Source organism: Paraburkholderia sp. EG286B (assembly GCF_040965655.1).
GTDB lineage: Bacteria > Pseudomonadota > Gammaproteobacteria > Burkholderiales > Burkholderiaceae > Paraburkholderia.
This window is the reverse complement of the sequence record NZ_JBFRCF010000026.1, coordinates 1-56990: the sequence shown is the minus strand read 5'-3', so window position 1 is coordinate 56990 and position 56990 is coordinate 1. Positions and strand designations below refer to the sequence as shown.

Below are 56990 nucleotides of genomic sequence, written 5' to 3'. Positions count from 1 at the left end.
GTATCGCACGCGAGCGCAAAAGCGGCCATGTTCCTCGCGGCCGGTCTGATCTATAGCACGCTGGGGCATGACCGTCTGGCCGACCTGCGCGGCGCAGGGCGCGCCTTGCCCATGACGCTGACGGCTTTCGCGCTGGCCGGCGCCACGTTGATCGGCTTGCCGCCTTCCGGGGGCTTTCTGGCCAAGTGGCTGCTGATGTCGGTGGCACTCGCGACGGGGCAATGGTGGTGGGCGGTCGTGATGCTGGTCGGCGGCCTGCTCACGAGCGTCTACGTTTTCATGGTGGTGGTGCGCGCGATGGAGCCCGCTGCGCCCGGCTGGTCGCCGCAAAAGCAGGTGCCTCGTTTCCAGCAGTTCGCCGTGCTTGGCCTCGCAACGTGTTCTTTCCTGCTTGGCCTCGCCGTGCTGCTGCCGGTCGACGTGGCCCAGATTGGCCGCACAGTGATGCCGCCAGCGGGGCTGCCATGAACGTCTCCCAAGCTCTGCTCGTCGCAGCCGTCGGGTTGCCATTGCTGATGCTGCTGCTCTGTGCGTCGGCGCCTGTTCGCAGGCGCCTGCCGTCATGGTTCGCCGTCGCTGCGCTGCCCGCGCTGGCCGCGGCCGTCGGCGCCAGCCAGAGCGAAACCCTGATGCTTGGCCACAGCCGGTTCGCCCTCAGTTTCGCGCTCGATACGCCAGGCGCGGTGTTGCTCGGCACGGCGGCGCTGTTGTGGCTCTTCGCCGGAATCTATGCCGCACGATATGTACGCGGTCGCGAAGATATCGATGGGTTCGTCGTCTGCTGGCTCATGGCCTTGACCGGCAGCGTGGGCGTGTTTCTGACGGCCGATCTGATTGGCTTCTATCTGATGCTGGCGGTGTTGAGTGTCGGCGCCAGCGGGCTGGTGCTCCAGGGCGACGGGCCCGAAGCCCGATACGCGGGCGCGCTTTATCTTGGTGTTGCTTTACTGGCCGAGGCTTTCGTGCTGGGAGGATTGGTCCTGCTCGCACAGGCCACGCCTGGCGGCAGCCTGCTGATTCACGATGCGGCTGCTGCCTTGCCGCGCTCGCCCTGGCGCAACGCCACGCTGCTATTGCTCCTGGTTGGCCTCGGCATGAAGGCCGGGATGGTGCCGCTGCATTTCTGGATGCCGCACGCCTATCGCGCGGCGCCTGTTCCGGCGGCGGCGGTGCTCAGCGGCGCGGTGGTCAAGGCGAGCGTGATCGCATTGGTTCGTTTTCTGCCATTTACTTTCAACGACGCATGGCCGCACTTTGGCATTCCTTTCGCGGCGCTGGGCATGTTCGGCGCGTTCTACGGCGTAGCGATCGGTATCACCCAGTCCCAGCCGAAAGTCGTGCTTGCGTACTCGAGCGTCAGCCAGATGGGCTTCCTGATGGCCGTGATCGGCATGGGGCTAGCCGCAGGCGACCCCGCTACCGTCGTGGCAGCCGCCTACTATGCCGCGCACCATCTGCTCGTCAAAGGCACTTTGTTTCTGGCCGTGGGCGTGGTCGCGTTGACGGGTGCCGGATCGTTGCGATGGGTGCTGCTGCCCACGGCGGTCATCGCGCTTGGACTGGGCGGATTGCCGTTGACGGGCGGCGCACTGGCCAAGTACGCGGCCAAGGACCTGCTGGGCGGCGATCTCGCCGCGTCGTTGGCTGCGGCGTCTTCAGCCGCGACCACGTTGCTGATGCTTCATTTCGTGCGGCGTCTGGGTGCAGTGGCCACGACCGATTCCAACGCGCGCGCTCCGGGGCCGTTCAGGGGAGCATGGCTGGCAATGGTAGTGGTCTCGCTCGCCGTTCCGTGGGTGTTGTATCTGCGTATCCCGGCAGGCTCGCTACCCGAGGCCCTGGCTCCCGCGGCGTTGTGGTCGGCACTCTGGCCGGTACTCGTTGGCGCGGCGCTCGCGATTGGCTGGAACCGATGGGGCAAGACGGTGCGGTCCGTGCCTGTGGGAGATGTAGGTGGCCTCCTGCGCGGACTGCAACGAGGCAGCACGGGGGCTGCACGAATTGCCGTGTGTACGGATGCGTTCGTGCGCGGATGGGCCGTGTCCTGTCTGACGCTGTTGCTCGCGGCGCTGCTGTTCGGCGGCCTGCTCGCGGTGGCGGCATGATGTGTGTGGCGCAACCGACCGCACCGCCTGCGCATACGGGACGCGGTCGCAGCAGAACCTGGAGTACGTCATGAGAACGCTGACGCGTGCTGCGATATTTGCCGCCGCTACCAGTTGCCTGGCCGGCTGCATTAGCGTGGGGCCCGATTACAGTCGCCCCGAGGTGGCGGTGCCCGCAACGTGGCGGGTCGATTTGCCCGCGGCTGAAGAAGTCGTGGACACGGCGTGGTGGGAGCAATTCGACGATCCGGTGTTGAACGACCTGATTCAAACCGCACTGCAGGGCAATCTGGACGTGCGTATCGCAGCGGCGCGTATCGACCAGTTTATCGGCTTGTTGCGCGCTGCGCGCTCGCAGGGTCTCCCGCAGATCGGCTATGGCGCCAACGTGAGCCGCAACCGGACCAGCGAGGTCGGGATGCCGCCGCTTTCCCCCTTGCTCGATCCCGTCTTCAATCTCTATCAGGGCATGCTGTCCGCTTCCTGGCAAATCGACCTGTTCGGCCGGGTAAGACGCCTGACCGAAGCCGCGCAGGCGCAGGTCTATGCCAGCGAACAGGCCCAGCGGGGCGTCGTGCTTTCGCTGGTGACAGGCGTGGCGACCAGCTACATCACGCTGCGCGGGCTCGACCGGCAACTCGAAGTCGCACGGGCCACGGCGAGTAACTTCGGCGAAACATTACGCATATTCGAGTTGCGCTATCGCGACGGCCTGGTTTCCCAGACGGAGCTTTCCCAGGTGCGCTCGCAGTACAAGCTGGCTCAATCCGCGATACCGGCCATCAAACAGCAGATCGCCATCGTGGAAAACGGCATCTCCATTCTGCTGGGACGTAATCCCGGGCCCATTGCGCGAGGCAAGTCGGTGAGCGAGCTGGTGCTTCCTGTCATTCCGGCGGATCTGCCTTCGACATTGCTCGAGCGGCGGCCCGATATTTTGCAGGCCGAACAGAATCTGGTCGCGGCCAATGCGAATGTCGGCGCCACGCGTGCGCTTTACTATCCCACCCTCTCGCTGACGGGGGCGCTGGGTTCGGTCAGTACTGCGTTCGGCGACTTCCTTTCCGGGCCCGCCTCGCTCTGGTCGGTCGCAGCAGGACTGACCGGGCCGATCTTCACGTCGGGTGCGATTGGTGGCCAGGTGCAGTCAGCCGAGGCACAAAAGCGCCAGGCCGAACTGGTCTACAGGCAGACGGTGCTGGGCGCGTTCAACGACACCAATAATGCGCTCGTCAGCTCACAAATGACCATCGAGCAGACCGCGCTTCAGCAGCAGCGCGTCGATGCGTTGCGCGAATATGCGAGGTTCTCGCGGCTCAAGTTCGAAGACGGGTTGATCGGCTATCTCGAAGTGCTGATATCCGAAAACGACCTGTTCTCCGCCGAGCTTGCCCTCGCCAGCTTGCAGGCCTCGCGCTATAACCAGGTGATCAGCGTGTATCAGGCCATGGGCGGTGGCTGGGTCGATATCGCCGATTCGCATACGCTCGTGTCCCTGAGCGCCGACCGAAAGGGCAATGCCTCGCAGGGCAGGTGACACAGCCTTTAAAGACATAGGACCCGGCGACGCATCACGCAGCATCCGGTCGAATGGATACGCAGCAGAAGAAGTTCAAGGTCACTCTGTATTTTGAAGTTGCTTCCAAGAGAAAAGCCATGCTACGCACGTCGCTGAAGGTAATAAAAATATGCGTGTCGATCCTGGTCGTGCTCGCGTTACTCGCACTGGGTGTGCGGGCATGGTCTTCGCTGCGCGGCCCGGAACTATCCGCCTGGCACACCTACGTGCCGCGGGAGATGACCGTCGAAGAAATAGACGCCGGCGACTGGCGTGCGTACATGCGGGAGGAGTCGCGGCTTTTCGAGGATGTGCGCGTCAACGTCGTCGAAAAGATCAACGCATCCGAGCGTGTCCCGTCGAACCGATACTACGAAGGTTCACCGATCTATCCGGAGCACTTCGCTCAGGACTGGAACCGCTCGTACATACTGGAACCTCCCGGACCGCCGGTTGGAGCGGTGGTGCTGCTGCATGGCATGACGGACTCGCCCTACAGTTTGCGGCACATCGCGCGCAACTACCGTGACCGGGGCTTTGTCGCGATCGCCATCCGTTTGCCTGGACACGGTACCGTGCCAGCGGGACTGACCCATGTCACATGGCAAGAATGGGCCGCAGCAACGCGACTCGCGGTTCGCGAAGCGCGCCGGCGCGTGGGCCCGGACAAACCGCTCGAACTGATAGGCTTCTCGAACGGCGGCGCGCTTGCCCTGCAATATGCGATGGACGCCATCGAGAACCCCGCGCTCACGCGTCCCACCCGGCTCGTGCTCATTTCGCCGATGATCGGAGTCACTCGTTACGCGCGGTTTGCGGGCCTCGTGGGACTACCCGCGATGTTGCCCGCGTTCGCGCGGGCCGCCTGGCTCGGCATCGTGCCGGAATTCAACCCCTTCAAATACAACTCGTTCCCGGTAAACGCAGCGCGTCAGTCCTGGCTGCTTACCAGCGCCATCCAGGAGCAGATGACGAGGCTCGAGCGTGAGAATCGGTTGAATTCGCTCCCTCCCGTGCTGACGTTCCAGTCGGTTACCGATTTCACGGTCAGCACCCCTGCTGTCATGTCGTCGCTGTATGACAAGCTTCCCGCAAACGGCAGTGAAATCGTGTTGTTCGATGTGAACCGCAGCGTGAGTTTCAGAACCTTCCTGCGCGTCGCGTCCTACTCGGCGCTCACACGGCTGCTGCGCATCGGGCCGCAGAACTATCGCACCACGGTCGTTGCCAATGCCTCACAGGATTCGGCTCATACGGTCGAACGCCGTGTCGATGCCGGCAGTGTGGCAACTCACGTTCGTCCTTTGGAGATTGACTATCCTCCGGACATTTTTTCGTTATCGCATGTTGCGATTCCATTTCCCGTGACGGACGCACTCTACGGCATCGAGCCGGGCGACGACGAGAACTTCAATGTCAACCTTGGTACGCTCGCGCCGCGCGGAGAACGCGGCACGTTGATTCTGACGCTCGACTCGATGTTCCGGATTGCATCGAATCCGTTCTTCCCGTATCTCCTGCAACGCATCGACGAGGGCATCGGCAAGATGCCTCCTCCCGTTGTCGATTCACCGAGGCGTACTCATGAGACCGCTGCCGGGAAGCCGGAGGATCCCGCAGAAGCGTTGAGGGAACTGGAGCAGACCGGCGATGATTACGACGAGCCGTAAGCCGACGGCTGCAACAGCAACTCGACTGGAAGACTCGACAGCATCCGGACACCGAGCCAACCTTGTTACCGAGCCTGGTTTGTCCGATGATACGGGCAGGGTGCGCAAGCTCGCATGGGGCCGCCGCGGCCACCTGCCGGCCAGATGTACCTGTGCAGCACCAGCGCCTGTTGAGTGTTGCGTCATACCCGGAGACGAGCACCGTGAACATGACCCGATTGCTGCTTGGCAGCATCATGCTCTTCGTGGTGGGCACGGTGTTGCAGCTGTTATGGCCGCTGGCGCAGCCGGCGTCGTATCACCACTTCGCGGACCAACGCGCGCTGGGCTTGATACCGCATGCCGCGGACGTGCTGTCGAATCTCGTCATTCTGGCGGCAGGGATCGCCTGCCTCGGTTGGGCGAAACGAAATGCGTCGCGGCAGCCGCCAAAATTCCCCGGCATGGTAGTCGCCGGATTCGGGCTCGTGCTAACCGCAATCGGGTCGGCCTACTATCACTGGGCACCTTCCGACGCGACGCTCGTCTGGGACCGCCTGCCGATGACGATCGTCTTCGCCGGCATACTGGCGATGCTCTGGACGTCGCACACCGGGCAGCGCGTGGGCTGGGTACCGTTGCTAATCCTGGTTGCCGTATCGCTAGGCACGATCGAGTACTGGCTCGCCCTCAACAGCCTATGGCCGTACGCGATCCTGCAGTTCGGCGGGCTCATGTTCATCGTCGGCTTGACGCTCACACGCAAGGTGGACAGCGTATTCGGCTGGACGATGGTGATCGTTTTCTACGGGGTGGCCAAGCTCTTCGAGAGCCTTGACTGGCAGGTGTGGGAACTCACTCGCCACGTGATCGCGGGGCATGCGCTGAAGCACGTATCGAGCGGCCTGGCCGGTGCCGCCCTGATTCTGGTGGCGAACGCGGCACCGCGCTTTGCTGTCGGCACGGTTCCAACGCAGCCGGGAGCGATCGACCATTCCCGGTCGCCGCGCTGACGTGTTCGGATGACAAAGTCTCCGGTGGCCGCCAGGATGGAGCCGGACACGCCACGGAATACTCGCCTTCTTCGAGCGCGCTCTGGCGAGGCGCGCGTTATCCAGGCTGGCGTCCGTCTTCCCAGCGCGGGTCCGCGGTAATCTGCACAACGAGCCGGTTTTCCAGCGGATTCGCGCTGAGCGTTTCCCAGATGCGTTCGCGCAATTCGTCCTGCGAGGCGAGATCGCTTAGCGTGGACGTAGCGCCGACGAGCACGCTGACTTCGACAAAATTGCGCCGGCCCGCCTGGATGACGTGTGTGTGATGGCGCAGGATGCCAAGTTCGCGTTCGAGCTTCGAAAGCGCCATCTGGATCTCCGAACGCGGATTGTTCTCGGCGGGGCTCATGTGCAGCAATTCAGCAAAGCTCGTGCTCACGATCTTCACTGGCGCGGAGAGAAATATCAGTGAGAGCCCCGCGGTCATTGCACTGTCGACATAGCGCGCCCATAGATAGTGAAGGCTTTCGGGCAATATCGAATACACGAAAAAGCCGAGTAGTGTGGCTGCGCTGAACGAGAATTTCATGATCCATTTCCAGCCGTCGGTTTTGAGCAGCTTGGAATTGATCTGCGCGGCCGCGCGCTTTTTATAGACCACCATGGCAAAGCTGATCACGCAACTCGCGGCGCTGATCAGCATGACGCCTTGCGCATTCACCACGTGGCCGCCCGAACGAATCCCCTCAATCCCGTTCACGAAGCCATAAACGCAAACGAGCAGCATCATGAGCCCGTTTATGCCGTTCACGAGCGGCTCGAGGAACCAATACCCATATTCGAAGCGAGTCGTCGCGGGCCGGCTCACCACGGTGGCCACGAGCAATCCAAGCGCGGAACTCACGAGATTGAGCAGATAGAAAATGGCGGTGAGCAGCAGCGTATCGGATTGCACTAAGAAGCCATAGCCGACGTTGGCCGCGAAACCGAGGCACACGACGTAAATGGAAACCTTCATCGTGCGTTGCTCGACCGCTTCGAGCCGCGCCTTGCGGAGCGCGTAGCTGATAGGCATGGTTCCTCACTGTCGAACTTTGGAACGTTTGGATGGCGGCGAGCGCAGTCACGAGGCCGATGGATGCGGGCAGGCGCAGTGGCGCGCGGCTAACGCCACGCCGAGGTGCTCAGCCCGACGATCGCGACGAGTCCGCCGCTCATCACCACGAGAAACGCGCACCACTCGGGCCGGGAAAAAAACGCCTCGCCACGCTCGCGGCGCGCCCACAAGTACAGCAGGCTGCCGGGTCCATAGAGCAGCGCGGACATGACCAGCAGTTCCAGTCCGCAAGCGTAAAGCAGGAACAGTGTATAAATCGTGGCGATGCCCGCCGTGGCATAGCGCAGCGTGCGCGTTCGCGCGCTCATGGCCGATTGCGGCAGGGCGCGGATGGCCTTGAGCCCGAAGGTCGCCACGAAAAAGTAGGGGATGAGCGCCATGGCGCTCGTGAGGCGCAGCATGAGCGAGAAGGCGTCGGTGGACCAGTAGGTGCTGATGACGAAGGCCTGTACCACGCCGCTCGTGAGCCAGATCGCGGCGGTGGGAAGCTGCCGCGCATTGCGGCGCGCGAAAATGGCTGGCATGGCGTCCGCCTTCGCGCTGGCATACAGCACTTCCGCGCAGATCAGCGACCATGCGAGGTAGGCGCCGAGCACGGAGACGATGAGCGCACCGCCGATGAACACGACGCCAGGCGAGCCGATCACGGCGCCAAGCACCGACGCCATTGAGGGTTGCCGCATGACGGCGATATCCACGCGCGAGAGATGCGCGTAGGGCAGCAGCGTCACGAGCACGAGCAGCAACAGCACGAAGGCGAAGCCGAGTATCGTGGCGGCGCCCACGTCCGAGCGCTTTTTCGCGTAGCGCGAATAGACGCTTGCGCCTTCAATGCCGAGAAACACGAATACCGTCACGAGCATGGTCCCTTTGACCTGCGGGGCAAGCCCTCGAGCGCTTTCCGCGAGATTGTCCGTGAATGGCTCCGCGCTCGCATAGACGCTCAAAATGCCGATAAAAACGAAAATGGGCAGAATCTTGACGACAGTAAGAATCGCATTGATGAGCGTGGCCTGCTGAATGCCGCGCAGCAGCATCCAGTGAAATGCCCATATGCCGACCGACGAAACTGCAATGGCAATCGGCGTATTGCCGTTTCCAAATGCCGGCACGAATGCGCCGAGCGTGGATTTGATCAGCACCCAATAAGAGACATTGCCGAAGCAACCGGCCATCCAGTAGCCGAACGCGGAGAGAAAGCCGGCGTAGCCGCCGAAGCCGTCACGTGCATAGGCAAAGATGCCGGAGTCGAGGTCGGGCCGGATTTCGGCGAGCAGTTGGAAGACGCGGGCCAGCATATACATGCCGCCTCCCGCAATGCACCATGAGATGATGGCGGCCGCGGGGCCTGCTTCGAGCGCGAAGTTGCGCGGCAGCGAATAGATGCCGGCGCCGACCATGGAGCCCACGACCATGGCCGTCAGGACCGGCAGCGACAATTTCTGGTCATCCGTCGATTTCATGTTCGAGCCTTTTTCTGATCTTTGTCCGGTCGTAATGCGAGCGCGGGAAATCGCGGATAAAAAATGCGCGCCACATTGAATTGCTGAACGATTCTCGAACGAATGCCACGTTGAATACATCATGTGCGAATCGTATTCCATAATGTTCGTCAGGTGTCCGGAGGATGGATGGCAAAAGGCAATTCACCGGGTACATTTTGGCTAAATGTTCGCTAATGACTTTACGTGGAATCGTTAGCAAACAGGCCGAATGAATTGGCGAATCCGCAATGCGCCGCATTAAGGGGGGAATGTCATGCGATATCTCGCTGCAACACTTCTTGGCTCCGTGGCTGTCTCGGTTGCGCTTAGCGGTTGCGAGGCGCCGACTTCCGGCTCGGTCTTCACGCCGGCGCAGGCTCAGCAGGTGTTCGTGATCGAACTGGGTACCGTCGAAACCGTGCGGGCCGTCACGATTCAGCCGGGCCCAACGGGCATCGGCGCGATCACCGGTGGCGCGCTTGGCGGCATCGCGGCAGGCAGCAATATCGGGCGCGGCACGGGCGCCGTTGCAGCGGGCATCGGCGGCGCCGTGCTGGGCGGCGCGGCAGGCAATGCCGTGGAGCAGCGCGTCACGCAGCGGCAAGGCCTTGAAATCGTCGTGCGTCTGGATTCGGGACAACTGATGTCGGTGGTGCAGGACGCGGATCAGCAGTTCGTCCCCGGTGACCGTGTGCGTGTGCTGATGGGCAACAACTCGGTACGCGTGACCCGATGAAGTGAACGCAGGTGTGGCTGATCTGTCGATAAAGCGAAGTCCCGAACAAAAAGCGAGGAAACCGATGGCCGATACCGAGCAGAAGATGAGTCGCGTGCAGTTGACCGCGATGGTAGTCGGGGGCATGGTGGGCGCCGGGATCTTTTCTCTGCCGCGGACCTTCGCCAATGCAACGGGGCCGGTCGGTGCGGCGATTGCGTGGCTCGTGGCGGGCGTAGGCATGTACACGCTCGCGCGCGTGTTTCAGGCGCTCGCGGAGCGCAAGCCGAAACTCGACGCCGGTGTGTTCGTCTATGCCAAAGAGGGCTTTGGCGACTACCCCGGCTTCCTCTCGGCGTTCGGTTACTGGATCGGCAGTTGCATCGGCAACGTTTCGTACTGGGTGCTGATCAAGTCCACACTGGGCGCATTTTTCCCGATTTTCGGCGACGGCAATACGGTCACGGCCATCGTCGTCGCGTCGATCGGCATCTGGCTGTTTCATTTTCTCATTCTGCGCGGCGTGAAGCAGGCCGCGTTCATCAACACCATCGTGACCTTCGCCAAGGTCATACCGATCGTGGTGTTCATCGTCATCCTCCTTTTCGTCTTCAAATACGGGACCTTCCACCTGAACATCCAGTCCGCGGCGCAGGAGGGCGGCCTCATCCAGCAGATTCGCGCGACGATGTTCGTCACCGTGTTCGTGTTCATCGGCATCGAAGGGGCGAGCGTGTATTCGCGCTACGCGAAGGAGCGCACGGACGTGGGGCGTGCAACGATCTTCGGCTTCGCCGGCGTGACCACGCTCATGGTGCTCGTTTCCATGCTGCCTTTCGCCGTACTGCCGCGCGGGGACGTGGCGGGCATGCGCCAGCCCTCCATGGCGGCCGTGCTCGAAAGCGTGGTCGGTCCGTGGGGAGGGATCTTCGTGAGCATCGGCCTGATCGTTTCCGTGCTGGGCGCGTATCTGGCGTGGTCGCTGATCTGCGCCGAGGTGATGTTCGCGGCGGCACGCAATCAGGACATGCCGGCCATTTTCGCGCGCGAGAACGCCAACAACGTGCCGGCCAACGCGCTCTGGATCACCAACATCGTCGTGCAGTTGCTGGTCGCGAGCACGTATTTTTCGCGCGATGCGTTCTCGCTGATGCTCAACCTCACGAGTTCGATGTCGCTGATTCCGTACCTGTTCGTCGCCGCCTACGGGTTCATGGTCTCGAACCGCGGCGAGAGCTACGAGGTAAGGCCAGAAGAGCGCAAGCGCGATCTCGTGCTGGCCTCGGTCGCCGTGATCTACACGTTGTTCATGATCGTTGCCGGCGGTCTCAAGTTCATCCTGCTGTCGGCGATTCTTTACGCACCGGGCACGGTGCTGTATTTCCTCGCGCGGCGCGAGCGCAAGCTGAAGGTTTTCCAGCGTACGAGCGACTGGGTCATTTTCATCGTGGCGGCCGTCGCGGCCATCGTAGGCGTCGTTGCGCTGGCCACGGGCACCATGGCGGTCTAACGAGAACGAGCGGAGATCGATATGTCCAAGGCGAAGGGCGGTGGCAAGAGTGACAAGGGCGCAAAGGCAGAGAAGGTAGAGAAGGCAGAAAAGGCAGAAAAGGCGGAGAAAGCCGCGAAGGGCGGCAAGACAAAGGCGAAGGACGAGCGCCCGCTCGGCGTGTACTCGGAGGTCGGGCAACTGCGCAAGGTGATGGTGTGCGCGCCCGGCATGGCGCACTCGCGTCTCACGCCGAGCAATTGCGACGAGCTGCTGTTCGACGACGTGCTGTGGGTCGACAACGCGAAGCGTGACCATTTCGACTTCGTCACGAAGATGCGCGACCGCGGCGTCGAGGTCGTGGAAATGCACAACCTGCTCGCCGAAACCGTTGCCGTGCCAGAAGGCAAGAAGTGGATTCTCGACAACCAGATCGTGCCGAACCAGGTCGGGCTGGGGTTCATCGACGAACTGCGCAGCTATCTGGAAGGGCTCGACGATCGCAAGCTGGCCGAGACCTTGCTCGGCGGCCTCTCGATCCACGATTTCCCCGAATCGCATGGCGGCGCGGCGCTCAAGGTCGTGCGCGAAGCGGCCGGGTCCACCGAATATCTGCTGCCGCCGCTGCCGAACACGATCTACACGCGCGACACCACCTGCTGGATTTACGGCGGCGTGACGCTCAATCCGCTGTACTGGCCCGCGCGGCACGAGGAAACGATTCTAGCCGCGGCGATTTACCAGTTTCATCCGGATTTCGCGGGCAAGGTCAACGTGTGGTGGGGCGACCCCACACAGGACCACGGCATGGCGACGCTCGAAGGCGGCGATGTCATGCCCATCGGCAACAAGACCGTGCTGATCGGCATGAGCGAGCGCACCTCGCGCCAGGCGATCAGCCAGCTCGCCGCCACGCTCTTCAAGAAGGGCGCCGCCGAGCAGGTGATCGTGGCGGCGATGCCGAAAATTCGCGCGGCCATGCACCTCGATACGGTCTTCACCTTTGCCGATCGCGAATGCGTGCTGATCGCGCCGGATTTCCTCGCACGCACGCGCACCTTCACGTACCGGCCCAGCGATCAACCGGCGGGCGTGGAACTGCGTCAGGAGAAAAAGTCCTTTGTCGAGGTGGTGAGCGCGGCGCTCGGCATCAAGAAAATGCGTGTGGTGGAAGCGGGCGGCAACGACTACCAGCGTGAACGCACACAATGGGACAGCGGCGCGAACCTCGTTTGCACCTCGCCCGGCGTGGTCTTCGCTTACGACCGCAACACCTATACGAACACGCTGCTGCGCAAGGCCGGCATCGAGGTCGTGACGATTGTGGGCGCGGAACTGGGGCGCGGGCGCGGCGGCGGCCATTGCATGACGTGCCCGATCATTCGCGATGCGGTGGACTTCTAGCGTCGCAGGGCGAGGAGATCGTTGCGGGCGCAAGCAATGGCGGCCTGGTCGCGCCGCAATGGTGCCGGATCGATAAGGGTTGCGAAGCCGAGGCTTTCAAAGCTTACGGGCATGCAGACTGCTGCCGGGTCCTATGGGGTGCGCCATGCGCGCACCTCGCCCCCATCGCAACCATCTGATCCCCGATCATGGACGATTTCCTCAACCGCCTTTTCCATCTGCAGCCCTCGCTGCTCGCCACGATGACGCACGACGTCATGAATGTGATCGTCGCCGTGCTGATACTGGTGGTCGGCTGGTGGGTTTCCAATCGCGTGGCGCACGTGTTCGCGAGCATGCTGGCGCACTCGCACGCCGATCCCACGCTCGCGCCGATGCTCGCGGGCATGGCGGCGTGGACCGTGCGCGTGATTGCGCTCGTCGCCGCGCTCAGCGAGGTGGGCATCGCCACGGCTAGCGTCCTCGCCGCGCTGGGCGCCGCCGGTCTCGCCATCGGCCTGGCACTGCAAGGCACGCTGCAAAACATCGCCGCCGGCATCATGCTGCTGATGCTGCGCCCGTTTCGCGCGGGCGACGTGATCGAAGGCAGCGGCGCGGCGGCGGGCATCGTGTGCGAGGTGGGGCTGTTCACCACGCGCATCGAGCGCGGCGACGGCAATGTCGTCTTCGTGCCGAACAGCCAGATCTGGAGCAATCCCGTCATCAACTACAGCAGCGGCGGCACGCAGCGTATCGACGTCACGGTCGATCTCGCGCGGCGCGACCAGGTGGACGCGGCGATCGGCAAGCTCAAGGAGATGGTGAGCGCCGAACCGCGCGTGCAGAACGGCGCGACGCTCGCGCCGACGGTCGCCGTGGACTGCTACCCGTCCGGCGGCGGCGCGCGCCTGCTGGTGCGCGCATGGGTGCGCAACGCCGATGCGCAATATGCCGTCGACGATATACGCGGGCATGCGCGCGAAACGCTCGCCACAGCGGGACTCGCCGTGGCGGGCAGCGCGCGCATGACGGGCGATCATGCGGCGCTCACGCGCTCGTGAGCCGTGGTTTGAACACCGCGTTAAAGCACGTTGAGCATGGCGAGCGCGCTTTCCTGCAGATGCGGCAGGACGCGCTGGAGAGCGGCCTCGGGGCTTTCTTCGCCCATCGGCATGTTGGTGCTGAGTGCGGCGACCACCTCGCCGTTGCGATTCCTGAGCGGCACGGCAATGCCGCGCACGCCCACCTGCAACTGCTGCTCGATGAGCGCATAGCGGTCCACACGGGCGCGCCCGATTTTCTCGCGCAGGCGCGCGCCGCTCGTGATGGTATGCGGCGTGAAGGGCGACAGCTCGACCGTATCGAGCCACGCTGACACCGCGTCCTGATCGGCCTCGTGCGCGAGCAGCACCACGCCCGGCGAGATGAGCGGCGCGGGCACGCGCGCGCCGAGCACGAAACCCGTCGTCATCACGCGCGACACGCCATTGCGCGCGATCACGACGAGGTCCCAGCCGTCCAGCACGCTCACATAAGCCGATTCGTTGAGCGTCGCGCTCAGCTGCTGCAGATAAGGCTGTACGGTGCGCGGCAGGCGCGCCGAATCGAAGTAGGACCAGCCGACGCGCAGCACACGCGGCGTGAGGCCGTACAGGCGGCCGTCCGTGTACACATAGCCCAGCGATTCGAGCGTGAGCAGATAACGGCGCGCGGCGGTGCGCGAGAGGCCCGTGCGCTCGGCCGCCTGGGTGGGCGTCATGCGCGCGTGCTCGCTGTCGAAGGCTTCGAGAATCGCGAGGCCTTTTTCGAGCCCGGCGATCCAGTCGCGCCGGTCCAGTGGCGGTTTCTTCATCGGCGTGCAAGACCCTGTGCTGCACGGTGGCCAAAACAATGGAAAAAGCCGCAGGCACCAAACGCCTGCGGCTTGCGAGCGAGCGATCGGCTCCTGCTCACTCCGGTTTCATGCGCGCCGCCACGATCAGCGAGATCAGGCAGCCAATCGCGAGGTACGCGGCGACGAGGTGCCACGAACCGCCGCCGACGCCCACCAGCGCCACGGCGATGAACGGTGTGAAGCCGCCGCCCACCACGCTCGCGAACTGGTAGCCCACGCCCGCGCCGCTGTAGCGGTACTCGGCGCCGAACAGCTCGGTGAAGAGCGGCTGCTGCACGCTCACGACCATGTCGTGGGCGATGTTCGCGAGCATCACGGAGAAGATCACGATCCAGACCGTGGCCCGCGCTTCGAGCGCGAGGAAGAACGGCACGGCGCTCACGAGACCGATGCACGCGCCGATCAGATAGATGCGGCGCAGGCCGAGGCGATCGGCGAGCCACGCGAAGCAGGGGATCGTCACGCAGGACAGCGCGCCCACGAACAGGCCGATGCCGAGAAACAGATCGCGCGACATGCCGAGATTGCTGGTCGAATAGCTCAGCGCGAAGGCGGTCACGATATACATCGTGAAGAGTTCGGCCAGGCGCAGCGCGATGATATACAGGAAGGCCTTAGGGTGACGCGTGAGCGCTTCGAGTACCGGCATCTTGAGCTTGCGATGGCCGTGCTCGACCGTCTCGACGAACTCGCGCGACTCGTCCATGCTCGAGCGTACCCACAGGCCCACGAGCACGAGCACGACGCTGAAGAGGAACGGCAGACGCCAGCCCCACGAGCGGAACGCCGCGTCGCCGAGCAGGTGGCTCAGGAGCGCCACGAGGCCGGTGGCGAGCACGAGGCCCACGCCGTAGCCCACTTGCACGCCGCTGCTATAGAACGCCTTCTTGCCGCGCGGCGCGCTTTCCACGGCCATCAGCGCGGCGCCGCCCCATTCGCCGCCCACGGCGAAGCCTTGCAGCGCGCGCATCGTGACGAGCAGCACGGGCGCCCACCAGCCGATGGTCGCAAAGGTCGGCAAGAGTCCGATGGCCACGGTGGACAGGCCCATCATCATGACGGTCAGCACGAGCATGCGCTTGCGGCCGAGCCGGTCGCCGAAGTGGCCGAACACGACGCCGCCGAGCGGCCGAAACAGGAAGCCCACGCCGAAGGTCGCGAACGCGGCGAGCGTGCCCATGGTCCTGCCGACCTGAGGAAAGAACGCCACGTTGAACACCAGCGCGGCGACGATGCCATAGAGCAGGAAGTCGTACCAGTCGACGACCGCGCCGACGAAGCTGCCGAGCGCCGCCTTGCGGGCCTGGCTGCGCGACGGCGCGAGAGGGGCGGCGTCGGGCGAGCCGGTGGTGTCGAGGCTTGGGGTCATCAGTTGTCTCCAGACTGTTGCGCATGTGCCATGCTGCGATATTCACGATATGCGCTAAACGTGAGACGCAGCATAGGGCGGCGCGCGCGGACCGCCCGCGCACGGCGGTCTTCGTCTAAATGAACGAACTGGTTAAAATCGGCCTGCCTCATTTGCCAGATTCGCGTCGGCGCAGTCTGCAACGGGGGCAGCGAAGTATCCGTTTCAGCGCTTGCGTCAGGAGCCCATTGCATGTCCAGCCCCGCTAATCCTCCGCCGCAGGCGGACAACCCGCTCGGCATGGCCGGCCTCGAGTTCGTCGAGTTCGCCGCGCCCGAGCCCGCCGACCTCGGCCGCCGTTTCGAGCAGTTCGGCTTCAAGGCGATCGCGCGCCATGTGAGCAAGGCGGTCACCCTCTACCGCCAGGGCGAGATGAATTTCCTGCTGAACGCGGAGCCCGACTCGTTCGCCGCGCGCTACGCGCAGGAGTACGGCATGGGCATCTGCGCGATCGGTGTGCGCGTCGACAATGCGAGGCGCGCCTTCGAGCATGCCATCTCGCTCGGCGCATGGGCGTTCGAAGGCGAGCGCCTCGGGCCTGCGGAGCTGCACATTCCGGCGATCCAGGGCATCGGCGATTCGCACCTCTATTTCATCGACCGCTGGCGCGGCCGTGGCGGCCAGCGCGGCGGCGTGGGCGACATCTCGATCTTCGACATCGACTTCCGGCCCATCGACGTCGCCACGGCGCATACCGATCTCGATCACGGCGGCACCGGTCTCACGCGCGTCGACCACCTCACGCAGACGGTGGGAGCGGGGCGCATTGCGGAATGGCTCGACTTCTATCGCGACCTGCTGCATTTCCGCGAGATCCACGAGATCAACGCGAACTGGCATGTATCCGAGGAGTCCCGCGTGTTGGTGTCGCCCGATGGCGAACTGCGCATTCCTGTTTATGAGGAAGGCACGCGGCGCACGCAGCTATTGCACGACTATCTGCCCGAGCATCCCGGCGAAGGCGTGCAGCACATCGCGCTTGCGAGCAACGACATCCTCGCGAGCGTCGATGCGCTCAAGGCCAATGGCGTGGAGTTCGTCGAACCGCCGCCCGCCTACTACGAGACCGTGGATGCGCGTTTGCCCGGCCACGGCGTGGACCTCGAAGCGCTGCGCAAGCGCCATGTGCTGATCGATGGCGAGATTGGCGACGACGGCGTGCCGCGGCTCTTTTTCCAGACCTTCGTCAAACGCCATCCCGGCGAGATCTTTTTCGAAGTCGTGCAGCGCAGCGGCCACCACGGTTTCGGCGAGGGCAATCTCGACGTGCTCGCGCGGGCGCGCGAGGCGGGCGCGAAGCCGGGCAAAGCGTAGAGCAACGCGAAGGCTAAATCCCGCAGTCCGCGACGTCAGCGTTCCACACGCGACTTCGCGGCTGCGCCCGTTGTTTTGCGTAACGCGGCGAGGAAAGGAGCGCGGTACCCCCGGGGTTAGGTCGAGACTTTGCCGACCAGATGAAAACGTGATGAGGGATGCCAGAGCTCCACGGCGGTCGCCACGGCGCTGCCGACCCACGTACGCCGCCACATCAGCAGGCAGGGCTCGCCAATATTCATCGAAAGATGGCGTCGTATGTCCGCATCCGGTTTTTGCGCGTAGATGCGGAACTCCGCCCGTTGAACCGGCGCGAGCCGCATCATGTAGTGATTCGGTGTTTCCCGTGTGAAGTCCTGCTCGAGATAACCCGGAAACACATGGGGGTTCACGTAGCGGTCCTCGTACAGAATCGCTTCGTCTTCCTCGTAGTGGACGATACGCGAATGGAACACGGAACCGCAGCCGAGCTCGAGTGCGGCCATCGCCTGATCGTTCGAGCTGGTGCCCAGCGTCAGCACCCGCGCGCTGTGCCGGTGACCCCGCGCGGCGATTTCGTCGGCAATGTTGCGAACCTCGAGGACGGTCGATTCGACGTCGCGCGAGGCGACGAACGTTCCCGCGCCCTGAACGCGTCTGAGCACATGCTCGGCCGACAGTTCGCGCAGCGCGCGCGACACGGTCATGCGCGCGACGCCGAATTCCTTGACGAGCTCCGTCTCCGACGGAATGGCCTCACCCGGTTTCCAGGTCCCGTCCGTGATTCGATCGAGCACGTAGCGCTTGATCTGCTCATACGCTGGAGCGACCTTGTGCGCTGTCGCGGATTGCGTCGAGTTGTCGATCAGCGAAGATGGCGCGTTCATCCCTGACCTCGCTTCAGACGCCGACAGTGCCGGGAACCGCGCTGCTCGCCGGGGCCGCCATATTGCGCGCGATTGGCGGCATGTCTGGCTCCGTTTCCCGCGAGACGGTCCCGGCGCCGTCACATGCCGGGCCGGGAAGCGGCGGCGGGGCGGCGTCGGCAACGAGGCGAAACGCGAAAGTCATGTCGTCGGAGAGCGGGCGGTCGTCGCGATAGGTCGGCAGCGTGGCGCGCACGCTGGCGTAGAGCGCGTCCGTATAGGGCGCGCGCGCCGCGTCGAGCGGCTGCAGATCGTAGGCTTGTGCCGCAGCGAGCAGTTCGATGCCGAGAATGCGGTTGCTGTTCTCGATGACCGCGAGCGCCTTCAGCGCGGCCGGCGTCGCATGGCACAAATGGTCTTCCTGCAGCCCCGATGTCACGCCGCCGTCGAGACTCGCGGGAGCGGCTTCACGGCGGTTCTGCGCGACCAGCGACGCGGCCGTGTACTGCGCAATCATGAAGCCCGAACGCGTGCCGCATGCGTGCGCGAGGAAGGCGGGCAGGCCGCTCACGAGCGGGTTGACCAGACGGTCGAGGCGGCGTTCGGCCATCGCCGCGACCTGGGCAATCGCGGTGGCGAGACTGTCCATGGCGAGCGCGATCGAGGCGCCGACCGCATGCGCCTGCGAGTACACACGCGGCGACTCCGGCGTGCCGGCCACGATCGGATTGTCGGTCACCGAGGCCAGCTCGCGGTTCACGACTTCGGCCGTTGCCGCGAACGTGTCTCGCGCGGCGCCGTGCACGTGCGGAATCGTGCGGACGCTGAGCGGGTCCTGGGTGCGCCGCCCGAGCGAGATCTCGAGCAGCGCGCTACCGGCGAGCGCCGCGCGCAGACGCTCGCCCACGCAGGCGAGGCCCGGCGACACACGAAACGCGAGCGAACGGGTGTCGAACGCCGCGATCTGGCCGCCCAGATTCTCGAAGCTCATTGCGGCCACGACGTCGGCCCAGTCGAGCAGGCGCTCCGCGCGGTGAAGCGCGAGCGCCGCGAGCCCGGTCACGCACGGCGTGCCGTTCACGAGGCTCAAGCCCTCCTTCGCGCCGAGCGACAGGGGCTGCAGGCCGAGCCGCTGCAGGGCTTGCGCGCCGTTGAGGCGCTCGCCGTTCCAGCGCACATGGCCCGCGCCCACGCAAACGAGCGCGATGTGCGCCATATGGCTCAGATAGCCGACGGAACCGAACGCGGGCACCTCCGGCAGGCAATTCGCCTCCAGCAGCGTGGCAAGGCGCTCGACGACTTCGAGGCGCACACCCGAGTGGCCATGCGCGAAGTTGTTGATGGCCGCAGCCATGATCGCGCGCGTCTCGTCTGCGCCTAGCGGCTCGCCCACGCCCACTGCGTGGCTCATGAGGATGTTGTGCGACAGGTCGTGCTGTTCGTCTTGCGAGACGATCACATCGCACAGCGCGCCCACGCCCGTGTTCACGCCATACGCACGGATGCTGCGCGCGACGATCTGTTCGACGAGCACACGGGCGCTGCGAATGTTCGCCTGCGCATCGGCGCCGAGGATCAGCGGCTGGCCTGCGGCGACGCTAGCGATCGCGCGCCAGTCGAGTGGATGCTGGGTACGGGTGATGGCCATGGGAGTGCGTGGTGCGGGTTTAGTGAGCGTTGCGATCCTGGTGGCTCGACACGAACTGGCGGAAGCGGTCCGACTTCAGTTCGCCGAATACCTCGTCTGGCGTGCCATCCGAATCCACCTGGCCCTGGTGCAGGAACATCACGCGATTCGAAACGTGGCGCGCGAAGCCCATCTCGTGCGTGACCACGAGCATCGTGCGGCCTTCGTCGGCGAGCGTGCGCATCACGCGCAGCACTTCGCCGACCAGTTCGGGGTCGAGCGCCGAGGTCGGCTCGTCGAACAGCATCACCTTCGGATGCATCGCGAGCGCGCGCGCAATCGCCACGCGCTGCTGCTGGCCGCCCGACAGGTGTGCGGGGTAGTGGCCGCGCTTGTCGGCAAGGCCGACCTTGGCGAGCAGCGCCTCGGCTTCTTCGACCGACTCGGCGCGGCTGCGCTTGAGCACGCGCATGGGGCCTTCGATCAGGTTCTCCAGCACGGTCATGTGCGACCACAGGTTGAAGTTCTGAAACACCATGCCGAGCTGCGAGCGCACGCGGTCGACCTGACGGCGGTCGCCCGGTTGCAGCTTGCCGTCGCTGCGGCGCTTCATCCTGAGGTCCTCGCCTGCGAGCGCGACCGAGCCGTCGTCCGGCGTCTCCAGCAGATTCAGGCAGCGCAGGAACGTGCTCTTGCCCGAGCCGCTCGCGCCGAGAATCGAAATGACGTCGCCCTCGTGAGCGTCGAGCGAAATGCCCTTGAGCACGTGATGGTCACCGAACGATTTGTGGATGTTGCGCACCGACAGCGCAATGGGTGCTGACGTATTCATCAATCTCTCCAGGTAGGGCGGCGGGTCACGATGCGGCACGCGTGGCTTCGAGCGGCGCGGCGGGTTTGCGCGGGGCGGGCGGCGCCGCGCGCAGGTGGCGCGACAGCCGTTGCTCGACGAAGCCGATCAGGCGCACGACCACGAAGTTCAGGAACAGGTAGATCAGCGCCGCGCACGTAAATACCTCGGTGGTGCGATAGGTCTGCTGAATGATCTGCTGCGCAACCCCCGTCACTTCCCAAACGGTGACGAGGCTAGCCAGCGCCGTCGACTTGACGAGCAGCACGGCTTCGGTCGAATACGCGGGCAGGCACTGACGCAGCGCGATCGGGCCGATCACGCGGCGCAGCAGGGCGAAGCCGGAGAGGCCGATCGAGTAGCCGGCTTCAATCTGCCCGACGGGCACCGCCATGAGGCCGCCACGGATGATCTCGGCCGTGTATCCCGCCGTGCACAACGCGAGCGACAAGACCGCGCAGACATAGGGTTCGCGCAACACGGGCCACAGGAAGCTTTCGCGAATCACGCCGAACTGCCCGAGGCCGTAATAGACGAGGAACATCTGGATCAGCAGCGGCGAGCCGCGAAATACGAGAATGTAGGCGCGCGCAAAACGGTTCGGCAGCCAGTGCGGCGAGACGCGCATCGTGACGATCACGAGCGAGAGCAGGCCGCCCAGCACGAGCGACGCGAAGAAAAGACCGAGCGTGGTCGGCACGGCGCCGATGAGCTGGCGCATCGTGTCGAGCAGGAACGCGAAATCGATATTCATGAGTGTGCGCTCCCCGATCAGTTGCGCGCAAAGTTGCGCTTGAACGAGCGGCCGACGACCGCTTCGGCGCGACCGAAGACACGGTTCGACACGCCCGTCATGGCGAGATAGAGCAGACCGCCGACGACGAAGAAGAGGAAGTACTGGTGCGTCGAGCCCGCTGCGATCTGGCTCGCCCGCAACAACTCGGCGAGCCCGGTGACCGAAATCAGCGCGGAGTCCTTGAGGCTCAGCTGCCAGACATTGCCGATGCCGGGCAGCGCGTAGCGCAGCACCTGCGGGATCAGAATGCGGCGAAACAGCGTGAGCGTCGGCATGCCGATCGCGCGAGCGGCTTCGAGTTCGCCGCGTGCAACGGCGAGCACGGCGGCGCGATAGACCTCGGCCTGATACGCGCCCGAAATCATGCCGACCGCGAACGCGCCGACGGCGAAGGGCGGCACGCCGACGAATCCGTCGGCGCCGAACCACTGACCGACGGTGGTGACCAGGGAAGAGCCGCCGAAATAGAACAGATAGATGACGAGCAATTCGGGCACGCCGCGAAAGACGGTCGTGTAGAAGTCGCCGACCACGCGCAGCACGCGCAGGCGCGAGAGTTTTGCGGCGGCGATGAGTGCACCGAACACGGCGCCGATTGCCAATGCGGCAAGCGTGAGCACGACCGTCATCAACGCGCCGAGGAGCAGAACGCTACCCCAGCCGTCCGGCCCGAGGCCGAGTGTGTTGAATAGCGATAACAGAGACATGGCAGGGATCCACGCGGGTCGGGAAGCGAGGGCGCGCGTCAGGCGCGGCGCGCGCGGCCAGGATGCGGCGCTTAGGGCGTCACGTCGGTCTTGAACCACTTCATCGCGAGCTTCTTCACGGTGCCGTCGGCAAGTGCCGCCGTGATCGCGCTGTCGAACTTCGCCTTCAGGTCGGCGTCCTGTTTGCGGAACGCGAGACCTTCGCCCGGTCCCCAGATCGGACCGGAAATCATCGTGCCGGCGATCACCACGGGCGACTTGTCGGCGTTGGCGGTGTAGTAGGTCACGTCGTCGAAGGTGGCGTCGATGCGGCCGTTCGTGAGATCGAGATCGCGCTCGGGCGCGGTCTTGTACACGCGCACCGACGCGACGTCCTTGAAGTTGGCGTTGATGAAGCCGGTGTAGACCGTGCCCGACTGGATGCCGATCGTCTTGCCCTTCAGCGCCTTGCGCATCGACTCGATGGCGGGCGCGTTGCTGCGCGAGTCGGCGTCGAGCTTCAGAGGCGTCGTGTTCGGGCCGCCCTTGGGCAGGATCTTCGGATCGGAGACGGCGAAGGTGGCCGGGGTGGCCGCATAGGGCTTCGAGAATGCAATGATTTTCTCGCGATCAGGCGTGATCGAGATCGCATCCATCAGGACATCGAACTTGCCCGCCTGCAGGCCCGGAATCATGCCGTCCCAGTCCTGGGCGACGAGCTTGCACTGGATTTGTGCGCGCGCACACAGGTTTTCGACGAGTTCGGGTTCGAAGCCGCCAAGCTTGCCGCCGGGCAGTGTCAGGTTCCACGGCGCATAGCTGCCGTCGAGCGCGATCGTCACGCTTTTCCATTCCTTCGCGCCGGCACTGCCGCTTCCAAGCAGCGTGACGCCGAGTGCTGCGCCAATCAGCGCTTTTGCCAGCCGGGTGTACTTCGCCTGCATGACCATGCTCCTTTGTCGGTGGGTACCGTGGACCCGTGGGGACGTTCTTGCGTTTCGTGCGACTTGCATAGACAAGCATGGAGAGAAAAGAATTTGAGCGCAAGAGAATTTCATAAATCCCGACTCATGGAAAACCCTGTAAAGAGGCGTGAATTGGCGATGAATTCATGCCTGTGGCAAGTCGTGACGTCGTTGCGGCATGCACGGTCGTAGTGATTGTTGTACCTCTTTAATTTGTCTAGTCATGTCGAGGGCTATGAATCGCCATGGATGGTGGCGGGCACGCTGTGCATCTCGCTCGCGCCCACCTATGCGCAGGCCGGCGTGCTGGGCTCGCTCGTGATTCTCGCGGGGCGGCTCCATCATGCAGGCGCCCAAGGGCTTGAACGGCAGCGAGGACTTCGCCTGGATGCTCAATGCGGCGCCCGGTTGCTACCTGCTGCTCGGCAACGGTGAAGGGGAGTTCGGCGGCTGCATGGTGCACAACCCCGGCTACGACTTCAACGACCAGGTGCTGCCGCTCGGCGCGGCGTGCTGGGTGCGCCTCGCGCAGCGGTTTCTCGTCGCGTGACGAGGTGCAATTCGTTAGTCGTTCGAATCATCTGCGTGGGCGGCCAGCAGTTCGGGCGTCAGGCCCAGCCGCTCGCGCAGATCGACCCAGCCGCGCGGCGTGACCTGCACCGCGCGCGACGCACGCGTGCGCCGCATCCAGCCGCGTTCGCACAGCAGCGCGAGCAAGGCCACGCCGAGCGGCCCGGCCAGATGATGCTGGCGCTCGGTCCAGTCGAGGCATTGGCGTGCAATGCCGTGGCGCCCCGGTTTCAGCGCGGCGACGTCGAGCCCGAGTTCGCCGAACCACGTCTCGCCCGCGGGCGTCACCGCGAAGCGTTTGTCCGCTTGCGCCGTGATGAGCCCCGCATCCGTGAGGCGCTCCGTGATCGCCACGCCGACCTGGCCTGCGAGGTGGTCGTAGCAGCAGCGCGCGAAGCGCAGGTCCCGCGCCTCGCGGCCCAGCGGCTTGCGGCGCACCGGCGCGCGCGCGCCGACCGTCGCGAGGTTTTCGAGCAAGCTGGCGACCTGGGCGTCCGCTAGCCGGTAGTAGCGGTGGCGGCCTTCCTTTTCCACGGCGAGCAGCCCGCCGTCCAGCAGCTTCGCCAGATGGCTGCTCGCAGTTTGCGCGGTCACGCCGGCCGCGTAAGCCAGTTCGCCGGCGGGCAGCGCACGGCCGTCGGCGAGCGCCATCAGCATCGCGGCGCGCGCGGGGTCGGCGATCAGGAAGGCCGTGGCGGACACCCTCGGGTGCGTGTTCGTGCCATTCATGCGTTTCTCCAAAACATAGGCATAGCGTAACGCGCGAGCAGGATCGCATGTTTCGACACGCATCGAAGCATCGGCACTGCCCTGCGACCGATACTGGGCTCGTGACCGGCGCCCAACGTGCGCCGGCGTAGCGGGAGAGCCTATGCAAATGCACGAGACGCACGAGATACACGACACGCACGAGACGCACCGCCGCGCACAGCAACGCCGGGTGCTCTGGGCCACGAGCATCAGTTATGTCGTGGTGATCCTCGACACCTCGATCGTCAATGTCGCGCTGGAGCGCATCGGTGCGAGTCTTGCGGGCGGCGTGGCCGGCCTGCAATGGGTCGTGAACGCCTATACGCTCACGTTCGCGAGCCTGCTGCTTTCGGGCGGCACGCTCGGCGACCGGCTCGGCGCGCGCCAGGTCTATATGGCCGGGCTCGCGGTGTTCACCGCGGCCTCGGCGTTGTGCGGCGCCGCGCCGAGCCTCGCGCTGCTCACGCTCGGACGGGTGCTGCAGGGCATGGGCGCGGCCCTGCTCGTGCCCGCCTCGATGGCGCTCATCAACGGCGCATGCGCCAACGCGCGCGAGCGCGCGGCCGCCTTCGGCGTGTGGGCCGGGCTCGGCGGCGTCGCGATGGCGGCGGGCCCGTTGCTGGGCGGCGTGCTGATCGGGCTCGTCGGCTGGCGCAGCATCTTTCTGCTCAACGTGCCGGTGTGCCTCGCGGGCATCGCCATGGCCGCGCGCATGGCGCCGCAGCCGCGCCCGGGCGCGCCGCGCCGGCTCGATCTGGCGGGCCAGGGCGCGGCCATCGCGGCGCTGGCGCTGCTCAATGCCGCCATCATCGAGGCGCCCGGGCACGGCTGGTGTGCGCCGCTCGTCGTGGGCGGTCTCGTGCTGGCGGGTGGGGCGGCGATCGTCTTCGTCGCGCTAGAAAAGCATCGCGCGCAGCCTATGCTGCCGCTCGGCTTCTTCCGCGAGCGCGTGTTCAGCGCGGCCGTGCTGGTCTCGATGATTTCGGCGTTCACGTTCTACGGTCTGCTGTTCGGGCTCAGCCTTTATCTCCAGCAGGAGCGCGGCTACGCGCCGCTGCGCGCGGGCCTCGCCTTCCTGCCGCTCACCGTGCTGGTGCCGCTCGGCAGTCTGCTGTCGCGGCGCGCCGTGGCGTGGCTCGGACCGCGCGCGCTCGTCGCGCTCGCCTGCCTGCTCGCGGCGGCGGGCTATCTCGGCGCGGCGGTTTGCGGCACGACGGCGCGCTACGACTTGCTGGCCTTGCCGCTGCCGGCCATCGGTTTCGCCGCGAGCCTGATTACGCCGGCGGCCACGGCGGCGCTCATGGCGACGGTCGATCAGGGCCGCGCGGGCATCGCCGCTGGCGTACTGAACGCCGCCCGGCAGACCGGCGCGGCGCTCGGCGTGGCCGTGGCGGGCGCCATGATCGCGGGGCGCGCATCGATCGGCGCGGGCATGCGTGTGAATCTGCTGATTGCCGCCGTGCTCCCGGCAGGCGCGGCATGGGCGTGGTGGCGTGCGTGGTCGCACCAGGCGGCGCACGGCGCCCGGTCGCATGGCGCGAAGAAGACGCGTGCCGGCAAGCCGTGCGCCTGACGCCTGCCCGCGTGCGCCCTGGATCATCCGCCGTGCATTCTGGGATAAAGTGCCGTTGCATGCATCGCGCATTCGCGCGGGCCGTGCGCCATAGGAGGAGTCTGTCATGGCCGAATACGGGCAACATCCCTCGTCCGTGCTGGCGCTCAAGAGCGCCCACGACTTCGACACGACGATCGCGCGCCTGAAGACCGCGCTGGCCAAGGCGGGTGCGGATATCTTCGCCGACGTCGACCAGCGCGAAGCCGCCGAGACCGCCGGGCTCAGCCTGCGCCGCACGCGCCTCATCCTGTTCGGCAATCCGAAGGCGGGGACGCCCGTCATGGCGGCCAACCCGCACGCGGCGGTGGAGTTGCCGCTGCGCATGGTGATCTGGGAAGACAACGAAGGGCATACGCGGCTCGACTATCGCGACGTCTCGCAGACGCTCGGCCCGCTCTATGGCATCGACGCCGAAGTGCTCGTGCCGCTGCAGCGCGTCGTGGGGCTGCTGCAGACGGCGGTGCAATAAGCGGCAAACGAACGGCGCGCCTCTTGCCAGTCCCTTCGGCCGGCCGGCGCCTGAGCGCCCATCTTCGGCGGACGCTTAAAAAATTGACACGCGCGGCGCGCTTCGCTTAACGTAGGTGCCTTGCGACTTCGCCCGGCAAGCGGGTGAAGCGCGTCGCCCGCCGCTGCCTCGATCCGCCGATGACCTCCCGCGCAGAAGACCCCGACGATCCGCCACGCGATCGCGCCGGGGCGTCCGACTCGACTTCCACTGCTTCATCCACGGCTTCGTCTGCCGCTTCCGGCACGCAGCAACCACCACCCCAAAACCCGCACGACGCCGAAGTCGAGCAACACTGGCGGCGCAATCTCGCGGTCTGCGTGGTGGGCTCGTTCACGACGCTCGTCGCCATGACGCTGATGCTGCCGTTCCTGCCGCTCTACGTGGAGGAACTGGGCGTGCGCGGCCACGCGGCGATCGTGCAGTGGTCGGGCATTGCGTACAGCGCGACGTTCTTCACGGCGGCGCTCGTCGCTCCCCTGTGGGGGCGCCTCGGCGACCGCTACGGCCGCAAGCCCATGCTCGTGCGTGCGAGCCTCGGCATGGCGGTCACGATGTCGCTCATCGGCATGTCGCGCAATATCTGGCAGCTCGTCGCGCTGCGTTTGCTCGCGGGTTTCGCGGGCGGCTATTCGTCGGGCTCGACCATCCTCGTCGCCACGCAAACGCCGCGTCACCGCTCGGCGTGGGCGCTCGGCGTGCTGTCGTCGGGCATCATGGCCGGCAATCTGATCGGACCGCTGCTGGGTGGCACGCTGCCGCCGCTCATCGGCCTGCGCGCCACGTTCTGGGTGGCGGGCGCAACGATCTTCGCGGCCTTCATCGCGACCTGCGTGTTCGTGAAGGAAGCGCCGCGCCCCGCGCGCGTAGCGCATGCGGCGCACAAGGGCGGCTGGTCGGCGCTGCCCGACAAGCGCCCGATCGTCGCCATGCTCGTGACGGGCATGCTGCTGATGCTCGCCAACATGTCGATCGAGCCCATCATCACCGTGTACGTGGCGACGCTCGTGCACGACCCCGCGCGCGTGACGTTCGTCGCGGGCCTCGCGATGTCGGCGGCGGCGCTCGGCAGCATCGTCGCCGCTTCGCGGCTTGGGCGCGTGGCGGACCGTGCAGGGCACGCGAAAGTGATCGTCGTGGCGCTGGCGGCCTCGGCGGTACTGCTCGTACCGCAGGCGTTCGTCACGGCGGGCTGGCAACTCGTCGTGCTGCGCTTTCTCATGGGCGTGTCGCTCGCGGCGCTGCTGCCGTGCATCGCGACGGTGATTCGTCACAACGCGCCGGATCTTGCCGCGGGCAGCGTGCTCGGCTATTCGGTCTCGGCGCAATTCGCGGGGCAGGTGCTCGGGCCGCTGATCGGCGGCTTCGTCGGCGGGCATCTGGGCATGCGCGCCGTGTTCCTCGGCACGAGCCTGCTGATGCTGGCGGGGGCGCTGTTTACGTGGCGCGCGGTGGGTTTCGCCCGGCGCGCATAAAGCGGCAACCCGCCCGCGCGCAGGCGTTGAAAGTGTGAGAGGCGAGGGCGGCGGATCTTGCGCGCCGCCGCCTCGGGCTCATCGGCGCTCGTTCAGCGGGCGCGTTTCAGTGACCAAAAAACACGTCGCAGTCGGGACGCGGCCAGCACATCTTGCCCGTGCGATGGCCCGAGGCGCTGTGCGTATCGGGCGTGCCGCCATACGACATGTCGGTGCTGGCCTGAGCCGAAGCATCGGCATCGTCGGTCATCGTCTGATGCGCGCGCTGCTCCGAAACGGGTTCGTCCTTCGCGCGCGCCGTGCCGGGCGCAACGGCTGCCACGGCCGCTACGCATGTGGCGATCAATGCCAGGCGTAATGTCATATCAACCTCCTTTCTCGAGTTCGTGAGTGCGCCTTCGCGGCAACGACGAAGTCACTGCGGGATAACGGCGGAGTGACGCCGCGGCGAAGGTGCGCGCGAGCAAAAGGCAAAGCCTGAAGCCGCACACTCATTCTGGAAAGTCGGGATGCCTGCGCGCAGCGCACGGCTGCCGAACGTCTTAGCTCACTGCTCACGAAGGAAGCGCGCCCACGCATTCGGGGGCGGCACAGCGCGGCGCGGCGCAAGAAGAAGGGGCGAGCGGGCGCGCAGAGAACATCCGCACTGTGTTTTCAGTTATAGCTCGCGCCGCACGGAGTGCAATGGGCTCAATCCCGGCCCCCGTGCGTGGACCGTATCCGGGGCCGTATCCAGAACCTAGTCCACACGGCCCCTCCAGAGATTCTTTCGAGTTTGAAAATCATTGAAAGTATTCGGAAATTAAACGGTCGCCGTGTAGTCATCTTGCGATGTTGTAATGCGCTCGCTTCTCGGCGATGCAACATGTAATTGCGCCTTACATCAGACGCCGGACGTCGATCAGATCGACGGCGCGGAGCTCAACTGCTCGCGGCGTTCGGCTTTTCCTTTTCGTGGTAATACGCAAAGAAAGATCGCATCATGTCCGAGCTTTCCACTTCGCCGACACCGTCTTCACCCAAACCGCGCAGCGCGGCGAGCCCCGCGCGGATCGTCCTGCGCGCCGCCGCCGCCGTGATCGCGGTCGGCGCACTGGGTTTCTGCGCCTACGCCGTGGCGTTCCCGGCCGACGTGCCCGATGCCGTGGGCGAGGTCGTCGAGAACCTGACGGGCGCGAATCCACACCCCGTGGTGCTGCAGCGCCCGCCAGTCGCACCGCTTTCGGCGATGGCGCAGCTCGGCAAGCAGCTCTTTTTCGATCCGGCGCTCTCGGGCTCCGGTCAGCAGTCCTGTTCTTCGTGCCATAGCCCCGGCCGTTCCTACGGGCCTCCCAACGGGCACGACGTGCAGATGGGCGGCCTCGCGATGAACCAGCAGGGTTATCGCCCGCCGCCTTCGCTCATGTATCTGTACCGTCAACCGAACTTCAGCATCGGTCCCGACCAGGGTGAAGCCGACGACGCGCCGACGGTCGTCCAGCAGGCCAGCGCCGCCGCCGACGTCGTGAAGTCGCAGAAGGTGGCGGGCGGCGCATCGACCTCCGTGGAGATGGTGCCGCAGGGCGGCCTGTTCTGGGACGGCCGCGCCGACACGCTGCAGCAGCAAGCGTATGGCCCGCTGCTCAACCCTGTGGAAATGGCGAACACGAGCATCGAGCAGGTGACGACGAAGCTCGCAAAGGCGCCGTATGCGAAGCACTTCGCGGAACTGTTCGGCGACCGGATCTTCAGCGACCCGAAGCTGGCGGTGGCGGAGGCGATGTTCGCGATCTCGCGCTACCAGGTGGAAGATCAGTCGTTCCACCCGTATAACAGTAAGTACGATCGCTGGCTCGAAGGCCATGCGCGCCTCTCGCAAGCGGAGCTGCGCGGCCTGCGCCTCTTCAACGACCCGAACAAGGCGAACTGCGCGGGCTGCCATCTCTCGAAGCCCGGCAAGGACGGCCTGCCGCCCATGTTCACGGACTACCAGTACGAGGCGCTGGGCGTGCCGCGCAACAACAAGCTCGCGCAGAACAAGGACCCGCACTTCTTCGATATGGGCGTATGCGGCCCGTTCCGTTCGGACTTCAAGGACCAGACGCAGTACTGCGGCATGTTCCTCACGCCCACGCTGCGCAATTCGGCCACGCGCACGGTGTTTTTCCATAACGGCGTGTATCACAACCTCGACGACGTGATGGCGTTCTACAACGATCGCAATACCGACCCGGGCAAGTTCTATCCGCGCGGCCCCGACGGCAAGATCGACAAGTACGACGATATTCCGCCGCAGTTCCAGGAGAACGTGGACGTGACCGATGCGCCGTTCGACCGCAAGTTCGGCGACAAGCCCGCGATGACGCAAAGCGACATTCAGGACATCATCGCGTTCCTCAAGACGCTCAACGACGAGCCGTTGCCGTCGAAGCCATGAGCGGGGCGGGGCAGCCCGTCTTCGGCAAGTAAAAGGGCGTGTCCGGTATTCGCCGGGACACGCCCTTTTTTTGTGGTGGATGCCGCGCTAGCCCTACTTGTCCCCATGGGCAAGATGAATCGTGACGATCACGGAGGCATCGTCGAGCGCTTCCAGCGCGTGCGTTTCGCCGCCGCCGAGCAGCAGCATGTCGCCGGCGTGCATGGTGCGCGGGTCGCCGTTCACGAAGAAGCGGATCACGCCTTCCACGCACTGCACCGTGATCTCGCCGGGCACGCTGTGCTCGGGCAGGCGCTTGCCCGCGGGCAGCACGATGCGCATGACTTCGAGTTGCTGCGCGCGGATCAGGGTGGTCGATTTCGTGTTCTTGAGCGCGCCGCCCAGCGGACGCACGTCGAAGACCTCACCCGGCGCGGCATGGGGGATGGCCATGACAGCCTCTCAAACGAGCTTCGCGTTGAGCGTGATCTTCGCGTTGTTGGCGAAGAGCTTCGACACCGGGCAGTTTTCCTTGGCGCCCTTCGAGAGCTCGTCGAACTTCGCTTGATCGATGCCCGGAATCTTCGCGGTCATGTCGAGCTGGCAGCTCGTGATGGCGAAGCCTTCGCCCACCTTGTCGAGCGTGACGGTCGATTTCGTCTCGATGCTCTCGGCCGTGAAGCCCGCCTGGGTGAGAAAGAGCGAGAACGCCATCGTGAAGCAGCCCGCGTGGGCCGCGCCGATCAGCTCCTCGGGGTTGGTGCCGGGACCGCCTTCGAAGCGCGAGGCGAAGCCGTACGGCGCTTCCTTGAGCACGCCGGTTTGCGTCGAGATCGTGCCTTGTCCGTCCTTGATGCCGCCGTGCCATTTTGCCGATGCCGTCTTTTGCATGATGTCGCTCCGCGAGTTTGGGTGAAGGACGTGCAGGGCGCGCAATTTGCGTACCGCCGCAAGTCCCGCAGGGGTGGGTTCAGGGTTGCTTCGGCGGCGTTTCGCCCGCGTACCAGGCGGCGGCCGCGTCGATTTCCTCGGGCGTCATGTTGCGCGCGATATTGCGCATCTGCTCGGAAATGTCGTTGTGGCGCGTGCCGTTCGCGAACGCGAGCAACTGCGCCTTGGTGTACGCGGCCGGCAGGCCGTCGAGCCACGGGCTGCCGATCTTGCTGTCCACGCCGCCATGGCAGGACGCGCACGCGGGAATATTGCGCAGCGGCGCGCCGTGCGCCACGATGGCGGGCGCGCCGCCATGCAGGTGCGCGATCGGCTGCAGCGAGGCGTAGTAGGCGGCGAGGTCGCGCATGTCCTCGTCGGACAGATCGCGCGCCATGGGCGACATCACCGCGTTCTGGCGGGCGCCGGTCTGGAAGTCGTGCAGCTCCTTGAACACCACGATGGCGAACTGGCCCGCCAGATTCGGCGAATTGGCCATGCTGATGCCGCGTGGGCCATGGCACATCGTGCAGCGCAAGGCGAGCGTCGCGCCGCGGCCAACCGAGAGCGTCGTCGCCCCATCGAGCATGTGCGGCGTCAGTTCGACCTGGCTCAGCTTGTAGCCCGGCGGCACCGCCGATCCGACCGGGTGCCAATCGCGCGGCACGCCGGCCGCGCTGCAGATCGCCGTCCAGATGCCCTGAAAATACGGGTCGCTCTTGGCGGAAGGCAGCCAGATGAAGCCGATCAGCACGGAGACGACGAACACGACGATGGCCGTGCCGACGCTCGCGCGAAACCACACATTGCGAAACGAGAACAGGCGTTCGTCGCTCATCGCTGTGCTCCAATCGGGATCGCGGGCACGGCCGTTTCGGGCGTCGCCAGCAGTTGCGCGATCGGGTAGCCGTAATTGGTGATCGTGAGGGCGACCATCAGCACGACCCACAGCCCGAAGCTATTGAGCGCCACCGGCAGCGTGGCCGACTCGTGCACCGGCTTGCTGAAGCGATATTCCTCGGGCGCGGCCGCCTCGCTGCGATGCCCCTGCAGGAGCACGGTAAAGAACAGCACCGCCGAGACCACGAGGATCAGTCCGCCAATGGCCGAGAGCACCACGAGCGCGCCCTGGCCCGCGAGCGCCGGGTCGCTGTAGTCGTAGTAGGCCATGCGGCGCGGCATGCCCATGAGGCCGACCAGGTGCCACGGGAAGGTCGTCACGATCATGCCGATGAACCACAGCCACAGCTGCCAGCGCATGAGGCGCCAGTTGTTGAGCGCGCGGCCCGTGATCTGCGGCCACAGGTCGTAGGCGATGGCGAAGTACATGATGACGATCGCGCCGCCGTAGATCAGGTGAAAGTGGCCCGTGATCCACTGCGTGTTGTGCACGGACTGGTCGAGCTGGTAGCTCATGTTGATGAGGCCGCCCGCGCCGCCGAAGCCGAGCATGACGAACGAGAACGCCACGGCCAGCATTTGCGGGTTCTGCCACGGCAGCTTCGCGATCCAGCCGAACGGGCCCTTGCCGCCGCGCAGGCGCCCGGCGATCTCGACCGACGCGCAGATCGTGAACACGGTGAGGAGCGTGGGCACCGAGACGAGCGCCGTGAACACCGACTGCACGAACTTGAAGCCCGAGCCCACCTGCGGATCGGCGAACAGGTGGTGAATCCCGATCGGCATGGCCACCACGAGGAACAGGATGAACGAGATGCGTGCCATCACGTCGCTGTAGAGCCGGCCGCCGATCGCGCGCGGGACGATCGTGTAGTACGCGATATAGGCGGGCACGAGCCAGAAGTAGACGATGGCGTGCAGGGTCCAGGAGAAGAACACGCGCGCGAGGCCCGCGTCGATCGTATTGCGCCAGCCGAAGGCCACGGGCAGGATCTGGAACAGCACTTCGATGGCCGCGCCCACCGCGGTCCAGCCCCACAGATAGGCGCCCGCCGTGGTTGCGAACATGGCGAGCGGCAGCGGTTTGCCGCGATTCTCGCGCTTCCACTTTGCGGTGTTGATGCCCATCAGCGCGACCCAGACCCACGAGCCCACCACGACGAGCACGACGCCGAGGTAATAGAACACGTTGCCGATCATCGGCGGGTAGAACGTATAGAGCACGGAAGCGAGGCCGAGCGCCACTGGCACCGAGGCCGTGACGGCGCCGAGCGCGAGCAGGATGAAGCCGAGCCAGGCCCACTTCACGCCCACGAGCGGGCGCTTGAGCGCCAGTTCGCTGACCGCGTAGCCGAAGCCCATCGCGATGAGCGTGGGAAACACGTAACCCATCACGGTGCCGTGCTCCGTGACCGAGCGGTAGTACAGCTCGGGGTCGTTGAGCCACGGATGCAGCGGGCTGCGTACGAACATCTGCCACGCGCCGAGCAGCAGCGCCACGCCGAAGACGATGAACGCGAGCCAGAAGTGGGCGAGTACGAGTCGCTTGTTATTTAACACAGCTGAGTCTCCGCGCTGAATTGCCTGGCTGGTTCGCCATCTGGATGAAGGCATCGCGGTCGATGACCTTCACGTGGGCCCACATGCCCTGGTGGCCCGTGCCGCAGTATTCGTGGCACGGCATGAGGTGGTCGGAGGGTTTGTCGAAGGTCGTGCGGAACGTCGAGATGTAGCCCGGCTCGACCATCGAGTTCAGGTTGGTGTCCGTGACGAGAAAGCCGTGCACGACATCGGCGCTCGTCGCGCGGAAGGTAACGGGCGTGTTCGCCGGGACGAGGATGCATTGCGGCGTGAACGAGTACTGCTGCGCGAGAATGCGCACCGTCACGGAGCCGTCGGTCTCCACGGCGCTGCCGAGGTTCGACTCGACGAATTCGCCGGACACGTGCAGCGTTTGCGGATTGACGAGCTCCACGCGCGAAGGCGGCATCATGGCCCAGTGCAGGCCCGTGAACACCACCACGGCGACGAGCAGGGAGACGAACGCCACCATGAGCGTCGCCCAGCGGCGCTCGACGCGCGCGGCGACTTCGGCACTGGCATGGTTATCGAGCGGATTCGACATGAGGCCGGCCTTTTCTTGTCTGTCTGAGCTATTGGATGACGCCGCGCGGCAGGAACACGACGAAGTAGAAGATGAACCAGAGCGCGGCGACGATCGCCGTGGCGATGCCCGCCAGGGCGAGCGCGCCGCCCGGGCCGGTGGCCACGATCTCGTCGACCTGTTCGTGTTGCGGGCGCTCGCCCGGTTGTTCGGGTACGGGAGTTTCGATCATCGCAGCCTCAGAAAAGCGGCGCGGAACGCAGCGCGTTCACTTCGTGTTCGGAAACCGGCGTGCCGTGATTGCCCCACGCCGTGCGGATATACGTGACCACGGCCGCCACTTCTTCATCGGAGAGCGACTGCGCGAAGGGCGGCATGCCATAGGGCATGGGGTTCTTGTGCGTGCCTGGCGCATAGCCGCCGTTGAGCACCATGCGGATGGGATTCACGGCCGAGTTCATCTGGATCGACTGGTTGTCGGCGAGCGGCGGGAAATGCGGGGGCTTGCCTTGGCCTTCGGTGGCGTGGCAGACCGCGCACTGCGACTCGTAGATCTTCCTGCCGAGCGGCACGAGGCGGGCGGCTTCCTCCGTCACGAAGGTGCTCTTGGGCGACTTGTCGACCTCGTTGTTGCGGCCCGGCAGCGACTTCAGATAGACGGCCACGGCGCGCACGTCGTCTTCGGTGAGGTACTGGAAGCTGTCGTAGACCACTTCGGCCATCGGCCCGTACACGGCGCCGCGCTTCGACACGCCCGCGTGCAGCAGATCGACGATGTCCTCGATGCTCCAGTCGCCGAGGCCCGCTTCCTTGTTCGAGGTGAGCGAAGGCGCGTACCAGTTCTGCACGGGAATCAGACCGCCCTCGAACGCCTTCGAGGGCGAGTTGCCGCCCAGCGCGTTGATGGCCGTATGGCACATCGTGCAGTGGCCGAGGCCTTCCACGAGATAGGCGCCGCGATTCCATTCGGCGGACTGCTTCGGGTCGGGCTTGAACTCGCCCTGGCGGAAGAACAGCGTGCGCCAGCCGAGCAGCAGCGCGCGCTTGTTATACGGGAAGCGCAGGTCGTGCGGGCGGTTCTCCTTGTGCACGGGCTGCGTGGAGAGCAGGTATGCGAAGATGGCGTCCGAGTCCGCGCGCGTGACCTTGGTGTACGACGCGAACGGCATGGCCGGATAGAGCAGCGTGCCGTCGCGCGACTTGCCCTCGTGCAGCATGCGGTAGAACTCGTCGGCGGTCCACGCGCCGATGCCGAAGGTCTTGTCCGACGAGATGTTCGGCGTGTAGAGCGTGCCGAACGGCGTTTCCATCGGGCGGCCGCCGCCAAACATCTGCTCGGAAGGCACCGTGTGGCATGCAATGCAGTCGCCGGCGCGCGCGAGGTATTCGCCGCGCGCGATCAGTTCGGCGTTGTGCGCGAGCGGCTTCGCGTTGGCCGCGGCTGCCGCCGCGGCGGCGCTCGCCGCGTCCGCCGCGTTCGCGCTGGGCGCGGCCGTTTGCGCGAGCGCGACCGCGGCGCCCATGCAGAGCGTGGCGGCCGCGAGCGAGAGGCGCGTCGCGAGCGGCTTTGACGACGACGGGAGAAGGGATCGAAGTCTGCGCACGTCGAGGCCCCGGCTAGTTGTGGACGCTGCCGCACGCGAGCGGCAGCGGCGAGGCCGCCGCCGGCGTCGTATCGGCGGGCGCGGGTTGCGACGAGAGCCAGGCCGCGATCGCGGTGATGTCGCGGTCGGCGAGACGGGTGGCAATGTCGTGCATGCAGTCGGGCGCGGCGGCGCGGCGCGTGCCGTAGCGGAACGCGCCGAGCTGTGCGCTGATGTAGTTCGCATGCAGGCCCACGAGGCCCGGGATGGCCGGCTGCATCCCCGTGAGCGAGGCGCCGTGGCAGCCTGCGCAGGCCGGGACGTTGCGCTTGCTATCGCCGTTCATGACGAGCGTTTTACCGAGCGCGAGCGTGGCTGCATCGACCGTGGGTTTGGCGGGCAGCGGATAGGGCGGGTGCTGCTGCGAGAAGAATTCCGCGATCTGCTTGAGGTAGGCGTCGGGCAGATACGCCAGCAGATAGTTCATGGGCGGGTAGCTGCGGCCGCCGTCGCGGAAGGCGACGAGCTGGTTGAACAGATACCCCGCCGGCTTGCCCGCGAGACGCGGGAAGTAGTCGTTGTCGGTGCCTTCGCCGTGTGCGCCGTGACAGGCCGCGCAACCCATCACGCGGGCCTGCATCGTGTCAGGCGCGGGCTCGGCGGGCGGCGCCGCGAGGAGCGGCGCCCATGGCAGCGCGAGCGCAAGGATGATCAGGACGATGCGGGTTCTCAATGATTCCCTCGTTGCGGATGGTAACGACACAAACGCGTTGCGATTCGATATCAGTTGAGGCGTCGTCCGTGGGGGATTCTCATTGTGCAAGACGGCCGGGCGCGCACCTTTTCGAGGAGATTATCGGAGAACGACGACTTGTGCAGCCAGGATGTGCAAATAAATCTGCCGGATTATTGCAGCGAGACATGTTTGCTAACACAACGATATGCGTTCCCCGCCGCGGCTCGCAACGGCGCGAATTGCATCGGAATGCGAAATAAAATGAGGATCGTTTGCGGCGCGGTTTCGTGGGGTGTCCGGGCCTGCCTGGATGGCGCCCATCATGCAGTCGTAGGATGTCCTCAGTCGCATGCTCGCGCGCTTTTCCGGCGGTTGTCCGACAACGTATAATGGAACGACTTACGCACGCATATCGAGCCAAGGAGATCCACATGGCGGAGTCGCTTGCCACGCCCATCGCCGCGCGTAGCCGCAATCTCGCCGAGCAGGTCGTCAACTTCATCAGCGAGCAGATCGCCACGCGCGCGCTCAAGCCGGGCGACAAACTGCCCACCGAAAGCAACCTCATGACGCAACTGGGCGTGAGCCGCACGGTGGTGCGCGAGGCGATCTCGCGTCTGCAGGCCATGTCGGTGATCGAAACGCGTCACGGCATCGGCAGCTTCGTGCTGGAGCCGCGCCGCGAGCCGCTCGATCTCGACGTCGTCCCGGCCAGCACGCTGGACGATGTGCTGTCCGTGCTGGAGCTGCGCATCAGCCTCGAAACGGAGGCCGCGGGCCTCGCCGCCCAGCGTGCGAGCGAGCGCGACCTCGCGGGCATGCGCGCCGCGCTCGACACACTCGACGTCGTCATCCGCACGGGCGGCGACAGCTCGGGCGCCGACCTCGAATTCCACATCTCGGTGGCGCGCGCCACGGGCAACCGCTATTTCGTCGACATCCTCACGCAGATGGGCGCGGCGCTGATACCGCGCCGGCGCGTCGATTCGGCCGGCATCGCGCATCGCGATCCGCAGGCTTACGCCGAGCTGGTGAACCGCGAGCACGAGAGCATTTTCGACGCTATCGCCCGTCACGATCCGGATGGCGCACGCGCGGCCATGCGCATGCATCTGTCGAGCAGCCGCGAGCGGCTGCGCCGCGCCGCGGCGGAGTCTGGCGAAAAGGCGTAGCGCGTTCCAGCGTCGCCTGCATGGAAAAACAGCGGCCAACAGCCGCTGTTTTCATTTGCGATGCGCGAAAGGCGCCGATGAGGCAACTCAGCCTCGCACCATCTCGCCATTCTTGCGCCGCCAGAGGTCGAGCGGATTGGCGTCCGCCAGCGCCTGCGGCAGCAGCTCGGCCGGGAAGTCCTGATAACACACCGGCCGCAGGAAACGCTCCATCGCGCTCGTGCCCACCGAGGTCGCGCGGCTGTCGGACGTGGCCGGGAACGGGCCGCCGTGCACCATCGCGTGCGTGACCTCCACGCCGGTCGGGAAGCCGTTCACGAGCAGGCGGCCGGCCTTGCGCTCGAGGATCGGCACGAGGCGCATCGCGGCGGGCACGTCGGTGCGGTCCATCTGGATCGTCGCGGTGAGCTGGCCCGCGAAGTGCTCGGCCACGGCGAGCACTTCGGCTTCGTCCTTGCAGCGCACGAGCGTCGAGGCCGGGCCGAACACTTCGTCTTCGAGGGCGGGCTGCGCGAGGAAGGTTTGCGCGTCGGTCACGAAGAGGGCGGCGAACGCCTGGTTCGGGCCGCTCGCGCTCTGGCCTTGCGCGAGGGCGCTCACGCCCTGGGTTTCGGCGAGGCGCCGCGCGCCTTCTTCATACGCCGCATGGATGCCCGCCGTGAGCATGGTCTGCGCGGGCTTGATGCCCAGCGCCTGGGCAGCCGCCTGTGCGAACTGGTCGAGCGCCGGGCCCTCGATGCCGATCGCCAGACCCGGATTCGTGCAGAACTGACCCGCGCCGAGCACGAGCGAATCGACGAAGCCCTGTGCGATGGCCGCGCCACGCGCCGCGAGCGCCTCGGGCAGCAGGAACACGGGATTGATGCTGCTCATTTCCGCGTAGACGGGAATGGGTTCGGGCCGGTTCGCGGCGATGCGCATGAGCGCCGTGCCGCCCGCGCGCGAGCCGGTGAAGCCGACGGCCTTGATGGCCGGATGCGCGACGAGCGCCTCGCCCACGGTGCGCCCCGCGCCGACGATGAGCGAGAACACGCCCTCGGGCAGCCCCATCTCCTGCACGGCCTGCTGGATCACGCGGCCGACCATCTCCGAAGTACCGAGGTGCGCGCCGTGCGCCTTGACGATGACCGGGCAGCCCGCCGCCAGCGCCGCGGCCGTGTCGCCGCCCGCCACAGAGAACGCGAGCGGGAAGTTGCTCGCGCCGAACACGGCGACGGGGCCGAGCGCGATTTTCTGCAGACGCAGGTCGGCGCGCGGCAGCGGCTTGCGCTCGGGCAGGGCGGCGTCGAGCGTGGGGGTGAGCCACAGTCCCTGGCGCACTTCCTGCGCGAACAACTTGAGTTGACCGACGGTGCGGCCGCGCTCGCCTTCGAGGCGCGCCTTGGGCAGGCCGGTTTCCGCGTGGGCGCGTTCGGTGAGCATGTCGCCGAGCGCGGCGATGCCGTCGGCGATGCGGTCGAGGAACGCCGCGCGCACGGCGAGCGGTAGCGTGCGGTACGCGTCGAACGCCGCGGCGGCGAGCTGGCAGGCGGCGTCGACGTCGGCGGCCGTGCCGCTGCCGAAGGCCGGTGCGGGGATCGCTTCGCCCGTGGCGGGATTGAAAGCCGCGAGCGGCTTTTCCGAGCCGCGCACCGCGCGGCCTCCAATGAGCATGTCGCCAGTGATTTGCATATCGTCTCCGAGTCTCGTTGCAGTGAGTTAAGTCATCGTACAACCATCATACGCCAGATCGTCGCCAGCGCCCACCCGCGGCAGGCGGCTGCAGCAGCCCAGAACCGCTCCAGGCGCGCAGACTCAAGCTTTATCGGTTATGATTCCGGTTCCGGAGCAGGGTAAACACGACGTTGGCTCCCTCGGTGCGCAAGCCTAGAATGTCATCAGACAACGTACCACGAAGCATCCAATCCGCGCGCTGCCTGCGCCTGAAGGAGACAACCTCGATGTCCGCCCCCGCCAACCGTTATGAGGACCTGCTGGAGTCAGCCAGCGCCAAGGTCCTGCGGCACGTGCTCCCGCTCTTCCTCATCATGTTCATCGCGAACTATATCGACCGTGTGAACGTCGGTTTCGCCGGCGCGCACATGAAAGCCGATATCGGCCTTTCGGCGGCGGCGTATGGGTTCGGCGCGGGGCTGTTCTTCGTGGGCTACGCGATCTTCGAGGTGCCGTCCAACATCCTCATGCAAAAGTATGGCGCACGCGCGTGGCTCACGCGCATCATGGGCACGTGGGGCGTGGTGGCCGCCGCCATGGCGTTCGTGCACAACGACACCTCGTTCTACGTGCTGCGGTTTCTGCTGGGCGTAGCCGAAGCCGGTTTCTTTCCCGGCGTGATCTATTACTTCGCGCAGTGGCTGCCGCAGAAGGAACGCGGCAAGGCGGCGGCCGTGTTTCTCGCGGGCTCGGCGTTCGCGTCGGTGCTCTCGGGCCCGATCACGGGCGCGCTGCTGTCGGTGCGCGGCCTCGGTCTCGCGGGCTGGCAGTGGATGTTCCTGATCGAAGGCGGCTTTTCCATCGTGCTGTGCGGCGTGAGCTGGGTGTTCCTGAAGTCGCGCATTCGCGATGCCCACTGGCTCACGAACGACGAACAGGGCGCGCTCGAGACCTACATGGTGCGCGAGCAGGCCGAGCGCGAAGCCGCCACGGGCGCGCACGTGCCGGTGCTGCGCCTCCTGAAGGACCCGCAGATCGTGCTGTTCTGCTTCCTCTACTTCGCCATTCAGCTCACGATCTACGCGGCCACGTTCTGGCTGCCCACGATCATCCGCAAGATGGGTGGCCTGACCGACTTCCAGGTGGGCCTCTACAACGCCATTCCGTGGATGATCGCGATCGTCGCGATGTACTGCTTCGCGCTGCTCTCGGCGAAGTACCGCTTCCAGCAGGCGTGGCTCGCCGTCGCACTCGTGATCGCGGCCTGTGGCCTGTTCGCTTCGACCTCGTCGGACCCGGTGTTCTCGTTCGTGGCGATCTGCTTCTCGGCCATCGGCTTCAAGGCGGCTTCGTCGCTGTTCTGGCCGATGCCGCAGGGCTATCTCGACACCCGCGTGGCCGCCGGCGTGATCGCGCTCATCAATTCGCTCGGCAACCTGGGCGGGTTCTTCGCGCCGGCCACCTTCGGCTATCTTCAACAGCATACGGGCTCGATTACGGGCGGCCTCTATGGCCTTGGCGTGACCTCGCTGATTGCCGCCGCCGCCGCGTTCCTCGCCCGTAACAAGCCGTCGCGCCGCGCCTTTGCCGACGATCCGGTCCGCAGCGGCGCGCACTGAGCCCGCGCGCAACCCTCAATCGAGAAGGAAACCCGCACCATGAACCAGCCGAACCCCGAACGCTTCTTCGTCTACGTCGCGAATTCGAAAGACGGCGACATTGGCGTGTTTCATCTCGATGCGCGTAACGGCGCGCTCACGCCGCAAGCGCGCGTGGCCGCGCAGGACAACGTGATGCCGATGGCGCTCTCGCCCGATCGCCGCCGCCTTTACGCGGCCACGCGAGGCGCGGACAAGCGCATCAACGACTACGCCATCGACGCGCAAAGCGGCAGTCTCGCGCCGCGCGTGCAGACGCCGATCGAATCGAGCCTCGCATATCTGTGTGCCGAGCCGCAGGGGCGTTTCCTGCTGGGCGCCTCGTACGGCGAGCATCGCGTGAGCCTGTATGGCGCGAACGATCTCGAGAGCGGTAATGGCGCGCCGCTGCAGGTGATCGGCGAGATCGAGCACGCGCACGCGGTGATCGTTTCCGCCGACGGGCGCTTCGCGTATGCGTCGTCGCTCGGCAGCGACCGCGTGTTTGTGTTCGCGCTGGAAGACGCGGGGCGCCTCGTCGAGATCGGTGCGGTCGATCTCGGCGCGGGCTTCGGTCCGCGGCATCTGCGCTTTTCGCCCAGCGGCGACGTGTTGTACGTGCTGAGCGAATTCCGCGCGACGGTGGCGGTGTTCGCGCGCGACGCGGCCACGGGCAAGCTAACGGCGCTGCACGTCTCGCCGCGCGCGCCGGTGCTCGCGCATCTGAACGACGGCTTTGCGCGCCCGAGCCCCACGGACCCTGTGCAGCCCGATCCCGCCGTGCTCGCGAAGCTCGTCTGGGCCGCCGATATCCACGTCTCGCCCGATGGGCGCTTCGTCTATGTGTCCGAGCGCACGACGAGCCAGATTCTCACGCTGCAGGTCTCTCAAGACGGCGCGCTCGAAGACGCGGGCGCGACCACGACCGAGACGCAGCCGCGCGGTTTTCGCATCGACCCGACGGGCCGTTTTCTCGTGGCGTGCGGAGAAAAATCGCAACACGTGTCGGTCTACGCGGTCGATGCGGCGAGCGGCGCGCTCACAGCCGTCTCGCGCGGCGAGGGCGGTCACGGCGCGAACTGGGTGGAGATCGTCGCCGCCAACGCTTGACCGCTTCAACCCAAGGTTTCGATTGTCAGGGCGCAGCGCGCCGCACTTTTACAGGTAATCCGTTCATGTCTACACAAACCGTTCAACCGAACGCCACGCCCGTTGTGACCGAGTTGCGCGTCGTGCCCGTGGCGGGCCGCGACAGCATGCTCCTGAACCTCTCCGGCGCGCACGGTCCGTTCTTCACGCGCAACGTCGTGCTGCTGCGCGACAGCGCGGGCAACACCGGCATCGGCGAAGTGCCGGGCGGCGAGGCGATCCGCAAGACGCTCGACGACGCGCGCGCGTTCGTGGTCGGCCAGTCCATCGGCAACATGCAGTCGGTGCTCAACACCGTGCGCAAGCAGTTCGCCGATCGCGACTCGGGCGGCCGCGGCCTGCAGACCTTCGACCTGCGCACCACGATTCACGCGGTCACGGCGCTCGAAGCCGCGTTGCTCGACCTGCTCGGCCAGCATCTGAACGTGCCAGTCGCCGCGCTGCTCGGCGAAGGCCAGCAGCGCAGCGAAGTGGAGATGCTCGGCTACCTGTTCTTGATTGGCGATCGCAACAAGACCGATCTCGCCTACGCGAGCGGCGCCGATGGCCGCGACGACTGGGAGCGCCTGCGCACCGAAGAGGCGATGACGCCGGAGGCCGTCGTGCGTCTGGCCGAAGCCGCGCAAGCGCGTTACGGCTTCAACGACTTCAAGCTCAAGGGCGGCGTGCTGGCGGGCGACGCGGAAATGGAAGCGGTCACGGCGCTGGCCGAGCGCTTCCCCGAAGCGCGCGTGACGCTCGACCCGAACGGCGCGTGGTCGCTCGCGGAAGCCATCCGCCTGTGCCGCGACAAGCACGACGTGCTCGCCTACGCGGAAGACCCGTGCGGCGCGGAGAACGGCTATTCGGGCCGCGAAGTCATGGCGGAATTCCGCCGCGCCACCGGCCTGCCTACGGCCACCAACATGATCGCGACCGACTGGCGCCAGATGGGCCACGCGATTCAGCTGCAGAGCGTGGACATTCCGCTCGCCGACCCGCACTTCTGGACCATGCAGGGCTCGGTGCGCGTGGCGCAGATGTGCAACGACTGGGGCCTCACGTGGGGCTCGCACTCGAACAACCACTTCGACATTTCGCTCGCGATGTTCACGCATGCAGCCGCCGCGGCGCCCGGCAAGATCACCGCGATCGACACGCACTGGATCTGGCAGGACGGCCAGCGCCTCACGCGCGAGCCGCTGCAGATCGTGGGCGGCAAGGTGCAGGTGCCGCACAAGCCGGGCCTCGGCATCGAGATCGACATGGACGAGCTGGAAAAGGCCCACGCGCTCTACCAGGAGCACGGCCTCGGCGCGCGCGACGACGCGATCGCCATGCAATACCTCATTCCCAACTGGAAATTCGACAACAAGCGTCCGTGCCTCGTGCGCTGAACGCCGTCTTCGACTGAACACCTTTACTGACTTCGCAACAGGATCAAGACCATGACCACGCCGCAAGAACTCAAGCAAATCGTCTCCGAAGGCCTGCTTTCGTTCCCCGTGACCGACTTCGACGCGCAAGGCAACTTCCGCGCGAGCACCTACGCCGAGCGCCTCGAATGGCTGGCCCCGTACGGCGCGAGCGCGCTGTTCGCGGCGGGCGGCACGGGCGAATTCTTCTCGCTCACGAAGAGCGAATACTCGCAGGTCATCAAGACGGCCACCGAAACCTGCAAGGGCAAGGTGCCGATTCTCGCGGGCGCGGGCGGCGCGACGCGCGTGGCCATCGAGTACGCGCAGGAAGCCGGGCGCAACGGCGCGCAAGGCATTCTGCTGATGCCGCACTACCTCACGGAAGCGTCGCAGGAAGGCATTGCCGCGCACGTGGAGCAGGTTTGCAAGGCGGTGCCGAAGATGGGCGTGATCGTCTACAACCGCGCCAATTCGAAGCTGAACGCCGACATGCTCGAGCAGCTCGCGGACCGCTGCGAGAACCTCATCGGCTTCAAGGACGGCGTGGGCGAGATCGAGGCGATGGTGACGATCCGCCGTCGTCTGGGCGACCGCTTCTCGTACCTGGGCGGCCTGCCCACGGCCGAAGTCTACGCGGCGGCGTACAAGGCGCTGGGCGTGCCCGTGTATTCGTCGGCGGTGTTCAACTTCATTCCGAAGACGGCCATGCAGTTCTACCGCGCGATTGCCGCCGACGACCACGCGACGGTGGGCAAGCTCATCGACGAATTCTTCCTGCCGTACCTCGCCATTCGCAATCGCCGCGCGGGCTACGCGGTGAGCATCGTGAAGGCGGGCGCGAAGCTCGTGGGCCGCGACGCGGGCCCGGTGCGCGCGCCGCTCACCGACCTCACGCAGGAGGAGGTGGCGCAGCTCGACGTGCTGATCAAGAAGCTCGGCGCGCAGTAACGCGTTCGGTGTTCACGCCATGCTCGCGCCCGCCGGCGTGCGCGAGCATGGCTGCTTGCGACAGGGCCCTTGCGGCCCTGTTTGCTTATGAAGGGCGTGGGTGGCCGGTCAGGCGTTGTCGCCGAACAGGTCCAGATTGGCGCGCTCGCGCTTTTTGCCTTCATTGCCTTCGGCCTTGCGGGCGCGGCGCGCAGTCTTTTCGCGGCGCGGCTTGCCGAACACCTCGTCGGGCGTGAAGCCGAATTCGGCGATTGCCGCGCGCACGTTGGCCAGCGCCTCGTGCGCCGCTTCGGCGCGCGCCGCTTCAATGCGCTCGTCGAGTTCGCGCTTCTGGGCGAGCAATTCGCGGTAGGTAGCCATCGATGATTCTTGTCGAGTGAAAACGAGGCGCTGATTTTACGCGTTGTGCGGGCTTCGCGTGCGCTTTACACCGCAATTTCCGGCATCGGAGTCAGAGATACGCGGCGAGCAGCGCCACCACGACGCCCGATAACCCCATCAGCAAGGCCGCGAGCCACAGCGACCCGCGCGCGGGCGCGCGCACCGAGGCAGGCAGGCGCTTTTTGCCGCTCACCATCGGGCCGACCAGATTGTGGCCTTTGACGAGCGCATAGACGGCAATCGCGCACACGTGCAGCACGACCGCGGCCGCGAGCAGATCCCAGCCCCACGCGTGCAGGCCGGCGATCGCATTGGCGATTTTGGCGGGCACGATTTCGCTGAGCGGACCTTCGTCGGCGATGTCGTTGTTGTCGTAGAGACCGGTAAGCGTTTCGACCAGCAGCAGCGCGAGCAGCAGCAGAACCATCCAGCCGCCGGCCGCGTTGTGGCCCACCTGGACGTCGGGCTCGCGCCGCAGCAGATGGCGCAGATGCTCGACGGCCTTGCGCGGCGAAGCGACGAAGCGCGAGAAGCGCGCGGTCTCGCTGCCGAAGCAGCCCCACAGGATGCGAAACAGCACGAGCGCGAGCAGCGTCTCGCCGAGGCGCACGTGCATCTGCATCCAGTTCATGCGCTGCGTGACGTAAGCAGCCGCCACGAGCACGACGGTCAGCCAGTGAAAGAGGCGCGTGGGCAGGTCCCAGACGGGCACGCGGCGCTCGGGTTGCTCGGGGCGGTGGCGGGTTGCGGAGGTCGTGGAGTTCATGATTCGAGGCGGGCGGCCGGGCGTGGCGCTCAAGGCCATCATAGGCCAGGAACGCGCACGCCATGTGTGGCGCAATATACGCACCTGCGCCGCCCCAGCGCCTGCGTGGCGTCGCGCGGCGACTTCGGCGATACTTGCCGCTCGCCTTACATCCCTTGCAAGCCGATTCCGCAGATGGAAAAGAACCGACTCGAAGCATTCAGCGATGGCGTGCTCGCCATCATCATCACCATCATGGTGCTGGAACTCAAGGTGCCGCACGGCGACGATCTCGCTGCGCTCGCGCCGCTGTGGCCGGTCTATCTGAGCTACGTGTTGAGCTTCATCTACGTGGGGATCTACTGGAACAACCATCACCACATGCTGCAGGTGGCGCGCCACGTGAACGGCGCGGTGCTCTGGGCCAACCTGCATCTGCTGTTCTGGCTTTCGTTGCTGCCGTTCACCACGGGCTGGATGGGCGAGAACGAGTTCGGGCGCTGGCCGACCGCGCTCTACGGCGTCAACCTGCTGCTCTGCGCGCTGGCTTACGTCGTGCTGCAATTCACGCTGGTGCGCTATCACGGCACGCAAAGCCCGCTGGCCATCGCGCTGGGCAATGACGTGAAGGGCAAGATTTCGCCGCCGCTGTATCTGGCGGGGTTTGCGCTCGCGGCGTTCGACTATCCTCGCATTGGCGCGATCTTCTACTTCGGCGTGGCGTTGCTCTGGCTCGTGCCCGATCGACGCATGGAGCGGCTCGCCCTCGCGGCCGGCGAGAAGAAGGACGAGTAAGCAGCAGCAGGGCCGGCGCGCATGCGGCCGGCCCCTTCGCACATCACATCGTCATCAGCCTGCCAGGTGCTTGCGCTTGGCGAGTTCCTGAGCCTTGGCGTAGTCGGCCTGGATCACGGGCAGACCTTCCGTGGCAGCCTTTTTGAGGCCCGCGTCGCGGCCCGAGGCGATCTCCGCCTGGAATGCCGAGAGCGTCTTCTGCTGGCCGGCCAGCGCGACCTGCTCGATATACGTCTTGTCGAAGTCCGCGCCGCGAAGGTTATTGATGCTGCTGATCACGGCCGCATCCGGGTCGTTGCGCGGCACGTCCACGCCGCGCGGGCTCGCCGCGCGCATCGAGTCGGACAGCTTCGAATAGTCGGCCACCAGTTTTTCGGCGAAAGCCTTCACTTCGCGGTCGGTCGAGCGGGAGTCGGCAATGCGCGCGGCATCGCGCTGCGTGGCGACGGTTTGTGTGCCGTCCGCGATGAAGGCCTTGTCGGCTTCGTGCAGCTTGCCGGGTGCGGCCGAAGTCGAGGCAGAAGCCGCGGTGGGCGCGGGGGTCTGCGCATGGGCGCTCAGCGTAACGGCGCAAAGGCTGGCGGCCGAAGCCGCGATGAGCGAGGCAAGCGAGAGGCGAGTCATGTGAACTCCTTTCTGCGTAGTTGGTATCGATTGCACGCGCAGGGCCTGGTGTCATGCGGCTTTCCGTGCGGCTCTGCGCGGGACCGTTGTGGCGTGGCGCCTTGTTGCTCAACGGTCCGAGGAATTCTATGAAGTCGCTCGCCGTTCAGGTGAAACGATTGCTTCGCTTGTGTAACGGTTGGTAAGAGAGCATGCGGCAGAGATAACGATCCGCGTATTCACATCGACGTCATGCGTTTATGCAAATACGGCGTTTTCCATTCGCGCCAACCGGCGCACAATGTCCCTCGCGCGTGTCGTTGCTGCTACAGCGAAAAGTCCCACGATCTGGGCACGAACGCGGTTTGAGTCTCACGAGCTTGCGCATCGGCGCACGCATAAGAACGTAGGCCAACGAGGAGGAGACAGGATGGACGACGAGCTGGTTGCAACCGCATCCACCACACAATCGACCGCCACAGCCGCCACCGCCGCGAATTTTCGCTGGCGCGTGCTGATCTGGCTGCTGTTCGGCGGCATCATCAACTACCTCGATCGCGCGAATCTCGCGATCGCCGCGCCCGGCATGATTCACGACCTCGGCCTCACGCGCACGCAGATCGGCCTGCTGGGCACCGTGTTCGCCTGGACCTACGCCGTGATGCAGCTGCCGGCGGGCTGGATCATCGACCGCTTCGGCGCGAAGCGCGCCTATGCAGTGGGCATGATCTGGTGGAGCGCGGCGACGTGGCTCACCGGCGTGGTCGGCTCGATCTCGGGCCTCATCGTCATGCGCGTGCTGCTCGCCGTGGGCGAGGCGCCATGCTGGCCCACCTCCGCGAAGATCACGGCGGCGTGGTTTCCCGCCAAGGAACGCGGCTTCGCCACCGGCATCTGGGATTCGTCGTCGAAGTGGGGGCCCGCGCTCGCGCCCGCCGTGCTCGTCGCGTTGATGATCGCCTTTGGCTGGCGCTCGCTCTTTCACGTGACGGGCGCCATCGGCATCGTCTTCGCCGTGCTGTTCCTGTTTCTCTATCGCAATCCCGTGCAAAGCAAGCGGCTCACGCGCGAGGAGTTCGCCTATATCGAAGCGGGCGGCGGCGGCCACGAGCGTTCGCTCACCACTGCCCCCATTCGCTGGCGCGCGCTGTTCGCCTCGCGCAGCGTGTGGGGCATGATCTTCGGCTACTTCTGCGCGATCTGGCTGTGGAATATCTTCCTCGTGTTCCTGCCGCTCTACCTGCTCGATCGCTTTCATATTTCGTTCGCACAACTGGGCATCTACGCGAGCATTCCGTGGTTCGGCGGCGCGGCGGGCGAGATCGCCGCGGGCTGGATCGCGAAGAAACTCGTGGATCGCCGCATGGCGTCGCCGATGGTCGCCAAGCGCTTGCTGATCGTGGTGGGTGCAATCGGCGCGGGCGTGTGCGCGGCGGCGCTGCCACTCGCGAGCACGATAGGCGCGAGCGTCGCGCTGATGACGTTGGGCCTGGCGTTCATCGCCGCCACCATCGGCAACGCGTGGGCGCTCGCGGCCGACATCGCCCCGTCTTCGATGGTCGCATCCGTGAGCGCGATCCAGAACTTCGGCGGCTATTTCGGCGGGGCGTTCTCGCCGGTCGTGGCGGGCTTTATCGTCGACCGCACGGGATCGTATTCGCTGGCGTTCATCATGGGCGGCGCGATTGCGGGCTGCGCGGCGCTGTTCTACTGGTTCATGGCGCGCGGCACGGTGGGCCAGCCGGCGGACGCGGCTTGAGGAGACGCACGTGAACGCCTGCGAACGCTTTCCCTGGCGCGCGCTGTACGACTCGGGCATCGAGCCGAATCCCAGCCAGGACTATACGAACGGTCTCGACATGTTCGCGGCGGCGCTCGCTCGCGCGCCGCACGAAAGCGCGCTGCTCTACTTCGACGGCAGGCTCGACTGGCAGACGCTCGACGCGTGGAGCGACCGCATCGCCTGCTTGCTGCTGGACGAAGGCGTGCAGCGCGGCGACCGTGTGGCGCTCTATCTGCAGAACGTGCCGCAGTTCGTGATGGCCTTGCTCGGCATCTGGAAGGTGGGCGCCGTGATGGTGCCGGTCAATCCGATGAACCGCGCGCGCGAACTGAAACTGCTGCTCGACGATTCGCAAACGCGCGTGCTGATCTGCGACGCCGCGCTCGAAGGCGAAGTCGTTCGCGAAGTGATGGCGAGCATCGAAGCCGAAGGCAACGCTGCACCGCGCGTGTTCGCGACGCGCGCGCGTGCGCTGCAGACACGCGACGATCCACGCGTGTTCGGCGCACCGCGCGAGGAGAGCGGGGCAGGCGAGGGCGGCACACGCGATCTCTTGCAGGCGGCGCAGGCCATTGAACCAGGGCGCAAGCCGCCGCCGGTCGCGCCGGCGGCGAGCGATCCCGCCATGCTCGTCTACACCTCGGGCACGAGCGGCCGCCCGAAGGGCGCGATTTGCACGCACGGCAACTTCGCGTTCAATGCGCAGACGTACCGCGATTTCTGCGGCCTGCGCGAAGGCGGCCCGATACTCGGCGTGGCGCCGCTCTTTCACATTACCGGCCTGGTCGGCCACATCGGCGCGGCGTGGATTACGTGCGCGCCGCTCATCCTCACGCACCGCTTCGACCCGGCAGCCACACTCGACGCCATCGAGGAACACCGCGCGGAATTCACGATCGGTGCGATCACCGTGTTCATCGCGCTGCTGCATCACGCCGATGCGACCCGCGAGCCACTCGCGACGCTCACGAAGATCTATTCGGGCGGCGCGCCCATCGCCCCCAGCGTGGTGGAGGCGTTTCGCGCGAAGTTCGGCCACGTGATCCACGGCGCGTACGGGCTCACCGAAACCAATTCGCCCACGCATATGGTGCCGCTAGAGAGGACGGCGCCCGTCGATCCGCGCAGCGGCGCACTGGCCATGGGCGTGCCCGTGCCGGGCGCCGAAGCGGCGATCGTCGACGATGACGGTCACATGCTCGCTGCCGGCGAAACGGGCGAGATCGTCTGCCGCGGACCGATGGTCGTGCCCGGCTACTGGAACAACGCGGCGGCGACGGCCGATGCGTTTCGCGGCGGCTGGTTCCATACCGGCGACGTCGGCTTCATGGACGAAGCGGGCTGGTTCTATCTCGTCGACCGCAAGAAGGACATGATCAACGCAGCCGGATACAAGGTCTGGCCACGTGAAGTGGAAGACGTGCTGTACGGCCATCCTGCCGTGCGCGAAGCGGCCGTGGTAGGCGTGCCCGATCCGTATCGCGGCGAGACCGTGAAAGCCATAGTGAGCCTGCGTGCGGGCGCGGTGGCCGACGCGGCGGAACTGATCGCGTTCTGCAAGGCGCGCATGGCTGCGTACAAGTACCCGCGCATCGTCGAGTTCCGCGACGAATTACCGAAGACAGCTACGGGGAAGATCTTGCGGCGCGAATTGCGATGATGGTTGCGCGAGCAACTTGACGAGTTCGAAAACTGAAGCGCCCCGAGACCGGCTCGGGGCGCTTCGGCGCCTTATTGCACCTGGCTGCGCAGCGTCTTGGCGGCAGCGACCATATTGGTCAATGCCGGGATCACCTCGGCCCACTGACGCGTCTTCAGACCGCAATCCGGGTTGACCCACAGGCGTTCTGCCGGAATGCGCCCGGCGGCCTTCTGCATCAGTTGCACGATGTGCGCTTCGGTCGGGATGTTCGGCGAGTGAATGTCGTACACGCCGGGCCCGATTTCGTTCGGATACCTGAAGTCGTCGAACGCATCCAGAAGCTCCATGTCCGAGCGCGAGGTCTCGATCGTGATGACGTCCGCATCCATATCGGCGATCGACGCGATGATGTCGTTGAACTCCGAATAGCACATGTGCGTGTGGATCTGCGTTTCGTCTTCCACGCCGTTCGCCGTGATGCGGAACGACTCGACGGCCCAGCGCAGATACTCGCCCCATTGCGCACGGCGCAGCGGCAGACCTTCGCGCAGCGCGGCCTCGTCGATCTGGATCACGCCCACGCCGGCCTTCTCCAGGTCGAGCACTTCTTCGCGAATGGCGAGCGCGAGCTGGTAGCACGAGACCGAACGCGGCTGGTCGTCACGCACGAAGGACCAGTTGAGGATCGTCACCGGGCCCGTGAGCATGCCCTTCATGGGCTTGTTCGTGAGCGACTGCGCGTAGGTGATCCACTCCACCGTCATCGCCTTCGGGCGGCTGATGTCGCCGAACAGAATGGGCGGCTTCACGCAGCGCGAGCCGTACGACTGCACCCAGCCGAACTGGCTGAACGCGTAGCCGTCGAGCTGCTCGCCAAAGTATTCGACCATGTCGTTGCGCTCGGCTTCGCCGTGCACGAGCACGTCGAGACCCAGTTGCTCCTGCTCACGCACGCTGCGCTCGATTTCGGCGCGCATGATGGCCTGGTAGCCCGCGTCGTCGAGCGCGCCGCTCTTGAACTGGCTGCGCGCCTGGCGGATTTCCGCCGTTTGCGGGAACGAGCCGATCGTGGTGGTCGGGAAGGCGGGCAGCTTCAGGCGTGCGGCCTGCTTCGCGGCGCGCTCGGCGTAAGCGTGCTGACGATTGCCGAGCTGCGCGTCGATGCGGGCGATCGCGGCTTTCACGGCGGGGTTGTTCACGCGCGGCGACTGGCGGCGCGCCTGAACGGCGGCGGCGTTCGCCGCGAGTTCGGCCGCAACCTTGTCGCGGCCGGCATTCAGCGCCGTGGCGAGCACCTTCACTTCGTCGAGCTTTTGCAGCGCGAACGCGAGCCACGAACGGATTTCGGCGTCGAGCTTTTCTTCGCTCCCGAGATCCACCGGCACGTGCAGCAGCGAGCACGACGGCGCGATCCAGAGGCGCTCGCCCAGTTGCCTCGCGAGCGGCTCGAGCCAGTCGAGCGTGGCGTTCAGATCCGTCTTCCAGATGTTGCGGCCGTTGATCGCGCCCACCGAAAGCACGCTCTGTGCAGGCAGCTTTTGCGCGGCCAGCGCGACTTCGGCGCGGGCGTTGATCGCGTCGATATGCAGACCGTCGACGGGCAGCGAGCACGCGAGGTCGAGATTGTCATGCAGCTGACCGAAGTAGGTGGCCAGCAGCAGCTTGACGCTGCGCAGCTCGAAGCCTTCATAGGCCGTCGCAAACGCGGCGCGCCAGGCCGGATCGAGTTCGGTCACGAGAATCGGCTCGTCGATCTGCACCCATTCGACGTCCATCACGCGGAAGTAGTCGAGCAGCGCGCGATACACGGGCATGATGCGCGGCAGCAGCGCCAGCTTGTCCGAGTCGTCCTTGGCCTTGCCGAGCCACAGGTACGTGAGCGGCCCGATGATCACCGGCTTGGCTTTCACGCCCAGTTCGCGGGCTTCGCGCAGTTGCTCGGAAAGACGCGAGGTGTCGAGATTGAACTGCGTATCGGCCGTGAATTCGGGGACGATGTAGTGATAGTTCGTGTCGAACCACTTCGTCATTTCGCCGGCGGCGACGCCGCCGCAGCAAGCGGCATGGTCCTCGGCGCCCGCGGCCGAGCGGCCACGCGCCACGCGGAAGGAGTTGTCGAGCTTGTCGCCGTGGAAGCCCTGCACGCGCTCGGGCACGTTGCCGAGCGTGAAGCTCATGTCGAGCACCTGGTCGTAGAACGCGAAGTCGCCGGCGGGCACGAGATCGAGGCCTTTCTGGTTGTCCCAGTGGCGCGCGCGCAGTTGCGCGCCGAGCGCCTTCAGTTCGTCGCGCGAGGATTCGCCCTTCCAGTAGCGTTCCAGACCGAATTTGAGTTCGCGTTTCGCGCCGATGCGCGGAAAGCCGAGATTGTGCGTGGTGACCATGTGCGGTGCCATCCGATATGAAAGTGCTGAAAACGATCCAGAGTGGCAGCGATGATAGAGGTATCCGAGGATGAAGAAAAATGGCATTATTTCATCCATCCATTAGTTTCTTTCATCTATCGCCAGCCTGGCGCGGGGTTGCCCTTTTCTATGCTCGAACGCGTTCACCTCGTCATCGTCCGCGAAGTCGCCCGCCAGGGCTCGCTTACCGCCGCGGCGGAAGCGCTTTTCCTCACGCAGTCGGCGTTGAGCCATACGGTCAAGAAGATCGAGCAGCAACTCGGCACGCAAATCTGGGACCGCGAGGGGCGCAGCCTGCGGCCGACGCAGGCCGGCCAATATCTGCTCTCGCTGGCCGAACGGCTCCTGCCCCAGTTCGAACTCGCGGAGGAGCGCATGAAGCAGTACGCCGCGGGCGAGCGCGGCACGCTGCGCATCGGCATGGAATGCGCTCCGTGCTACCAGTGGCTGCTCAAGGTGGTTTCGCCGTATCTGGCGCGCTGGCCCGACGTCGACGTGGACGTGAAGCAGCGTTTTCAGTTTGGCGGCATCGGCGCGTTGATCGGCTATGACATCGACGTGCTGGTCACGCCCGATCCGCTCAACCGGCCCGGGCTGCGTTTCGATCCGGTGTTCGACTACGAGCAGGTGCTGGTGGTCGCGGTAAGCCATCGGCTCGCGAACGCGCGCTACGTGAAGCCCGAGCAGCTGGTCGACGAAACGCTCATCACGTATCCCGTGGATACCGACCGGCTCGATATCTACAACCAGTTTCTGCGGCCCGCGAGCATCACGCCGCGCCGTCACAAGACGATCGAAACGACCGACATCATGCTGCAGATGGTCGCGAGCCATCGCGGCGTGGCCGCGTTGCCGCGCTGGCTCGCGGAAGAATACGCAGACCGCATGCCGCTCGCGATCGTGAAGCTCGGCAAGCAGGGCATCGCGAAGCAGATCTTTCTCGGCACGCGCGAAGGCGACGCCGTGGTCGATTACCTCAAATCGTTTGTCGAATTCGCAAGCGACCCAGTCTGGCAACAGCCCCGTGTGCGAGGCTGACATCGCGCGGCGCACGCAAGGCCGCGGCAATGGATTGTGTTTTTAAAATGAAAGGAACGCCGCGCAAGTTCGTATATTGATCGTTCAATTAACTTAAAGCCGCTGTTCAGGGGGCTTCACAGGAATCGCTTGTCGCTTCTGCGCAATTGCTCGTCGCAATTGCTACGTTGGTCGGCTTTTTGCCGGACAACCATGTGTCATGAGCCTTCATGACCCTGCGACGCAGTTCGATTCCTGAGGAGATGACGATGTGCCGATTCCCCCTGCTTAAGACAGGCGCGCTCGCGTGCGCCGCCATGCTCTGCACCGGCGCCGACGCGGCCGATCCCGCCGCGTGCAAGGACGTGCGCTTCGCCGACGTGGGCTGGACCGATATCGCGGCGACCACGGGCGTGGCGTCGACGATCCTCGGCGCGCTCGGCTATACGCCGACCAAGACGATCGCCTCGGTGCCGATCACGTTCGCAGGGCTCAAGAGCAAGCAGATCGACGTGTTCCTCGGCTACTGGTCGCCGACCATGGACCCGATCATCGAGCCGTTCACGAAGTCGGGCTCGATCAAGGTGCTCTCGACGCCCAATCTCACGGGCGCGAAATATACGCTCGCCGTTCCCGATTACGTCTACCAGGGCGGCCTCAAATCGTTTCAGGACATCGCCAGATACGCGGACAAGCTCCAGGGCCGCATCTACGGCATCGAACCCGGCAACGACGGCAACGCGCTGATCCAGAAGATGATCGGCGCGAACCAGTACGGACTCGGCAAATTCAAGCTGGTCGAATCGAGCGAGGCGGGGATGCTCGTGCAGGTGAACCGCGCCGTGCGCGAGAAGCAATGGATCGTGTTCCTCGGCTGGGAGCCGCATCCCATGAACGTGCAGATGAAGATCGACTATCTCTCCGGCGGCGATGCGGTGTTCGGGCCTGACTACGGCGCGGCGCGCGTGCTGACGGCGGAACCGCCCGACTATGCCGCGCGCTGCCCGAACGTGGCGAAGTTCGTCTCCAACCTGCAGTTCACGACCGCCATCGAGAACCATTTGATGGTGCCGATCGCCAACAAGGAGGACCCCAACAAGGCCGCCGCCGACTGGCTGCGCAGCAACCCGCAGGTGCTCGACAACTGGCTCGCCGGCGTGACCACGCTCGACGGCAAGCCGGGCCTGCCTGCCGTGCGCGCCTCGCTGGGCGTGCACTGACGTGCCGTTGTCCGCGGCGAAAGCCGCGGACAACCCTGCGGTACATCCCTATTTGCGCGGCAATTTTGGTTGATTAGCGTTCAAAAGAGGAGGAGGCAGATGGAGCAAGCAGGAATAGGTACGCATGGCGCAGAGGAGAGCGCCGCACGAGGCGGTCATGGCCAGGGGCTGCAGCGCGGCCTTACATGGAAAGACGCGTTTTGGGTGACGAGCGGCGTGCCTGCGGGCGTGTTGTTCACGATTGGCGGTGTTTGCGCGACCATTGGCCAGCCGGCCTGGGCCATCTGGATCGCATCGATCACGATGGGCCTCGTGCAAAGCGCCACTTACGCCGAGATTTCAGGACTCTTTCCGCACAAGTCGGGCGGTGCTTCGGTGTACGGAGCAATCAGCTGGGTCCGCTACAGCAAGATGATCGCGCCGGTTTCCGTGTGGTGTAACTGGCTCGCGTGGTCGCCCATGCTGGCGCTGGGCTGCGGACTCGCCGCGAACTACGCGCTCGCCACGCTGTTCGCGCCCGAGGCGGCCATCCTGCAGTGGCACTGGACGCTTGCCAACCTGGACTTCATCAAGCCGGGTCTCACGCTGCGTATCAACGCGACGTTCCTGATCGCCGCGGCGTTCCTGCTCATCACCTTCCGGCTTCAGCACAGCGGCGCTTCGAAGGCCGCGAAAACGCAGAAGATTCTCGGCATTGCATCGCTCACGCCGCTTTTGATCGTCGGGCTCGTGCCCTTCGTCACGGGCGATGTTCCCGCGAAGCATCTCTTTCCGCTGCTGCCGCTCGGCCACGACGCGCACGGCAATCTCAGCGCGGCGGTGTTCGGCACGTGGAACGGGCAAGGCGTGGTCATGGCGCTGGGCGCGATGTTCATGGCGGGATGGGCATCGTACGGCTTCGAAACGGCGGTGTGCTATACGCGCGAGTTTCGCGACCCGCGGCGCGATACGGCGCGGGCGATCTTCTGGTCGGGCGCGCTTTGCCTCGTCGTGATGACGCTCGTTCCGCTCGCGTTTCAGGGCTCGCTGGGTACGGCGATGATGCTCGATCCGCGCATCGGCGACGGCACCGGGGTGGGCACCGCGATGGCCGCGATGGTAGGCGGCGGGGCCTGGGTGGGCAACGCCGTGGTGGTGATGCTGATGCTCTCCATCCTGCTGATCGTGATGACGTCGATGATGGGTTCGTCGCGCACGCTCTATCAGGCTTCGGTGGACGGCTGGCTGCCGCGCTACCTGTCGCGCGTGAACGAGCACGGCGCGCCGACGGCGGCGATGTGGACCGATCTGGGTTTCAATCTCGTCCTGCTCGCGATGTCGGACTATATGACGGTGCTGTCGATCTCGAACGTCTGCTACATGCTGTTCGTGTTCCTGAACCTGCAGTCGGGCTGGATTCATCGCATGGACCGCGGCGCGTGGGCACGTCCGTTTCGCTGCCCTACGTGGCTGCTCGCGCTCGGTGCGCTGTGCGGCTATGCGAACCTCGTGTTCGTGGGCGCGGGCGCGAATCTGCAGGGCGAGGGGACGCTGCGCGATGGCCTCATTGCCATGCTGCTGATCGTGCCGGTGTTTGCTTTCCGCCATTACTGGCAGGATCGCGGGCGGTTTCCGGCGGGCAGTGCGCGCGATATGGAGGTGAGCGTGCCGGTGCGCAGCCGGTGGCTGAATCTTGCGCCGTATGGCGCGCTCGTTGCGGCGGCGCTGACGGTTGCGGTTTCGCATTGGCTGGCCGCGTCGGTCTGAGTTGACTTCAGTGTTGGCGGCATCGTGCGGGCCGGTCGCTCGCGTGATGCCGCGTTTTTTTTTGTTGTGACTGTTGCTGTGCTTCTTGCTGGACTGATCACGCGCCGAATGCTCGACGAACCCAAAGAAAAAGGTTCTTCGTAGGAAACCGTGGAGCTTCTGAGGAAGATTGCGTAACCTGAGTCCTGACTTTTATGGAATTCAGGAGGCGGAGTTGCTCGATCGCAAGGCACTTCAGGCGCTGGGCTGCTGGA

Annotated in this window: 48 protein-coding genes and 3 pseudogenes (1 of these 51 running past the window's edge); 26 read left to right on the top strand and 25 right to left on the bottom strand. The window is 65.6% G+C overall.

Translation table 11 applies throughout. The annotated features are described in order from the left end of the window. The 5 genes from AB4Y42_RS36560 to AB4Y42_RS36540 form a co-directional block, all read left to right on the top strand. Positions 1-468, top strand: partial view of a complex I subunit 5 family protein gene (locus AB4Y42_RS36560; protein ID WP_368696910.1) — the final stretch only. Its footprint begins 1047 nt before the window's first position; only the last 468 of its 1515 coding nucleotides appear in the window; the start codon falls outside the window, past its left edge; its stop codon occupies positions 466-468. Then, positions 465-2105 (top strand): proton-conducting transporter membrane subunit, encoded by a 1641-nt coding sequence (locus AB4Y42_RS36555; protein ID WP_368696909.1) that lies wholly within the window; start codon positions 465-467, stop codon positions 2103-2105. The genes AB4Y42_RS36560 and AB4Y42_RS36555 overlap by 4 nt, the downstream gene beginning before the upstream one ends. 70 nt (positions 2106-2175) lie before the next feature. Beyond that, positions 2176-3642: an efflux transporter outer membrane subunit gene (locus tag AB4Y42_RS36550; RefSeq protein ID WP_368696908.1), complete on the top strand. Its 1467-nt coding sequence runs from the start codon at positions 2176-2178 to the stop codon at positions 3640-3642. 119 nt (positions 3643-3761) lie between these two features. After that, positions 3762-5333, top strand: coding sequence for an alpha/beta hydrolase (locus tag AB4Y42_RS36545; protein WP_368696927.1), 1572 nt, complete (start codon positions 3762-3764; stop codon positions 5331-5333). Between the two features lie 209 nt (positions 5334-5542). Then, the gene (locus AB4Y42_RS36540; RefSeq protein WP_368696926.1) at positions 5543-6325 is read left to right on the top strand and encodes a hypothetical protein; all 783 of its coding nucleotides are present in this window, start codon (positions 5543-5545) and stop codon (positions 6323-6325) included. 97 nt (positions 6326-6422) lie between these two features. Here the strand turns inward: AB4Y42_RS36540 and AB4Y42_RS36535 are convergent, their stop codons facing one another. Together AB4Y42_RS36535 and AB4Y42_RS36530 are read right to left on the bottom strand one after the other, a co-directional pair. Next, positions 6423-7379, bottom strand: a complete 957-nt coding sequence (locus AB4Y42_RS36535; protein WP_368696907.1) for a cation diffusion facilitator family transporter — start codon at positions 7377-7379, stop codon at positions 6423-6425. An 89-nt stretch (positions 7380-7468) separates the two neighbouring features. Beyond that, entirely contained in the window at positions 7469-8884 is a 1416-nt protein-coding gene (locus AB4Y42_RS36530) for a basic amino acid/polyamine antiporter (RefSeq protein ID WP_368696906.1), read from the bottom strand. Positions 8885-9179: 295 nt separating this feature from the next. Here AB4Y42_RS36530 and AB4Y42_RS36525 point away from each other — a divergent pair, with 295 nt between their 5' ends. The 4 genes from AB4Y42_RS36525 to AB4Y42_RS36510 all read left to right on the top strand — a co-directional run bounded on the left by AB4Y42_RS36525 (position 9180) and on the right by AB4Y42_RS36510 (position 13553). Next, on the top strand, positions 9180-9641 hold the full coding sequence (locus tag AB4Y42_RS36525; RefSeq protein ID WP_368696905.1) for a hypothetical protein: 462 nt from the start codon (positions 9180-9182) through the stop codon (positions 9639-9641). 64 nt (positions 9642-9705) lie between these two features. Further along, positions 9706-11130: a basic amino acid/polyamine antiporter gene (locus AB4Y42_RS36520; RefSeq protein ID WP_368686751.1), complete on the top strand. Its 1425-nt coding sequence runs from the start codon at positions 9706-9708 to the stop codon at positions 11128-11130. Positions 11131-11151: 21 nt separating this feature from the next. After that, entirely contained in the window at positions 11152-12513 is a 1362-nt protein-coding gene (gene arcA, locus AB4Y42_RS36515; protein ID WP_368696904.1) for an arginine deiminase, read from the top strand. Between the two features lie 188 nt (positions 12514-12701). Beyond that, positions 12702-13553, top strand: coding sequence for a mechanosensitive ion channel family protein (locus tag AB4Y42_RS36510; RefSeq protein WP_368686753.1), 852 nt, complete (start codon positions 12702-12704; stop codon positions 13551-13553). A 20-nt stretch (positions 13554-13573) separates the two neighbouring features. Here the strand turns inward: AB4Y42_RS36510 and AB4Y42_RS36505 are convergent, their stop codons facing one another. Together AB4Y42_RS36505 and shiA are read right to left on the bottom strand one after the other, a co-directional pair. Further along, entirely contained in the window at positions 13574-14344 is a 771-nt protein-coding gene (locus AB4Y42_RS36505; protein WP_368696903.1) for an IclR family transcriptional regulator C-terminal domain-containing protein, read from the bottom strand. A gap of 97 nt (positions 14345-14441) precedes the next feature. Next, positions 14442-15755, bottom strand: coding sequence for a shikimate transporter (shiA, locus tag AB4Y42_RS36500; protein WP_368696902.1), 1314 nt, complete (start codon positions 15753-15755; stop codon positions 14442-14444). Positions 15756-15986: 231 nt separating this feature from the next. Here shiA and AB4Y42_RS36495 point away from each other — a divergent pair, with 231 nt between their 5' ends. After that, a complete protein-coding gene (locus tag AB4Y42_RS36495; RefSeq protein ID WP_368696901.1) occupies positions 15987-17108 on the top strand; it encodes a 4-hydroxyphenylpyruvate dioxygenase family protein in 1122 nt (373 codons plus the stop codon). A gap of 116 nt (positions 17109-17224) precedes the next feature. Here the strand turns inward: AB4Y42_RS36495 and hutC are convergent, their stop codons facing one another. From hutC to AB4Y42_RS36465, 6 genes are all read right to left on the bottom strand, one after another. Beyond that, positions 17225-17974, bottom strand: a complete 750-nt coding sequence (hutC, locus tag AB4Y42_RS36490) for a histidine utilization repressor (RefSeq protein WP_368686756.1) — start codon at positions 17972-17974, stop codon at positions 17225-17227. Positions 17975-17987: 13 nt separating this feature from the next. Beyond that, positions 17988-19601, bottom strand: coding sequence for a histidine ammonia-lyase (gene hutH, locus AB4Y42_RS36485; protein ID WP_368696900.1), 1614 nt, complete (start codon positions 19599-19601; stop codon positions 17988-17990). A 19-nt stretch (positions 19602-19620) separates the two neighbouring features. Beyond that, entirely contained in the window at positions 19621-20412 is a 792-nt protein-coding gene (locus tag AB4Y42_RS36480; protein ID WP_368696899.1) for an ABC transporter ATP-binding protein, read from the bottom strand. A 25-nt stretch (positions 20413-20437) separates the two neighbouring features. Then, positions 20438-21184, bottom strand: coding sequence for an ABC transporter permease (locus AB4Y42_RS36475; protein WP_368686759.1), 747 nt, complete (start codon positions 21182-21184; stop codon positions 20438-20440). A 17-nt stretch (positions 21185-21201) separates the two neighbouring features. After that, entirely contained in the window at positions 21202-21933 is a 732-nt protein-coding gene (locus tag AB4Y42_RS36470) for an ABC transporter permease (RefSeq protein WP_368696898.1), read from the bottom strand. 71 nt (positions 21934-22004) lie between these two features. After that, positions 22005-22856 (bottom strand): transporter substrate-binding domain-containing protein, encoded by an 852-nt coding sequence (locus AB4Y42_RS36465; protein ID WP_368696897.1) that lies wholly within the window; start codon positions 22854-22856, stop codon positions 22005-22007. Between the two features lie 367 nt (positions 22857-23223). On the opposite strand from AB4Y42_RS36465, the pseudogene AB4Y42_RS36460 reads away from it, so the two are divergent. Beyond that, positions 23224-23427 (top strand): annotated as a pseudogene (locus AB4Y42_RS36460) (amidohydrolase); the annotation flags it as partial. Positions 23428-23441: 14 nt separating this feature from the next. Here AB4Y42_RS36460 and AB4Y42_RS36455 read toward each other — a convergent pair. Next, positions 23442-24176 carry an ArsR/SmtB family transcription factor gene (locus AB4Y42_RS36455; protein WP_368686762.1) on the bottom strand — a complete coding sequence of 245 codons (735 nt, stop codon included), beginning with the start codon at positions 24174-24176 and terminating at the stop codon, positions 23442-23444. Between the two features lie 142 nt (positions 24177-24318). On the opposite strand from AB4Y42_RS36455, the gene AB4Y42_RS36450 reads away from it, so the two are divergent. The 3 genes from AB4Y42_RS36450 to AB4Y42_RS36440 all read left to right on the top strand — a co-directional run bounded on the left by AB4Y42_RS36450 (position 24319) and on the right by AB4Y42_RS36440 (position 27795). After that, positions 24319-25770 (top strand): MFS transporter, encoded by a 1452-nt coding sequence (locus tag AB4Y42_RS36450; protein ID WP_368696896.1) that lies wholly within the window; start codon positions 24319-24321, stop codon positions 25768-25770. A 106-nt stretch (positions 25771-25876) separates the two neighbouring features. Then, a complete protein-coding gene (locus AB4Y42_RS36445) occupies positions 25877-26281 on the top strand; it encodes a DUF302 domain-containing protein (RefSeq protein ID WP_368686764.1) in 405 nt (134 codons plus the stop codon). 179 nt (positions 26282-26460) lie between these two features. Continuing rightward, complete coding sequence (locus tag AB4Y42_RS36440) at positions 26461-27795, top strand: multidrug efflux MFS transporter (protein WP_368686765.1); 1335 nt, start codon at positions 26461-26463, stop codon at positions 27793-27795. A 106-nt stretch (positions 27796-27901) separates the two neighbouring features. Here the strand turns inward: AB4Y42_RS36440 and AB4Y42_RS36435 are convergent, their stop codons facing one another. Beyond that, complete coding sequence (locus tag AB4Y42_RS36435; RefSeq protein WP_368686766.1) at positions 27902-28159, bottom strand: hypothetical protein; 258 nt, start codon at positions 28157-28159, stop codon at positions 27902-27904. A gap of 618 nt (positions 28160-28777) precedes the next feature. Here AB4Y42_RS36435 and AB4Y42_RS36430 point away from each other — a divergent pair. Further along, entirely contained in the window at positions 28778-30211 is a 1434-nt protein-coding gene (locus tag AB4Y42_RS36430; protein WP_368696895.1) for a cytochrome-c peroxidase, read from the top strand. A gap of 93 nt (positions 30212-30304) precedes the next feature. Here AB4Y42_RS36430 and AB4Y42_RS36425 read toward each other — a convergent pair whose 3' ends face one another. The 8 genes from AB4Y42_RS36425 to AB4Y42_RS36390 all read right to left on the bottom strand — a co-directional run bounded on the left by AB4Y42_RS36425 (position 30305) and on the right by AB4Y42_RS36390 (position 36347). Beyond that, positions 30305-30643, bottom strand: coding sequence for a cupin domain-containing protein (locus tag AB4Y42_RS36425; protein WP_254315481.1), 339 nt, complete (start codon positions 30641-30643; stop codon positions 30305-30307). A 9-nt stretch (positions 30644-30652) separates the two neighbouring features. Then, the gene (locus tag AB4Y42_RS36420; protein WP_042260258.1) at positions 30653-31081 is read right to left on the bottom strand and encodes an OsmC family protein; all 429 of its coding nucleotides are present in this window, start codon (positions 31079-31081) and stop codon (positions 30653-30655) included. Between the two features lie 79 nt (positions 31082-31160). After that, positions 31161-31958, bottom strand: coding sequence for a cytochrome c (locus AB4Y42_RS36415; protein ID WP_368686768.1), 798 nt, complete (start codon positions 31956-31958; stop codon positions 31161-31163). Beyond that, positions 31955-33580 (bottom strand): cbb3-type cytochrome c oxidase subunit I, encoded by a 1626-nt coding sequence (locus AB4Y42_RS36410; RefSeq protein WP_368686769.1) that lies wholly within the window; start codon positions 33578-33580, stop codon positions 31955-31957. Before AB4Y42_RS36410 ends, AB4Y42_RS36415 begins: the two co-directional genes overlap by 4 nt. Continuing rightward, positions 33570-34145: a cytochrome C oxidase subunit II gene (locus tag AB4Y42_RS36405; RefSeq protein ID WP_368696894.1), complete on the bottom strand. Its 576-nt coding sequence runs from the start codon at positions 34143-34145 to the stop codon at positions 33570-33572. Before AB4Y42_RS36405 ends, AB4Y42_RS36410 begins: the two co-directional genes overlap by 11 nt. Before the next feature lie 28 nt (positions 34146-34173). Then, entirely contained in the window at positions 34174-34356 is a 183-nt protein-coding gene (locus AB4Y42_RS36400; protein WP_368686771.1) for a hypothetical protein, read from the bottom strand. A gap of 7 nt (positions 34357-34363) precedes the next feature. Next, the gene (locus AB4Y42_RS36395) at positions 34364-35647 is read right to left on the bottom strand and encodes a cytochrome c (RefSeq protein ID WP_368687106.1); all 1284 of its coding nucleotides are present in this window, start codon (positions 35645-35647) and stop codon (positions 34364-34366) included. Positions 35648-35741: 94 nt separating this feature from the next. Continuing rightward, positions 35742-36347, bottom strand: coding sequence for a cytochrome c (locus AB4Y42_RS36390; RefSeq protein WP_368687107.1), 606 nt, complete (start codon positions 36345-36347; stop codon positions 35742-35744). Positions 36348-36874: 527 nt separating this feature from the next. Here AB4Y42_RS36390 and AB4Y42_RS36385 point away from each other — a divergent pair. Beyond that, positions 36875-37615, top strand: coding sequence for a FadR/GntR family transcriptional regulator (locus AB4Y42_RS36385; RefSeq protein ID WP_368686772.1), 741 nt, complete (start codon positions 36875-36877; stop codon positions 37613-37615). Positions 37616-37702: 87 nt separating this feature from the next. On the opposite strand, the gene AB4Y42_RS36380 is transcribed toward AB4Y42_RS36385, so the two are convergent. After that, positions 37703-39286 (bottom strand): aldehyde dehydrogenase (NADP(+)), encoded by a 1584-nt coding sequence (locus AB4Y42_RS36380; protein WP_368696893.1) that lies wholly within the window; start codon positions 39284-39286, stop codon positions 37703-37705. 269 nt (positions 39287-39555) lie between these two features. Between AB4Y42_RS36380 and AB4Y42_RS36375 the strand changes: the two genes are divergently transcribed. The 4 genes from AB4Y42_RS36375 to kdgD all read left to right on the top strand — a co-directional run bounded on the left by AB4Y42_RS36375 (position 39556) and on the right by kdgD (position 44399). Then, complete coding sequence (locus tag AB4Y42_RS36375) at positions 39556-40887, top strand: MFS transporter (protein ID WP_368696892.1); 1332 nt, start codon at positions 39556-39558, stop codon at positions 40885-40887. Between the two features lie 39 nt (positions 40888-40926). Then, positions 40927-42015 (top strand): lactonase family protein, encoded by a 1089-nt coding sequence (locus tag AB4Y42_RS36370; protein ID WP_368696891.1) that lies wholly within the window; start codon positions 40927-40929, stop codon positions 42013-42015. A 65-nt stretch (positions 42016-42080) separates the two neighbouring features. Continuing rightward, positions 42081-43430 (top strand): glucarate dehydratase, encoded by a 1350-nt coding sequence (gene gudD, locus AB4Y42_RS36365; protein ID WP_368696890.1) that lies wholly within the window; start codon positions 42081-42083, stop codon positions 43428-43430. 51 nt (positions 43431-43481) lie between these two features. Further along, on the top strand, positions 43482-44399 hold the full coding sequence (gene kdgD / locus AB4Y42_RS36360; protein WP_368686777.1) for a 5-dehydro-4-deoxyglucarate dehydratase: 918 nt from the start codon (positions 43482-43484) through the stop codon (positions 44397-44399). Positions 44400-44507: 108 nt separating this feature from the next. Here the strand turns inward: kdgD and AB4Y42_RS36355 are convergent, their stop codons facing one another. Both AB4Y42_RS36355 and AB4Y42_RS36350 read right to left on the bottom strand, forming a co-directional pair. Then, entirely contained in the window at positions 44508-44759 is a 252-nt protein-coding gene (locus AB4Y42_RS36355) for an H-NS family nucleoid-associated regulatory protein (RefSeq protein WP_368686778.1), read from the bottom strand. Positions 44760-44850: 91 nt separating this feature from the next. After that, on the bottom strand, positions 44851-45546 hold the full coding sequence (locus AB4Y42_RS36350) for a cytochrome b/b6 domain-containing protein (protein WP_368686779.1): 696 nt from the start codon (positions 45544-45546) through the stop codon (positions 44851-44853). Between the two features lie 174 nt (positions 45547-45720). Between AB4Y42_RS36350 and AB4Y42_RS36345 the strand changes: the two genes are divergently transcribed. Continuing rightward, positions 45721-46320, top strand: coding sequence for a TMEM175 family protein (locus AB4Y42_RS36345; RefSeq protein WP_342923474.1), 600 nt, complete (start codon positions 45721-45723; stop codon positions 46318-46320). 54 nt (positions 46321-46374) lie between these two features. On the opposite strand, the gene AB4Y42_RS36340 is transcribed toward AB4Y42_RS36345, so the two are convergent. Beyond that, entirely contained in the window at positions 46375-46944 is a 570-nt protein-coding gene (locus AB4Y42_RS36340; protein WP_133184567.1) for a DUF4142 domain-containing protein, read from the bottom strand. 409 nt (positions 46945-47353) lie between these two features. Between AB4Y42_RS36340 and AB4Y42_RS36335 the strand changes: the two genes are divergently transcribed. Continuing rightward, positions 47354-48682, top strand: coding sequence for an MFS transporter (locus AB4Y42_RS36335; protein ID WP_368696889.1), 1329 nt, complete (start codon positions 47354-47356; stop codon positions 48680-48682). Between the two features lie 10 nt (positions 48683-48692). Beyond that, positions 48693-50366 (top strand): class I adenylate-forming enzyme family protein, encoded by a 1674-nt coding sequence (locus AB4Y42_RS36330; RefSeq protein ID WP_368696888.1) that lies wholly within the window; start codon positions 48693-48695, stop codon positions 50364-50366. A gap of 71 nt (positions 50367-50437) precedes the next feature. Here the strand turns inward: AB4Y42_RS36330 and metE are convergent, their stop codons facing one another. After that, positions 50438-52732 (bottom strand): 5-methyltetrahydropteroyltriglutamate--homocysteine S-methyltransferase, encoded by a 2295-nt coding sequence (metE, locus tag AB4Y42_RS36325; protein ID WP_368696887.1) that lies wholly within the window; start codon positions 52730-52732, stop codon positions 50438-50440. Between the two features lie 150 nt (positions 52733-52882). On the opposite strand from metE, the gene AB4Y42_RS36320 reads away from it, so the two are divergent. From AB4Y42_RS36320 to AB4Y42_RS36310, 3 genes and pseudogenes are all read left to right on the top strand, one after another. Continuing rightward, complete coding sequence (locus AB4Y42_RS36320) at positions 52883-53791, top strand: LysR family transcriptional regulator (RefSeq protein ID WP_368696886.1); 909 nt, start codon at positions 52883-52885, stop codon at positions 53789-53791. 317 nt (positions 53792-54108) lie between these two features. Then, positions 54109-54990, top strand: a pseudogene (locus AB4Y42_RS36315) (choline ABC transporter substrate-binding protein); the annotation flags it as partial. Between the two features lie 174 nt (positions 54991-55164). Further along, a pseudogene (locus AB4Y42_RS36310) lies at positions 55165-56736 on the top strand (APC family permease); the annotation flags it as partial. Between the last annotated feature and the right edge of the window lie 254 nt (positions 56737-56990).

Coding starts and splice junctions, on each gene's coding strand:
- AB4Y42_RS36395 (WP_368687106.1), bottom strand. CDS start 35,647: ATGGGCGCCGCGGTCGCGCTCGCGCAAACGGCCGCGCCCAGCGCGAAC.
- AB4Y42_RS36535 (WP_368696907.1), bottom strand. CDS start 7,379: ATGCCTATCAGCTACGCGCTCCGCAAGGCGCGGCTCGAAGCGGTCGAG.
- AB4Y42_RS36375 (WP_368696892.1), top strand. CDS start 39,556: ATGTCCGCCCCCGCCAACCGTTATGAGGACCTGCTGGAGTCAGCCAGC.
- hutH (WP_368696900.1), bottom strand. CDS start 19,601: ATGGCCATCACCCGTACCCAGCATCCACTCGACTGGCGCGCGATCGCT.
- AB4Y42_RS36480 (WP_368696899.1), bottom strand. CDS start 20,412: ATGAATACGTCAGCACCCATTGCGCTGTCGGTGCGCAACATCCACAAA.
- AB4Y42_RS36555 (WP_368696909.1), top strand. CDS start 465: ATGAACGTCTCCCAAGCTCTGCTCGTCGCAGCCGTCGGGTTGCCATTG.
- AB4Y42_RS36525 (WP_368696905.1), top strand. CDS start 9,180: ATGCGATATCTCGCTGCAACACTTCTTGGCTCCGTGGCTGTCTCGGTT.
- AB4Y42_RS36495 (WP_368696901.1), top strand. CDS start 15,987: ATGTCCAGCCCCGCTAATCCTCCGCCGCAGGCGGACAACCCGCTCGGC.
- AB4Y42_RS36550 (WP_368696908.1), top strand. CDS start 2,176: ATGAGAACGCTGACGCGTGCTGCGATATTTGCCGCCGCTACCAGTTGC.
- AB4Y42_RS36465 (WP_368696897.1), bottom strand. CDS start 22,856: ATGCAGGCGAAGTACACCCGGCTGGCAAAAGCGCTGATTGGCGCAGCA.
- AB4Y42_RS36380 (WP_368696893.1), bottom strand. CDS start 39,286: ATGCAAATCACTGGCGACATGCTCATTGGAGGCCGCGCGGTGCGCGGC.
- AB4Y42_RS36470 (WP_368696898.1), bottom strand. CDS start 21,933: ATGTCTCTGTTATCGCTATTCAACACACTCGGCCTCGGGCCGGACGGC.
- AB4Y42_RS36320 (WP_368696886.1), top strand. CDS start 52,883: ATGCTCGAACGCGTTCACCTCGTCATCGTCCGCGAAGTCGCCCGCCAG.
- AB4Y42_RS36510 (WP_368686753.1), top strand. CDS start 12,702: ATGGACGATTTCCTCAACCGCCTTTTCCATCTGCAGCCCTCGCTGCTC.
- AB4Y42_RS36455 (WP_368686762.1), bottom strand. CDS start 24,176: ATGAATGGCACGAACACGCACCCGAGGGTGTCCGCCACGGCCTTCCTG.
- AB4Y42_RS36520 (WP_368686751.1), top strand. CDS start 9,706: ATGGCCGATACCGAGCAGAAGATGAGTCGCGTGCAGTTGACCGCGATG.
- AB4Y42_RS36405 (WP_368696894.1), bottom strand. CDS start 34,145: ATGTCGAATCCGCTCGATAACCATGCCAGTGCCGAAGTCGCCGCGCGC.
- shiA (WP_368696902.1), bottom strand. CDS start 15,755: ATGACCCCAAGCCTCGACACCACCGGCTCGCCCGACGCCGCCCCTCTC.
- AB4Y42_RS36340 (WP_133184567.1), bottom strand. CDS start 46,944: ATGACTCGCCTCTCGCTTGCCTCGCTCATCGCGGCTTCGGCCGCCAGC.
- AB4Y42_RS36540 (WP_368696926.1), top strand. CDS start 5,543: ATGACCCGATTGCTGCTTGGCAGCATCATGCTCTTCGTGGTGGGCACG.
- hutC (WP_368686756.1), bottom strand. CDS start 17,974: ATGAACGCGCCATCTTCGCTGATCGACAACTCGACGCAATCCGCGACA.
- AB4Y42_RS36385 (WP_368686772.1), top strand. CDS start 36,875: ATGGCGGAGTCGCTTGCCACGCCCATCGCCGCGCGTAGCCGCAATCTC.
- AB4Y42_RS36545 (WP_368696927.1), top strand. CDS start 3,762: ATGCTACGCACGTCGCTGAAGGTAATAAAAATATGCGTGTCGATCCTG.
- AB4Y42_RS36430 (WP_368696895.1), top strand. CDS start 28,778: ATGTCCGAGCTTTCCACTTCGCCGACACCGTCTTCACCCAAACCGCGC.
- AB4Y42_RS36355 (WP_368686778.1), bottom strand. CDS start 44,759: ATGGCTACCTACCGCGAATTGCTCGCCCAGAAGCGCGAACTCGACGAG.
- AB4Y42_RS36440 (WP_368686765.1), top strand. CDS start 26,461: ATGACCTCCCGCGCAGAAGACCCCGACGATCCGCCACGCGATCGCGCC.
- AB4Y42_RS36370 (WP_368696891.1), top strand. CDS start 40,927: ATGAACCAGCCGAACCCCGAACGCTTCTTCGTCTACGTCGCGAATTCG.
- AB4Y42_RS36425 (WP_254315481.1), bottom strand. CDS start 30,643: ATGGCCATCCCCCATGCCGCGCCGGGTGAGGTCTTCGACGTGCGTCCG.
- AB4Y42_RS36335 (WP_368696889.1), top strand. CDS start 47,354: ATGGACGACGAGCTGGTTGCAACCGCATCCACCACACAATCGACCGCC.
- AB4Y42_RS36400 (WP_368686771.1), bottom strand. CDS start 34,356: ATGATCGAAACTCCCGTACCCGAACAACCGGGCGAGCGCCCGCAACAC.
- gudD (WP_368696890.1), top strand. CDS start 42,081: ATGTCTACACAAACCGTTCAACCGAACGCCACGCCCGTTGTGACCGAG.
- metE (WP_368696887.1), bottom strand. CDS start 52,732: ATGGTCACCACGCACAATCTCGGCTTTCCGCGCATCGGCGCGAAACGC.
- AB4Y42_RS36445 (WP_368686764.1), top strand. CDS start 25,877: ATGGCCGAATACGGGCAACATCCCTCGTCCGTGCTGGCGCTCAAGAGC.
- AB4Y42_RS36390 (WP_368687107.1), bottom strand. CDS start 36,347: ATGCAGGCCCGCGTGATGGGTTGCGCGGCCTGTCACGGCGCACACGGC.
- AB4Y42_RS36420 (WP_042260258.1), bottom strand. CDS start 31,081: ATGCAAAAGACGGCATCGGCAAAATGGCACGGCGGCATCAAGGACGGA.
- AB4Y42_RS36415 (WP_368686768.1), bottom strand. CDS start 31,958: ATGAGCGACGAACGCCTGTTCTCGTTTCGCAATGTGTGGTTTCGCGCG.
- AB4Y42_RS36475 (WP_368686759.1), bottom strand. CDS start 21,184: ATGAATATCGATTTCGCGTTCCTGCTCGACACGATGCGCCAGCTCATC.
- kdgD (WP_368686777.1), top strand. CDS start 43,482: ATGACCACGCCGCAAGAACTCAAGCAAATCGTCTCCGAAGGCCTGCTT.
- arcA (WP_368696904.1), top strand. CDS start 11,152: ATGTCCAAGGCGAAGGGCGGTGGCAAGAGTGACAAGGGCGCAAAGGCA.
- AB4Y42_RS36530 (WP_368696906.1), bottom strand. CDS start 8,884: ATGAAATCGACGGATGACCAGAAATTGTCGCTGCCGGTCCTGACGGCC.
- AB4Y42_RS36345 (WP_342923474.1), top strand. CDS start 45,721: ATGGAAAAGAACCGACTCGAAGCATTCAGCGATGGCGTGCTCGCCATC.
- AB4Y42_RS36435 (WP_368686766.1), bottom strand. CDS start 28,159: ATGACATTACGCCTGGCATTGATCGCCACATGCGTAGCGGCCGTGGCA.
- AB4Y42_RS36505 (WP_368696903.1), bottom strand. CDS start 14,344: ATGAAGAAACCGCCACTGGACCGGCGCGACTGGATCGCCGGGCTCGAA.
- AB4Y42_RS36450 (WP_368696896.1), top strand. CDS start 24,319: ATGCAAATGCACGAGACGCACGAGATACACGACACGCACGAGACGCAC.
- AB4Y42_RS36350 (WP_368686779.1), bottom strand. CDS start 45,546: ATGAACTCCACGACCTCCGCAACCCGCCACCGCCCCGAGCAACCCGAG.